Consider the following 57,671-nt stretch of genomic DNA (forward strand, 5'->3'; position numbering starts at 1 on the left):
CGGACGCCTGGCCCATGCAGCACCCCGTCAGGGCCTCGCTGATCTACTCGATCCTGATCCTGGTGGTCTTCCGGACCCTGGCGGTGCGCAAGTACCGCTCGGCGACGGCATGAGGATGCCCCCGGTGCCGCTGCGGCACCGGGGGCAGACCAGGGCTCGGAAAGGGCGGGTCAGCTCTCGTACGGCTCGGCCTTGAGGATCTTCACCAGGGCCTTCTTGCCGTTCGGCAGCTCGTACTCCGCGTCCTCGCCGACCTTGTGGCCGATCACGCCGGTGCCCAGCGGGGACTGCGGGGAGTACGTCTCGATGTCGGAGCTGGCGTATTCGCGGGACGCGAGCAGGAACGTCAGCGTGTCGTCCTCGTCGCCGTCGAACGCGATCGTGACGACCATGCCGGGCGCCACCGCGCCGTCCGCGGCGGGAGCCTCGCCGACCTTGGCGTTCTCGAGGAGCTGGGTGAGCTGGCGCACACGGAGCTCCTGCTTGCCCTGCTCCTCCTTGGCCGCGTGGTACCCGCCGTTCTCACGCAGGTCGCCCTCTTCGCGCGCCGCGGCGATCTTCGCGGAGATCTCCGCTCGCGCGGGACCAGTAAGGTGCTCAAGCTCAGCCTTGAGCTTGTTGTACGCCTCCTGGGTCAGCCAGGTGACGTTCTCGCTGGTCTGGGTCACAGGTGCTCCTCGTAGGTACTGGGAATACAAAGCATCGCCCTACCCAGAAGAATGTTCCTTCACGGAAGGGCGAAACCACGAGCCTAACAATTCAGGAGCCCAAGGGGGAGGACATAAGCCACCAGATTTACGTCAATGCAGGTCAGGCACTACGCATTCCAGGTGATGCCGGTTGTTGTCAGCCGGTGTGGCAGCCCAGCAGCTCGGCCGTCGTCCCCGGGGAGGTCGTGCGGAGTGTGACGACCCTGTCGATGCGGGTCCCGTCCCCGTCGAAGCGGAAGTCGGCCCGGCCCACCTCGGCCCCGTTCTCGGCCTGCGAGCGCACGGTGCAGTAGCCGTCGGTGCCGGCGTCCTTGCGGACCTCCAGGTGCACCTGCACGGACTCCCTGCCCGGCTCGAAGCTGATCACCTCGGCGCTGATCTCGCTCTTGGCGACGTAGTGGTAGCCGAACCAGCCGATCAGACCCAGCAGCGCCACCGCGAGGACGGCGCCGACGACCTTGAGCGTGCGGTCGGCCCGCTCGTCCGAGGAGCGGCCGTATCGGCCCTCGGGCGGTCGCGTGCTCGCCGTACTCATGATCGTCCTCCTGGCAGGGCCGGGACGAAGGTCCCGGAAGGGGCTCCGGGACCGGGCCCCGGAATTATTCGCCCCCCGATTCGGTCACTATAGAAGCCGCTGATTGCGCCGACGCACACAGGGCGCCGACTGACTGAGGATTGAGTCTTGACTGACCAGTTGCGACTGATGGCCGTTCACGCACACCCCGACGACGAGTCGAGCAAGGGCGCGGCGACCATGGCGAAGTACGTGTCCGAGGGGGTGGACGTGCTGGTCGTGACCTGCACGGGCGGGGAACGCGGCTCCATCCTCAATCCGAAGCTCCAGGGCGACGCGTACATCGAGGAGCACATCCACGAGGTACGCAAGAAGGAGATGGACGAGGCCCGGGAGATCCTGGGCGTCAAGCAGGAATGGCTCGGCTTCGTCGACTCGGGCCTGCCCGAGGGCGACCCGCTGCCGCCGCTGCCGGAGGGCTGCTTCGCCCTGGAGGACGTGGATCACGCGGCCGGTGAGCTGGTGCGCAAGATCCGTGCCTTCCGTCCGCAGGTGATCACCACCTACGACGAGAACGGCGGCTATCCGCACCCCGACCACATCATGACCCACAAGATCTCCATGGTGGCGTTCGAGTCGGCCGCGGACACCGAGAAGTACCCGGAGGCGGAGTACGGCCCCGCCTACCAGCCGCAGAAGCTCTACTACAACCAGGGCTTCAACCGCCCCCGCACCGAGGCCCTGCACCAGGCGATGCTCGACCGCGGCCTGGAGTCCCCCTACGGGGACTGGCTCAAGCGCTGGGAGGAGTTCGGGATGAAGCAGCGCACGCTCACCACGCACATCCCCTGCGCCGAGTTCTACGAGATCCGCGACAAGGCGCTGATCGCCCACGCCACGCAGATCGACCCGGACGGCGGCTGGTTCAAGGTGCCCATGGAGATCCAGAAGGAGGTCTGGCCGACGGAGGAGTACGAGCTGGCGAAGGCCCTCGTCGATACCTCCCTCCCCGAGGACGACCTCTTCGCGGGCATCCGCGACAATGCCTGACATGAGCGCAAGCGCAAGCCTGGCAATGACGCACCTGGTCTCCTTCGCCAAGGAGGTCGACGAGGACAAGGTCACCCCCGGCGTCCTCGGCTTCATCGTCTTCGCGGCGATGGCCCTGGCGGTGTGGGCCCTGATGAAGTCCATGAGCCGGCACATGAACCGGGTCGACTTCACGCAGGTCCCGGATCCGAAGGCCGACCAGCCGGAGCAGTCCCCGGCGGACGCGGACGCGACCGCCGCGGAAGCGGACTCCTCGAGCCAGGGCGCCAAGAAGCAAGGCTGACGTCCCCCAGGGGGACACCACCCGTCGGTGGCCGGCACCGATCACCGCCGACGGGTGCGTGGTGCCCATCGCGGAGCACGTCGACGGCGGCCCGGCGCGCTCCCGGGCCGTAGCGTGAAGCCCCCGGGGGCCCGGGCGCCTACGCCTTCGACTCGACCGCCACCCCCATCACCTCGCGCGCATGCCGGTTCGGGACCATGCCGAGGCGCCAGGCCTGCCAGCCTGCCTCCAGGGTGACGCCCCGTTCCAGGAGGAGCTGGTACGCGTCGAGGTAGTCGTCCAGCTTCCGGTCGCGCAGGTCGTGGTTCGCGCGGGACAGCTGGGCCAGTTCCTCCTGTGCCACCGCCGTACCCACCTCCATGCCGCCCGGGGCCGCGTAGGGCAGGAGCGTGCAGCGCAGGAAGCGGGCCCAGTCCTCGCCGCGGCGGTCGCCGTAGGAGGCGAACAGCCGGGCAGCCTCGTCGCACAGGGCCAGAGCCTGCTGGGTGCGGGCGTTGCCCGCGTCCACGATCACCAGCTCCAGGCACGTCCAGGCCTCGCCGTGGGCGACGCCGATGCGCCGGAAGTCGGCCCGGGCATCGACCAGCAGCTGCCGGGCGAAGCCCGAATTGCGCAGGGAACCCGTCTGGGCCGCCCGCTGGTCGCGGGTGACGCGGGCCGAGTGGTGGCGGGCGCAGGCCAGACCGTAGACGTCCCGCATGCGGGAGAACATCGTGCGGGCGCGCTCCAGCTCGCGGACGGCCTGTTCGAGATCGCCCGTCTCCTCCAGGGCCTGGCCCAGGTAGTACAACGACCAGGCCTCGCCGCGCGCATCCTCGTTGTCGCGGTGCCGGGCCGCCGCCCCGCGCAGCTCCTCCACCGCCGGGGACGCGTCCCCGGCGACCAGCAGCGCACGGGCCAGCTGCGTCAGGGCCCACGCCTCACCACGGGCGTCACGGGTGCGGCCGTACAGCTCCAGGGCCGCCCGCAGTTCCGACTCGGCCCGCGGCACGTCGCCCATGCGCAGGCCCAGCTGGCCGAGCTGGAAGTGCGCCCACGCCTGGCCGTGCACGGACTCGCCCGCGCGGTGCAGCACCAGCGACTCGGTCAGCAGGTCCAGCGCCTCCGTCACCCGGGCCCGGTCACGCTCCACCGCCGCCAGGGCGTGCATCGTCCACGCCCGGTCCGTCGCCAGCTCGGGCGAGGACTGCAGCGCCAGGGCCTCACGGAGCTTCGCCGACGCCTCCGTCAGATTGCCCTGGTGGTGCAGGGTGATGCCGAGGGAGCACAGCGCACGGGCGGCACCCGCGTCGTGGTGGGCCTCCCGGTACAGGTCGACGACCGAGGCGAGGGTGGTGCGGGCCTTGTCGAGTTCGCCCAGCTGCCGCGCCGCGATGCCGGTGCGCCACTGCACGGAGCGGACGAGCAGGCCCTCGTCCACCGCCTGCGCCAGCTCACTGATCTCGCCCAGGCGGTAGAGGTCGCCGCGCAGCAGGCAGTAGTCGCACAGCGCGCCCAGCAGATTCAGCACCGCCGCCTGGTCCACACCCTCGGCGTGCCGCAGCGCCGCGGTGATGAAGCTCGACTCGTCGTCCAGCCAGCGCAGCGCCTCGTCGAGGGAGGTGAAGCCGTACGGGCTGAAGCGGTTGGTGCGGGTCGACATGTTGCCGTCGACCATGCGCAGCACCGAGTCCGCCAGCTCGGCGTAGTTCACGATCAGCCGCTCCTGTGCCGCCGTCCGCTCGGCCGGATCCTCCTCGTCGAGCAGGCGGGCCCGGGCGAAGGAACGGACCAGGTCGTGCAGCCGGTAGCGGTCGCCCCGGACGTGGTCGATCAGACCGGCACGGGTCAGGACCTCCAGATGGCGCTTGGCCTCCGCCTCGTCCGTGGCCAGCAGCGCGGCGGCCGCGGCGGCCCCCAGGGAGGCCCGCCCGGCCAGGGCCAGCCGGCGCAGCAGCCGCCGTACGGTCTCCGCCTGGTCGGTGTAGCGCAGCCACAGGGCGCGCTCCACCGGCTCGACCGGGCCGTAGGCCTCGAGGTCCGTGGCCAGGGCGCGGGGCGAGCGCGGGCCCAGGCACGAGCCGGCGATGCGCAGCGCCAGCGGCAGCCCGCCGCACAGCTCCCGGACCCGGTCCGCGGACTCCGCGTCGTACGGCCCGGAACGATCCTGCGCCGCCGCGCCCAGCAGTTCCTCCGCCCCCGCGGCGTCCAGCGGCGCGACCGCCAGCTGGTGCACCCGCGCGGGCAGTCCCTCCAGCTCCAGCGGCCCCCGCGCGGTCACCAGCACCAGGCTGTCGGACCGCTCCGGGACCAGGGCGCGGATCTGCTCCGCGTCCGAGGCGTCGTCGAGGACGACCGTGACCGGCAGGCCCGTCAGATGCTGGTGGTACAGCTCACTCAGTCGCTTGACCTGCTGGTCGGGGGAGGAGCGCTCGCGGAACAGCAACTGCTCGCGAGGCGCGCCGAGCCGGTTCAGCAGATGCAGCAGGGCGTCGCGGGTGGACAGCGGGGACTCGCCCGGGCCGTCGGCGCGCAGGTCGACGACGCAGGCACCGCGGAAGTAGTCCTTCAGATCGTGCGTGGCGTGCACCGCGAGCGTCGTACGGCCACTCCCGGGCGTGCCGTGCAGCACGACCACGGTCGGCTGCGTCTCCGTGCTCGCCCGGGCCGACTGCACCCACTGCCGGATCTGCGCCAGCTCGTGCCGCCGCCCGGCGAACGGCTCGGTCGGCCCGGGGAGCTGTGCGAAGGACTGCTCCAGCACATTGCGCCCTCGCGCCGCCGCGCTCTTGTCCGCGCCCCGCAGCCGCGGCGCCGTCTTCTTCGGCCCGGTCGAGGCCGCGAGCACCCGCTGCTGGTCCAGGAACGGCCGGATGCCCCGCACCTCCAGCGCCGTCAGCCACTGGAGCCTGAGCTGTTCGGGCCCGCCGGGCTGGCTCACGGCGCCGGCTCGACGACTCGCGGCCGGCACGTGCGACCCGACCACCTTCACCACCGTCGCCGCGGCCCCCACGACACCCACCGTCACACCCGCCCCGAGAGCGGTCCCGGCCCCCGTGCCCAGCGCCATGTCGGCGACCACGGCCGCGACCGCCGCCACGCCGGCCACCAGCAGCGGCGTCCCGGCACCCTCCCGGGCGTAGCGCTGCCCGAAGGTCAGCTGCCCGGCGGCCGCCTCGTCCAGAGCGCGCGTGTAGGCCTCGTACTCCTCGCGCGCGCTCTGCGCCATCGCGTCGAGCCCCTCGCGCGCCCGCGCGAGCAGCACTTTCCCGTCACTGCGCCCGCCCGAGCGGCGCACCTCCTCCTCGACGGCCCGCGCCAACAGCCGCTCGGCCTCCACCCGATGACTGTCCCGCATGTCAGGTCCCCCTCCGGCGGCAACGGCGCTGTCCCACCCGTTGCGGTCGTTCCCTCGGTCGTTTTCTTGGTCAAGTGTGCTGCGGACGACGCATCGGGGCGAGGGGGCGTGCCCGGCCCGATTGTGTGAAGACCAGGGCGGGTTGGCGTGCCGCGCGCCCGGCGCCCGTGCAGGCGGGGGCGGCGCCCGCGCGACGCCTGACGCGTGGGGGGCCGGGTACTGCGGCAGGATGGACACCATGCCGAACCGACTGGCGCACGAGACGTCCCCCTACCTCCTTCAGCACGCCGACAACCCCGTCGACTGGTGGCCCTGGTCGTCCGAGGCCTTCGAGGAGGCCCGCAAGCGGAACGTGCCCGTGCTGCTCAGCGTCGGATACAGCAGTTGTCACTGGTGCCACGTCATGGCGCACGAGTCCTTCGAGGACCAGGAGACCGCCGAGTACCTCAACGCGCACTACGTGAGCGTGAAGGTCGACCGCGAGGAGCGCCCCGACGTCGACGCCGTCTACATGGAGGCCGTGCAGGCGGCGACCGGCCAGGGCGGCTGGCCCATGACCGTGTTCCTCACCCCGGACGCCGAGCCGTTCTACTTCGGTACGTACTTCCCGCCCGCTCCCCGCCAGGGCATGCCGTCGTTCCGGCAGGTGCTCCAGGGCGTGCACCAGGCGTGGGACGAGCGGCGGGACGAGGTGGCCGAGGTCGCCGGGAAGATCGTCCGGGATCTGGCCGGCCGGGAGATCTCCTACGGCGACGCGCAGACCCCCGGTGAGGAGGAGCTCGCGCAGGCGCTGCTCGGGCTGACACGGGAGTACGACCCGCAGCGCGGCGGTTTCGGCGGGGCGCCGAAGTTCCCGCCGTCCATGGTGCTGGAGTTCCTGCTGCGCCACCACGCCCGCACCGGCGCCGAGGGGGCCCTGCAGATGGCGCAGGACACCTGCGAGCGGATGGCCCGGGGCGGGATGTACGACCAGCTCGGGGGCGGCTTCGCCCGCTACTCCGTCGACCGTGACTGGGTCGTGCCGCACTTCGAGAAGATGCTGTACGACAACGCCCTGCTGTGCCGGGTGTACGCCCACCTCTGGCGCTCCACGGGCTCGGAGCTCGCGCGCCGGGTCGCCCTGGAGACGGCCGACTTCATGGTGCGGGAACTGCGCACGAACGAGGGCGGTTTCGCCTCCGCGCTGGACGCCGACAGCGACGACGGGACGGGCAGGCACGTCGAGGGCGCGTACTACGTGTGGACGCCCGAGCAGCTGCGGGAGGTGCTCGGTGAGCAGGACGCCGAGCTCGCGGCCCAGCACTTCGGTGTGACCGAGGAGGGCACGTTCGAGGAGGGCGCGTCCGTTCTCCGACTCCCCGTGCGCGACGGTGTGTCCGACGCGGAGAAGATCGCCTCGATCTCGGAGCGGCTGCTCGCGGCTCGGGCCGGGCGGCCCGCGCCTGGCCGGGACGACAAGGTCGTCGCCGCCTGGAACGGCCTCGCGATCGCCGCGCTCGCCGAGACCGGCGCCTACTTCGACCGGCCCGACCTGGTCGAGGCCGCCGTCGCCGCGGCCGACCTCCTGGTCCGGCTGCATCTGGACGAGCAGGCCCGGCTCACCCGCACCAGCAAGGACGGCCACGCCGGCGCCAACGCCGGTGTCCTGGAGGACTACGCGGATGTGGCGGAGGGCTTCCTCGCGCTCGCGTCCGTCACCGGGGAGGGTGTCTGGCTGGAGTTCGCCGGGTTCCTCCTCGATCACGTCCTGGCCCGCTTCACGGACCCCGAGTCCGGCTCGCTGTACGACACGGCCTCAGACGCGGAGCGGCTGATCCGCCGCCCGCAGGACCCGACCGACAACGCGGCCCCGTCAGGCTGGACGGCTGCCGCGAACGCCCTGCTGAGCTATGCCGCGCACACCGGCTCCGAGCCTCATCGCACCGCCGCCGAACGGGCGTTGGGTGTCGTGAGGGCGCTGGGACCGCGTGTGCCCCGCTTCATCGGCTGGGGACTGGCCGCGGCGGAGGCCGTGCTGGACGGTCCGCGCGAGGTCGCGGTCGTGGGTCCGGCCCTGGACGACGCGGGTACAAGGGCCCTGCACCGCACGGCACTTCTGGGAACCGCGCCCGGTGCGGTGGTCGCCGTGGGCGCCCCGGAAAGCGAGGAGTTCCCGCTGCTCGCGGACCGTCCGCTGGTCGGCGGTGAACCGGCCGCGTACGTCTGCCGTAACTTCACGTGCGACGCCCCGACGACCGAGCCTGACCGGCTGCGTACGGTCTTGAGTGGCTGAAGTCACGTATCAACGGAAACATGGTCTTTATCTGAACAGCCCCCAGGCTTCACAGTTCCCCCCTAATCTCTGCACAGTGGCGTGGCGGACGAGGCCGCATCGGCCCACCGTCGCGACTTGGGGGTTCTGGGATCTGGGGGGATCTGCTTGCTGACGTCTGTCTTCATCGCTGCCGTTTCACTTGCCTTGTTCTGGATGGCGGCGTTCACCCTGTGGTGGCAGATGCACGCCTGGCGTACGCCGGAAGTGCTCGCCTCCACCCGGTTCAGCAGTCCGGACGGGGACGAGCACGTCTCCTTCTCGCTGTTGCTGCCCGCGCGGCACGAACAGGCGGTGCTGGACCACACCATCCAGCGGCTGCTGGAGTCGAGCCACACCGACTTCGAGATCATCGTGATCGTCGGGCACGACGACCCGGAGACCACCGCGGTGGCCGAGACGGCCGCCGCGCGTGACCCACGGGTCCGGGTCGTGGTCGACACCCACGAGAAGAAGAACAAGCCGAAGGCGATGAACACGGCGCTGCCGTACTGCCGCGGCGACGTCGTCGGGGTCTTCGACGCGGAGGACCAGGTCCACCCCGAGCTCCTCGCCCATGTCGACCACGCCTTCCGCACCACCGGCGCGGACGTCGTCCAGGGCGGGGTGCAGCTGATCAACTTCCACTCCAGCTGGTACAGCCTGCGCAACTGCCTGGAGTACTTCTTCTGGTTCCGCTCGCGGCTCCACCTGCATGCGCAGAAAGGTTTCATTCCGCTTGGCGGCAACACCGTCTTCGTCCGCACGGACGTCCTGCGGGAAGCAGCCGGCTGGGACCCCGACTGCCTCGCCGAGGACTGCGACCTGGGCGTGCGCCTGTCCAGCGTCGGCAAGAAGGTCGTCGTCGCCTACGACTCGGACATGGTGACCCGGGAGGAGACCCCCGGCTCGCTGATGTCCCTGCTGAAGCAGCGCACCCGCTGGAACCAGGGGTTCCTCCAGGTGTACCGGAAGAAGGACTGGAAGCAACTGCCCACCCTCGGGCAGCGGCTGCTCGCCCGCTACACCCTGATGACGCCGTTCATGCAGGCCTTCACCGGCTTGATCATCCCGCTCAACGTGGCGATCGCCCTGTTCCTGGACGTGCCCGTCGGCATCGCCTTCATCACCTTCCTGCCGGCCGTCACGGCCCTGGTCACCTTCGTCTTCGAGATCGTCGGACTGCACGACTTCGGCAAGCAGTACGGGCTGCGCGTCCGCTTCGCGCACTATCTGAAGCTGGTCGTGGGCGGCCCCTTCTACCAGGTCCTGCTCGCCGGCGCGGCCGTGCGGGCCGTGTGGCGTGAGCAGCGCGGCCGCAACGACTGGGAGCTGACGACCCATGTCGGCGCGCACCTCGACGAGACGGCAGTGACCCGAGAGGACGTTCCCGCGTGACCTCCACCCTTCCCGCGGTGACCTCTGCGAAGGTCCCCGCGCAGTACCGTCCTGCGCCCCGCACCGGTGCGCACCGAGGAGTCGAGCCGCCGAGCCGGCTGCGCTCCTCCCGGCCCGACCTGCTCCTGTGCGGTGTCCTCCTCGTGGCGATCCTCGTCGTGCAGGGCTGGAACATCGCCGACTACCCGGCCCTCAGCGACGACGAGGGCACCTATCTCGCCCAGGCCTGGTCGGTCCAGCAGGGCGACGGCCTGGCCCACTACACCTACTGGTACGACCATCCGCCGCTCGGCTGGATCCAGATCGCCGTGCTGACCTGGATCCCGGCGCTGATCAGCCCCGAGTCGATGACGGTGGGCACCATGCGCGCCGCGATGCTCGTGATCAGCGGCATCAGCGCGGTCCTGATCTTCGTGCTGGGCCGGCGCCTCGCGCTGCCCCGCTGGGCGGCCGCGCTCGGCATGGTGTTCTTCGGGCTGTCGCCGCTGTCGATCGTGCTCCAGCGGGAGATCTTCCTCGACAACCTCGCGGTGATGTGGACGCTGCTGGCCTTCGCGCTGGCGGCCTCCCCGAGCCGTCACCTCTGGCACCACTTCGGGGCGGGCATCGCGGCCGCCACGGCCGTGCTGACCAAGGAGACGATGCTCGTCGTCCTGCCCGCCCTGTTCCTCACCATGTGGCGCCACAGCCACCGGGACACCCGCAAGTTCGCCCTCACCGGAGCCGTCACGGCCTGTGCCCTGATCGGCTTCGCGTACCCGCTGTTCGCCCTGCTCAAGGGCGAGTTGATGCCGGGCGCCGGGCACGTGTCCCTCTGGGACGGCGTCAAGTACCAGATGACCAGACCCGGTTCGGGCTTCATCCTCGACCAGGGCTCCGGCTCCTGGGGCGTGCTCCAGTCGTGGCTGTACTACGACCGGATCCTGCCCCTCGGCGGCCTCGCGGGCGCCCTGCTGCTGCTCGTCACCTGGCGCTGGTCGGTCACCGCCCGCGCCCTGGCCGGACCGGCCCTGGCCGTGGCGATCTTCGCCGCGCTGGCCCTGCGCCCGAACGGCTACCTGCCCGCGATGTACGTCATCCAGGCCCTGCCGTTCCTCGCGCTGGTCCTCGCCGGGGGCACCGCCTCCGTCGCCCACGCGGTGCTGAGCCGCTGGCGCTCCGAGGCGGAGAAACGGTACGTCAGCGTGGGCCGGTACACGCTCGCCGCCGTCCTCGCCCTGGCCGCCGGCGCCTACGTCGTCCCGCACTGGTACGACGGTGCCCGCACGGCCGTCACCACCGACGCCAACGCCCCCTACAAGGCCGCGTCGAAGTGGCTGGCCACGGAGGTCGAGGACCCGGAGCGCACCCGGGTGCTGGTCGACGACGCGCTCTGGCTGGACCTGGTGCACCAGGGCTACCGGCCCGGCCTCGGCGTCATCTGGTTCTACAAGGCCGACCTCGACCCGGCCGTGACGAAGACGATGCCGCGCGGCTGGAAGGACCTCGACTACGTCGTCGCCTCGCCGACCGTCCGGCGGGACGCGGTCGACCTGCCCAACGTCAAGGCCGCCATGGAGCACTCGGACCCGGTCGCCACCTTCGGCACCGGCGAGGACCGCATCGAGATCCGCCAGATCAAGACGCCCGCCGGAGGCACGCGATGAGCCAGGAGTACACCGTCCCCGGCAAGGTCGTCGAGACCGAGACCACCGAGGTCCCCGAGCCGGGCGCCGTCACCATCGTCGTACCGACGTTCAACGAGTCGGCGAACGTCCGGCAGTTGCTGCACCAGATCACCGAGGCCGTCCCGGCGCGGCTGCCGTGCGAGGTCCTCTTCGTGGACGACTCCACGGACGACACGCCGGAGGTCATCGAGGACGCGGCGCAGGACTGCCCCTTCCCGGTGACCGTGCTGCACCGCGAGGAGCCGGTGGGCGGGCTCGGCGGTGCGGTCGTCGAGGGGCTGAAGGCCGCAACGTCCGACTGGATCGTCGTCATGGACGGCGACTGCCAGCACCCGCCGTCCCTGGTGCCCGACCTGGTCGCCACCGGTGAGCGGGCGAACGCCGGGCTGGTCGTCGCCTCCCGGTACATCAAGGGCGGCAGCCGGGCCGGACTCGCGGGCAGCTACCGCGTGTTCGTCTCGCGCGGGGCGACCTGGCTGACCAAGGCGCTGTTCCCGCGCCGGCTGCACGGCATCAGCGACCCGATGAGCGGCTTCTTCGCGATCCGCCGCAGCGCGGTCACGGCGGAGGTCCTCCAGCCGCTCGGCTACAAGATCCTCCTCGAACTCGCCGTCCGCAGCCGTCCGCGCCGGGTCACCGAGGTGCCGTTCGTCTTCCAGGACCGGTTCGCCGGTGAGTCCAAGTCGACCGCGCAGGAAGGCTTCCGCTTCCTGCGGCACCTGGCCGGGCTGCGCACCGCCTCCCCGGTCGCGCGCATGGTCGGGTTCGGCCTGATCGGGCTGACCGGCTTCCTGCCGAACCTGGTCGGCCTGTGGGCGCTGACCGCCGCCGGCATGCACTACGTGCCGGCGGAGATCCTCGCCAACCAGCTCGGCGTCGCCTGGAACTTCCTGCTCATCGAGCACCTGCTGTTCCGCGAGCGGCGCCGCCACCGTCGCTGGTGGGACCGGGCCGGTCGGTTCGCGCTCCTCGCCAACGCCGACCTGGTGCTGCGCATCCCGCTGATCGCCCTGTTCGTGCACCAGTTCCACCTGGGCGTGCTGTCCGCCACCGCGCTCGCGCTGGTGACGACGTTCGTCCTGCGCTTCGCCGGGACCGAAGCGCTCGTCTATCTGCCGCGCCGGGGCCGGGACAAGCCCGTGCGCGGGAGCACCGCACAGCAAGGAGAGCCGTTTGACTCCTCCCCCTCCTGAAGAAGGGGGATTCCTGGCTCAGGCTGCCTCCGGGATCAGCGCTCCCGGGGGGCTTACGCCCTCGGCACCAGCCGGGTTGAGACCAGCCCGGACCAGCATCACGCGTGCGGAGTTCTTGTCCCGAGGGGATACGGCTTTGCACGCGGTGCAGGTGTAGGTACGTTCCGAAAGAGGAAGTGCGTGCTTGGTTCTCGCTCCGCAGGACGCGCATTCCATGGTGGTGTGCGCGGGGTGAACGAGGCGGATGTCCCGCCCGTGCTTGCGGCCCATCTCGATCAGGGCCGTCTTGGTAGCGCCGATGGCGGCGTCGGCGGCTTTGCGGGCCATAGTGGTCCTCGCGAGGAACTTCGGCCGGAAGTCCTCGACGGCGATGGCGTCGTGGTCGCGGACGACCCGCTTGGCCCACTTACGGGCGGTGTCCTGCCACTGCCGGGCGACCTTCTTGTGCAGCTTCGCGGCCTGCGCCCGGGCTTGCCGGTAGCCCTTGGACGCGGCGTGCCCCCGCGTGGGCTTACGGCGGGACGTCATCCGCTGGTAGCGGGCGAGCTTGTGCGCCGCGGTCTTGCCGTGCTGGGCGTGCGGCAGGTCGTGCGCGTCGGATGTGGTGGTGGCGGTCTCCTTGACGCCCCAGTCCACGCCGAGCACACGGCCGGTCTCGGGGAGCGGCTGGACCTCGGCGGCGGCGACGAACGACGCGTACCAGTGTCCGAGGCTGTCCCGGTACACACGCACCGAGGACGGCACGGACGGCAGATCCCGCGACCACACCACCGTCAGCACGATCCCGCCCGCGAGATGCAGACGGCCATCTTTCAAGCGGAAGCCCCGGACGGTGTAGTTCAGCGTCGGCAGCGCTTCGCGCTTCTTCTTTACCCCGGGCATGCCCGCGCGCTGCCGGATCGGCAGGCGCTTGTCGATGTCCTTCAGCGCCTTGGAACGGGCCGTGGCGAAGTCGCGGACGGTCTGCTGCTGCGGCACCGAGGCGCCTTCGCGGAGCCAGGGGAGTTTGGCGCGGGCCTCGGTCAGCATCTTGTCGAGCTGGGCCGGGCCACACGTCAGCTTGTCGTCCGGGTGCGCGCGGTTGTGGGCGTATATCTGCCGGGACTTGGCAACGCACTCATTCCAGATCCAGCGGCAGCGGTCCCACTCGGCGAGCAGCGCGGTGCGGGCCGTGGACGACACGCGGAGCCGGTAGGTGTACCGGGCGTGCCCCGTACCCTCCGCCGTCTTCGATTGTGTCGTCATGACACCATTCTACCACTAAACTTGGGGTATGGATCATGAAGAAGTACGCATCACGCTCCGTCTGCCCGCCGACCTTCACGCATGGCTGGTCTCCGAGGCCAAACGCGCCCGCAGGTCCCTCAACTCCGAGATCTTGCACCGGCTTGAGGGCGGTCGCGGCCCAGTCCCGGCAGACGAGCAATCGCCCTGACGGCAATTGCTCTTTCCTTGTCCTGCTCCGCAGGAGTCTGATTCCTCCCCGGCCTGAAGGCCGGGGCATCCTCGGAGGCTCCCGGTGAACAGACGTCGTAGAGGTACCGCGTTCCTGGCCGTGGCGGGCCTCACCGCGGGCCTGCTCCTGACCGCGCCGCAGCCCGCCTCCGCCGCCAACCTCATCAAGAACCCCGGTTTCGAGACCGCCGGAGCCGACGGCATGCCGTACTGCTGGGAGAAGTCCGGCTGGGGCGACAACGACTTCACCTTCACCACCACGGCCGACGCGCACACCGGCTCCAAGGCGATGAAGGTCGAGCTGACACGGCGCGTCGACGGCGACCGCAAGGCGCTGATCACCGAGTCCGCCGCGTGCGCGCCGGTGGTGACGCCGGGCAAGCAGTACGACCTCGGCCTCTGGTACAAGACGACGACCCCGGACGCGGCGATCACCCTGTTCCGGCACGACACGACGGCCGGCTGGCAGTACTGGACCGACCTCAAGACGCTGGACCTGTCGGGGAACTGGACCGAGGCCACCGTCCGCACGCCCGAGGTCCCGGCCGGCACCGACCGCATCTCCTGGGGCGTCTCCGTCTACGGCACGGGCTCCGCCACCACCGACGACTACACCATGGACCAGGTGCCCGACCCGGTCCTGCCGCCCGAGTGCACCGGCACCGCCCAGCAGTGCGCCGACGGCAAGTGGGACGTGCTGCCCACGCGGAACCCGGTCCGCTCCATGCACTCCGTCGTTCTGAACAACGGCAAGGTGCTGCTGATCGCGGGCTCCGGAAACGACGAGTCGATGTTCGAGGCCGGCACGTTCACCTCGGCGGTCTACGACCCGGCGAACGGCTCGTACAAGATCATCCCCACGCCGAAGGACATGTTCTGCGCCGGGCACGTGCAGCTCCAGGACGGGCGCGTGCTCGTGATGAGCGGCAACAAGGCGTACCCGGTGCCCGGCGGGCACGGCTACGAGGGCTACAAGGACTCGTACATCTTCGACCCGAAGACCGAGACCTACTCCAAGACCAACGACATGAACGACGGCCACTGGTACCCGTCGGCGACGATCCTCGGCAACGGCGACGTCATCTCCTTCGGCGGCCTGCGCGAGGACTCCACCGGCTCGGTCACCGCCGAGCTGTTCTCCGAGGCCGAGCAGCAGTGGCAGCCGCTGTGGAAGGTCAACCAGACCTGGTCGTACTGGGGCCTGTACCCGTCGATGATCCTGATGCAGGACGGCCGCCTCTTCTACTCGGGCAGCCACGTCTTCGGCAACAACATCCCGGGCACGGGATCCGCGATCTACGACTACGGCGCCAACACCACCACCCAGGTGCCGGGCCTGCGCAACAAGGACGAGCGCGACCAGTCGGCGAGCGTGCTCCTGCCCCCGGCGCAGGACCAGAAGGTGCTCACCCTCGGCGGCGGCAACATCGACTCCAACCCGGAGGCGAACCGCCTGACCGACATCATCGACCTCAAGCAGCCGAACCCGTCGTACGTCGCCGGTCCGCCGATCCCTCAGGGCACCGTCGACCTCGGCAACGGCCCGGTCCCGCAGACCGGGAACCAGGGCAAGATGTACGTCTCCGCCGTGCTGATGCCCGACGGCAAGGTGCTGGAGACGGGCGGCGCGCTGCACAACCGCGCCGACCCGGTCTACGAGACGTCGATCTTCGACCCCGCGTCGGAGACCTTCGACCCGGTCGCCGTCGACCCCGAGGCGCGCGGCTACCACTCCTCGGCGTTCCTGCTCCCCGACGGCCGTGTGATGACGACCGGCGACAACCCGGGCAACGGCTCCTGGAACCACGACGTGTCGGTCTACAGCCCGCCGTACCTGTTCAAGGGCCCCCGCCCGCAGATCACCTCCGTCATCGACACCGAGTGGAACTACGGCGACACCCAGCGGATCACCGTCGACCGGCCCGTCGCCAAGGCCGAGCTGATCCGCCCCGCCGCCGTCACACACTCCTCGGACCCCAACCAGCGGTTCGTGGACCTGCCGCTGTCGGTCGACGGCAACAACGTCGACCTGAACGTGACGAGCAACCCCAACCTGGCCCCGCCCGGCTGGTACATGCTCTTCGCGGTCGACGCGAACGGCGTGCCCTCGGTGGCGAAGTGGGTGCACCTCCAGGGCCCGCAGGCGCTGGGGGCGACGGACTCCTCGGCCCACGTCCACGACTTCGCGGACAAGCCCACGGGCAAGGTGGTCAAGCCCGGCAAGAAGCGGACGTCGCAGAAGGTCAGCCCGACCGTCTCCGGCTGCGACCGCCACTACGGCTCGATCAACGTCTGCGTGCCGACGCACTTCCCGGCGGAGGTGAAGAAGACGACGGCGGCACGCTGTGAGTGGCTCAAGGCGAACGACTACGGCCGCCTGAAGGTCAACGGCAAGGACGACCCACTGGGCCTGGACAGGAACAGGGACGGGATCGCCTGCGGCAAGGGAGACGTGGCGAGACGCTAGAAACGCCCTTCACGGGCGCGCCCTCAGGGGCGCGCCCTCAAGGGGCGCGGGAATTTGCGCGACCAGCCACAACGGCCGCGCGGTTCCCCACGGCGCTCAACCCTCAACCGCGCTCAACCCTCACCGGCGCTCAACCCTCAACCGCGCTCCTCGTGAAAGCGACCGCCTGCTCCACGATCGCCTCAAGTTGCTCGTGATGCGCCCCCCGCCAATACGCCCGCCCACACGCCGTGCACTGCGCGAACACGTCGTACGTCGCATGCGTCCCGTGCTTCAGCTGATCGGCGACCTCGTCCTTCGTCGCCTCGCGCAGCACCCCGTTGCAGGCCGTGCACCGCGTCCAGGGAAGCAACTCGGGCCGGAACCGCTCCAGCACGTCCCGCAGCTGTTCCTCCGGCCGCGTGCTGTACACGAACGCCCCCGCCCACAGCTCCCGGCGCCGCAGCAGCCCCCGGTCGCGGCTCAGCATCACCCGCCGCTCGGCCGCCGAACGCGCCGCGAGGGCCGGGTCGCCGATGTCGGTGGACTCGTAGGCCGTGTCCACACCGAGGAGGCGCAGCCGGCGGGCCAGCGTGCCGAGGTGGACGTCGAGGAGGAAGCGCAGGGGGGCGCCCGAGACCTGCTGGGGGCGCGCGACGGCCCGTACGGCCACCGCCTCGCCGGCGACCGGGACGTGCGCGAAGGGCACCTCGCGGCCGTCCACGACCAGCGCGCCGACCTCGGTCAGCGGCACGCCCAGCGACTCGATGACGTGGCCGAGGCTGGAGACGCCGTCGGTGGCGGCCCGTACGGTGCCCTCCGCTCGGGCCCGGGGCACGAACACATGCAGCTCGGGGGCGAACTCGACCTGGATCTCGGGACCGTTCACCCGGTCAGGATGCCATGGCGCAGGGCGCCGGCCTCAGGGTTTTCCGGCCGGCAGGCCGCGTTCCAGGACGTCCAGGGCGCGGTCGACGAGGTCCCGGATGTCGTCGCGGTGGCCGGTCTCGGCCCAGTAGTGGGAGGCCTCCATCAGCCCGCCCATCACGGACATGGTGAAGACGCGCAGCTCCAGACTGCCGGGGTCGAGTCCGGAGCGCTCCGCCAGGGCGTCCCGGAGCAGCCGGCCGGTGTCCGCGGCGTTCTCCAGCATGCGGGCCCGGACCGCGGGCACCTCGACCCCGAGCCGCGTCCGCAGCCGGGTCACGGCGGGCTCCTCGGCGAGCGCCTGGTCGAGGGCCGTGCGCATCACGTGCCGCAAGGTGTCGGCCCACGGCTCGTCCGCCGGCCGGGCGCGCAGTTCCGCCGTCATCACCGGGTCCCACGCGTCGGTGACGACGATGTCCTCCTTGGCCGGGAAGTACCGGAAGACGGTCGACGGCGACACCTCGGCGCGGTCGGCGATCTGCTCGATCGTCGTGGCGTCGTAGCCCTGCTTCTCGATCAGCGCGTAGGTCGCGGTGCGGATCGCCCGGCGGGTCTTGATCTTCTTCCGCTCCCGGAGCCCCGGTGAGGGCTGGTCGGCGGGGGTGATGCGAGGGGCTGTCATGGAGGTCATTGTCGGCCATCGGGGGCAGTCCGGACATGCGAGAGGCCACGGCCGGAAGCCGTGGCCCGAGGGGTGAGGGGGAGGGGGCTACGCGTGCTGGTACGCCACCAGCGAGATCCCCACGTAGTGCGCGATGAAGGCCGCCAGGGTGAGGGAGTGGAAGACCTCGTGGAAACCGAACCAGCGCGGGGACGGGTTCGGCCGCTTGATCCCGTAGACCACGCCGCCGGCGCTGTAGAGCAGGCCGCCGACGATGACCAGGACGAGGACGGCGATGCCGCCGGTCCGCATGAAGTCGGGCAGGTAGAAGACGGCCGCCCAGCCCATCGCGATGTAGCAGGGCGTGTAGAGCCAGCGCGGGGCGCCGACCCAGAAGACCCGGAAGAGGATGCCGCCCACGGCGGCGGCCCAGATGCCCCACAGCAGCCACTGCCCCTTGGCTCCCGGCAGGAGCAGCATGGTCAGCGGCGTGTAGGTGCCCGCGATGATCAGGAAGATGTTGGCGTGGTCCAGCCGCCGCAGGACGCCGTCCATGCGGGGGCTCCAGTTGCCCCGGTGGTACAGCGCGCTCACACCGAACAGCAGGCATGCGGTCAGAGCGAAGATCCCGCAGGCGATGCGTCCTCTGGAGGAGTCGGCGAGGGCGGTCAGCACCAGGCCCGCGATCAGCACGGCGGGGAACATGCCGAGGTGCAGCCAGCCGCGCAGCTTCGGCTTCACCGGGTGCGGCAGGGAGAGCGCCTTCGGACCGTGGCCGTCGGCCGCCGAGTCCGTGGGCGCGTCGGGGACGAACGCAGTCATGTGCGAATGGTAGCTACGGAACCGTAAGTCACGGATCAGTGCCGCGGATTGGCCGGCGAAGAGTGGCCATCCTCTCACCGTGGTCACGCAAACGGACTCCCAGGTGAACGCAACGTGCACGCAAAGCGGGCGCGGGAAACCGTGGCGAGCCTCACGTTGCTCACCTGTGCGCTCCTCTGGACAGATGGGCGCGCACGTCGGATGATCAAATGAGTGCGGTCGGCACCGGATGAGCGCCAAGATCCACCGAAGCATCCGGGTCGCAGCCCCCACGGGGCCTCCACCACATCACAAAAAATCCCTCATTTAGGAGCAATCGTGGCGCGCGATATCGCGGCTCCCCCCGTCCCCACCACCCATCAGGGGCTGATCTCGTGGGTCAACGAGATCGCAGAACTGACGCAGCCGGACAACGTGGTCTGGTGTGACGGATCCGAGGCCGAGTACGAGCGCCTGTGCGGGGAGCTCGTCGAGAAGGGCACCTTCCGGAAACTCGACCCGATCAAGCGCCCCCACTCCTACTACGCCGCCTCCGACCCCACCGACGTCGCACGCGTGGAGGACCGGACCTTCATCTGCTCCGAGAAGGAGGCGGACGCCGGCCCGACCAACCACTGGAAGGCCCCCGCCGAGATGCGGGAGATCTTCCAGGGCGCCGGCGGCCAGGGCGGTCTGTTCCGCGGCTCGATGCGCGGCCGGACCATGTACGTCGTGCCCTTCTGCATGGGCCCGCTCGGCTCGCCGCTGTCCGCGCTCGGTGTGGAGATCACGGACTCGGCCTACGTCGCCGTCTCGATGCGCACGATGACGCGCATGGGCCAGGCCGTCCTGGACGAGCTCGGCTCCGACGGCTTCTTCGTCAAGGCCGTGCACACCCTGGGCGCCCCGCTGGAGCCCGGCCAGGCGGACGTCCCGTGGCCCTGCAACCAGACCAAGTACATCTCGCACTTCCCCGAGGACCGCGAGATCTGGTCCTACGGCTCGGGCTACGGCGGCAACGCCCTGCTCGGCAAGAAGTGCTACGCCCTGCGCATCGCCTCCGTCATGGCCCGTGACGAGGGCTGGCTCGCCGAGCACATGCTGGTGCTCAAGCTGACCCCGCCGCGCGGCGAGGCCAAGTACGTCGCCGCCGCCTTCCCGAGTGCCTGCGGCAAGACCAACCTCGCCATGCTGGAGCCGACCATCCCCGGCTGGACGGTCGAGACCATCGGCGACGACATCGCCTGGATGCGCTTCGGCGAGGACGGCCGCCTCTACGCCATCAACCCCGAGGCCGGCTTCTTCGGTGTCGCCCCCGGCACCGGCGAGCACACCAACGCCAACGCGATGAAGACGCTCTGGGGCAACTCGGTCTTCACCAACGTCGCCCTCACCGACGACAACGACATCTGGTGGGAGGGCATGACGGAGGAGACCCCGGCCCACCTGACGGACTGGAAGGGCAATGACTGGACCCCCGAGTCCGGCGTCCCGGCCGCCCACCCCAACGCCCGCTTCACCGTCCCGGCCTCGCAGTGCCCGATCATCGCGCCGGAGTGGGAGGACCCCAAGGGCGTGCCGATCTCGGCGATCCTCTTCGGCGGCCGCCGCGCCACCGCAGTGCCGCTGGTGACGGAGTCCTTCGACTGGAACCACGGCGTGTTCCTCGGCGCCAACGTGGCGTCCGAGAAGACCGCCGCCGCCGAGGGCAAGGTCGGTGAGCTGCGCCGCGACCCGTTCGCGATGCTGCCGTTCTGCGGCTACAACATGGGCGACTACATGGCCCACTGGGTCGACGTGGCCAAGGACAAGGACCAGTCCAAGCTGCCGAAGATCTACTACGTCAACTGGTTCCGCAAGGACGACGAGGGCAAGTTCGTCTGGCCCGGCTTCGGTGAGAACAGCCGCGTCCTGAAGTGGATCGTGGAGCGCCTGGAGGGCACGGCCGAGGGCGTCGAGACGCCGATCGGCATCCTGCCGACCAAGGAGGCCCTCGACACCGACGGCCTGGAACTGGCCGAGTCCGACCTCGACTTCCTGCTCACGGTCGACAAGGAAGTCTGGCGCGAGGAGGCCGCCCTGGTCCCCGAGCACCTCAACACCTTCGGCGACCACACGCCGAAGGAACTGTGGGACCAGTACCGCGCGCTGGTGCAGCGCCTGGGCTGAGCCCACCCCCGAACTCCGCGGCCGGCCGGAACCGAGAGTGCCCTGACCAGCAACATCGTCACGGCCGGCCGCGGAACCGACTGGCGGGACCCGCACAACGGCGTGCGGGGTTCGGGGCCGGTCCCCGCGTCCTCCGTCCGCCCCGACGGAAAACCCAGCGGCGACCGGCCCTGTCCCGCCCGCTTCGGCGCGGCCCCCAGGCGGGCTCACGAACGTGCCGATGAATGATCGAGCGCCCCGGCCGACGGCTTACGTCGACCGGGGCGCTCGGGCGTTTTCGGGGTGCGGGTATCGATGCCGGCGTCGGCGTCGGTTTCGGTGAACAGCTCGCACCACACCGTCTTGCGCTGCATCAGCTTCCCCCACGGAAGTCAGGCAGACAGTCAGAACCGGTGACCCATTCGGTCACCTGAGCCACGCAAGTTGTCACAAGAAGCGCACGATTCGAGGCGCCGTGCCCTCGAACGTCCGTTGCATGCGGGCTGGAATGAGCCCCGCCGTTTCCCCGCCGCAAACCAGGGCGATGTCACCGCAACTGCCGTCCGATGCGGGTGGAATGCGCGATTCCTTCTCATTCTTGTGAGGCACGTTGACCGAAACCTGGCGAGGCACCGCCGCTTCGCTGCCATGTCATCCCGGCAGACGCGTCCCTGGTGCGCACCGCGTAACGGATTCCGGCTCCTCTCGTTCTTACCGGTGTACCTTTAAGAGGTACGTCTCTAAAAACCGGAGGCGTCATGACCCGCCCCGCAGCGCGCAGTCTGCCGAAGCCGCAGGACATGTTCGACAGGGAGTGGGAGTGGAGTGAGCTGACTGCTTTCGCGACGGCCGAAGGCGCGGGTCCTCGGCTCGGCGTGGTGTCCGGCCGCCGCCGACAGGGCAAGAGTTTCCTGCTTCAGGCGCTGGCGGACGCCACCGACGGGTTCTACTACGCGGCGGTCGAGGCATCGGCCGCTGAGTCCCTGCACCTCTTGGGCGATGCGGTCGCACGCTTCACCGGTGCCGTCGTTCCGCCGAGGCCGGCCAACTGGGAACAGGGGCTGGAGCTGCTCTTCGGGCTGGCGAAGGAGAGGCCGCTGCCCGTGGTGATCGATGAGTTCCCCTATCTGGTACGGAACGCCCCAGTCCTCCCTTCCCAGTTGCAGGCCGCCATCGGGGTGCGCTCCGAACGTCACCGTAAGGAACGGCCCCGGATCCTGCTGTGCGGCAGCGCGATGTCCTTCATGGGTGGGCTCCTCTCCGGGGCTTCACCGCTCTACGGCCGGGCGGGCCTCGATCTCGTCGTCCACTCCCTGGGCTTTCGCGAGGCCGCCGAATTCTGGGGCATCCGGGACCCGCGGCTGGCAGTGCTCGTCCACGCGATCGTCGGCGGCACCCCGGCGTACCGCAGGGAGTTCGTCGACGACGATGTGCCGGACGGGCCCGACGACTTCGACGCCTGGGTCTGCCGGACCGTACTCAACCCGGCCCGTCCCATCCACGGAGAGGCGCCTTACCTCCTGGCCGCCGAGCCGGACCTGCGCAACCGGTCGCTGTACCACTCGGTCCTGGCCGCGGTCGCGGGCGGCAACCGGACCAGCGGTGGTATCGCGAGCGCGGTGGGCCGTAAGGCCACGGACATCTCGCTGCCGCTGTCCGTCCTGAAGAACTGTGGCCTGCTCACCTCAGAGCCCGACGCCTTCCGCGCCAATCGCACGACCTACCACGTCGCCGAGCCGTTGATCACCTTTCACCATGCGGTCGTCCGCCCCGAGACGGCTCTGCTGAGCCGCCGCCGAGGAGCGGCCAGGATGTGGGAACACAGCAGGTCCACGTTCCTCAGCAAGGTCGTGAGCCCGCACTTCGAGCGTTTGTGCCGTGAGTGGGTCGAGTGGCACGCGGATCCCGCGACGTTCGGGGGCATGCCGATCCAGGTCGCCTCCGGGACCGTGGCCGACCCGGTGAACCGGACCTCACTCGAGGCCGATGTCGTGGTGCACGGAGCCATCGGCCAGGACCAGGGCATCCTGCTGTCCGTGGGAGAGGCCAAGTGGCACAAGGTCATGAACCTCGGGCACCTGCAACGCCTGCGTCGCATCCTGGAGTTGCTGGAGGCGAAGGGTGTCGACACTCGTCATGCAAGCCCCGCCTGCTACAGCGGCGCCGGTTTCGACCCGGAGCTGCGGGCGGCCGAGAGCCGGGGTGAAGTGGTTCTCGTCGACCTGCAGCGGCTCTACCACGGTTCCTGAAGGATCAACGTCCTGCACGGCCCGGGGATTCGTCCACAGGTGGCTTGTGGCGCCCGGTCCGCGCGTCGCTGCGGGTGCGCGCGGACCGGGGCCGTAGGGGGGAGCCTCCGAGGGCTCAGCGGGACGCGAGTTCGCGGGGCTCCAGCGCCGCCGTGTGGGCGTCCATCCGCTCGGCGGCCAGGATCGCCGCCGCCGTGTCGGCGCGGGACGCGGCGACGACCAGCGCCCGGCCCGCCAGGGCGTGAGCCCGCCGGTGCAGGGCCGCGGCGCCGGCCTCGCGACGGCCGCTCATCGGCGCACGAACCGGAGCGCGCCCCCCGCGCAGCCGGCCCACCTGCTCCGCGAGCCGTTCCGCCGCCGTGTCCAGATCGGCCGAGGCCTGCGCCGCACGCAGCTCGTCCGTGACGGCGAGCAGGGCGGCGAGATGGCCCGCGAGCTGGATGTCCAGCTCTTCCTCACGGGAACGGTGCGGAAAGTCGGGGCTGGGGCCGTCCACCGTGCTGTGGACCGACTTGGCGCGGATCGGTTCGTACATGGGAAGGCCTCCTGAGTTCTTACAGGAAGCCATCCTAGCTTAGATTTCGTCTAAAGTTGATTCGTTCACAAAACAGGACTGCCTGCACACAAAGCGTGAGCAGGCGGTCGGGGTGAGTCGGAGGTGCGGGGTCAGGGCTGGCTGTAGCCGTCCAGGAAGCGCCCGATCCGCCCCATCGCGTCGGTCAGGTCGCTGACCGTCGGCAGGGTGACCACCCGGAAGTGGTCCGGCTCCGGCCAGTTGAAGCCCGTGCCCTGGACGACCATGATCTTCTCGCGCCGCAGCAGGTCCAGGACCATGCGGCGGTCGTCCTTGATCTTGAAGACCTTGGGGTCGAGACGCGGGAAGAGGTACAGCGCGCCCTTGGGCTTCACGCAGGTCACGCCGGGGATCTGGGTCAGCAGCTCGTACGCCGTGTCCCGCTGCTCGCGCAGCCGCCCGCCCGGCAGCACCAGGTCGTTGATCGTCTGCCGCCCGCTGAGCGCCGCGACGACCCCGTGCTGCCCGGGCATGTTCGCGCACAGGCGCATGTTCGCCAGGATCGTGAGGCCCTCGATGTAGGAGTCGGCGTGGGCGCGGGGCCCGGAGATCGACATCCAGCCGACCCGGTAGCCGGCCACCCGGTAGGCCTTCGACATGCCGTTGAAGGTGAGGGTGAGCAGGTCCGGGGCGACGGAGGCGGTCGCGGTGTGCGTGGCCCCGTCGTAGAGGATCTTGTCGTAGATCTCGTCGGAGCAGACGAGCAGGTTGTGCCGGCGGGCGATGTCGGTCAGCCCCTTGATCATCGCCTCGTCGTAGACGGCCCCCGTCGGGTTGTTGGGGTTGATGATCACGAGCGCCTTGGTGCGGTCGGTGACCTTGCGCTCGATGTCGGCGAGGTCCGGCATCCAGTCGGCCTGCTCGTCGCAGCGGTAGTGCACGGCGGTGCCGCCGGACAGGGAGACGGCGGCGGTCCACAGCGGGTAGTCGGGCGCGGGCACGAGGACCTCGTCGCCGTCGTCCAGCAGGCCCTGCATCGCCATCACGATCAGCTCGGAGACGCCGTTGCCGATGAAGACGTGCTCGACGTCCGTCTCGATGCCGAGGGTCTGGTTGTGCATCACGACGGCCCGGCGCGCGGCCAGCAGGCCCTTGGCGTCGCCGTAGCCGTGCGCCGACGACACGTTGCGGAGGACGTCCTCCAGGATCTCCGGCGGGCACTCGAAGCCGAACGCGGCCGGGTTGCCGGTGTTCAGCTTGAGGATGCGGTGCCCTGCTGCTTCCAGGCGCATCGCCTCCTCGAGAACCGGGCCCCGGATCTCGTAACAGACATTGGCGAGCTTGGTCGACTGGATCACCTGCATGTCTGGGAGCTTACGGCCCGGTAACGGGTCCCGGGTCGTGTTTTCCGCCACGTGAGACGCGGGGGTTTGCGGCGATATCGCCGCGTGCTGTCCCACCAGCACCTTCGGTCCCTGGAATGCGCCGCCATGTCCAAGCCATTCGAGTACGCCGACGGAGTGACCGGTCCCGGGCCGCGGGACGCGCCGAACGTGTACCTCCCGCAGGCCGCCGCGCCCCCGCCTACGACGCGTAATCGGATCCGGCGGCGGCGCACGGGTGGCGGGACGTGTACGACACGACGGACACGGGTGGTGCCGGACACCCGGGTGGCGCGGACGGCACGGGCGGCACCCGTCCCGATGCGCACCCTGTCGGCGGTGCGGACGCCACGCGTGCGTTCCCGCCACGCGTGCGTACCCCGGCGTGCCCCCCGGCGGCCTGAAGACACTGTTGGCGAAATCCAGGGAGCTGAACGTGACGTCGGCCTTCATGACCCGTTGTGGTCGTGAAGGCCGACCTTGTGTTTGGGGAGGTGCCGGTGTCGTTACAGGCCAGGAAGAACGATGTCAGCCGCGTGGCTGCGGAGTTCGGCGGCGGCGCGCACGTGCAGCACAGGCAACCGCTGGCGCTGGGGCTCGGTCTGCCTGAAGGCATAGAGACTGGATCCACCGCAAGACCACAACAAAGGCCATCGTCATCTGCGGGAGTCGGCATCGCAGAGAGATCGGCATACTGCCGCCCGCCCTTACTGGTGACGAGGAGAAATTGGCGTCATGTCGACTGCGGTGACTGAATCGAAGCCTTCACAAATGCCGCAAAGCAATACATGATCGACGGCGCCGAAACCCGGAGCGTCTTAATCCTCCTTTTCCCCCGCCCGCGTGGCCCACTGGAATAGATCTTGAACGGACCGCCGAGGCAGGGGGAATTGTGCATATTCTGCGAAAGTTCTTCATCGGTATTGCTGCAGTGTCCATGACTGCGGTAGGGGTGATTAGCTCGCCAGCACAGGCGACGCCGATGCCTGCGGTTTCTCAAGCGATCGATGCCGGGCAAGTTGCAGAGCCGGCCGCCACAGGAAAGTGGAGGATCCGGGTCTCATTCTTTGGGTGAGCGGGCGAGGACATCCCTCTACGGCAGGGGGACGCGAACTTCGGATGGGTGCACATCCAAGACAGGCACCCCATGAATGAGACGTCCTTGAACGGATTCATAGATCGAACGCTGGACAATGGCAGGTGCGGGCGGCCCCAGGACGGCAAGGTGACCGTCAGGTACCTCACCCCGTCCGGATGGTTCAGGGTAGTCTTCACAGAACGAGAGGACGATCGATCCGGCGACGGTCGCCCCGCAGGCATCATCACTGCTTTAATGGAATGATCTTCGAAAGGAGGCGGAATCTTGGTAGAGCGTGAGCCGCACGGTGGACTTGATCCGCAGGAATGGCTCGCCGGGTTTCAGGATTCCGCGGAGGCGAGGCTTCGTGGCCAGTTTGCCTCAGAAGAGGACGCTGGCTCTCTGTACAGCCTAGCGCTTGAAAACCGCGAGGACGGCGTTTGGGCGATCGCAAATTTTGCCATGCGTTCGGTTCAGGGTGTTAGATTCATTCGCAGCCAGCGCGTGATGCCCGACTTGAGTTCGGAGTGGGATCCAGATTTTGCGGCCATGCTGTTCGAGACACACTTGATTGAGTGGTTTCACGTGGACGCTAAACGTAAGACACCGGATTCCACCGGTACGGTGCGAAACTAGCGCTGTCGACATTTTCGACAAATCCGGCCCGCTGACTTCTAATCGGCGGGCCGGAGGGCTGCCAGGCGTGATGTGCGAGTGCAGGCTCGCGGGACGCCGGTCCACCAGGTGTTGAGGCGGTGAAAGTTCATCGCAGTAGCGGTGAGCTGGTGCTGCAGCTGGGCCTTTGCCAAGCCGTGATATCGGCATCGCCGCAGGCCGAGAGCTCGAACTCCCTGGGAGATCGTGCCTTCGACACCGGCCCTGTGCGCGTACTGCTCCTTCCACTCCTGGGTGCCTTCCTGAGCCCGCGCCTGCTGGATCACCTCATACTCGGCCCGCGGGCGGAGAGTGATCCGGCGTCCCATATCCGACTTGCTGTTGGAACGGGTGCACTGCTCTCGGGCTTTGCAGGGACGGCAGGCAACCGTCGGGAACCGTGCCCGGACCACGGAGGTACCTTCCTGAGAGCGATCTTCGACCCATCGGCTGCTGGTCGCACCGTTGGGGCAGGTCACTTGGCGATTCTCCCAGTCGATGGTGAAGTCGGCCTGCGAGAGGCCGCCGCCGTCCTTGGTCTGCCAGCTGGTGGCTGCGAGGATCGGGCCCACCAGGTTGACCTTGTGGGCCCGGCGGGCGGTGACCACTTCCCGGGCTGTCGCGTAGCCGGCGTCGACCAAGTGCTCGTCCGGCAGGAGGTCGCGCTCGGCGAGGTGAGCGTGGATCGGGGCGACCAGGCGCACGTCTTGGACGGTGGAGTCGGTCGTGGCGACATACGTGATCAGGTTCGGGCTGTCCGGCTCGCAGGTTTCGGTGGGGTGGACCTTGTAGCCGTCCCAGAAGGTGCCGCGCTTCACGCTTCCGCGTGCGTCGGTGTCGTTGGGCGTGACCAGCCGGTCCGCGCCTGGCGGGCGGTCATTCAGGTCCCGGCGGCGGACCTGCCCCTCGTCGACGAAATACTGCTGGATCCACATCTGCCGCAGGCTCTGGACCCGGTCGAGCAGCCGTAGGGACGCGGGAGCGCCCGGCCCGTGCAGGGCCGCCGGCAGCCCTAGTCCGTCGGCGCCGATCTGCTCGATCAGCTCAGCCTGTTTGGCCTTCCCCTTGGGCAGGCGGGCGTCTTCGAACCGGATCGCGTACCGGTCGAACCAGTCGGACGGAACCCACTCGGCCAGCCACTCCGGCTCCCGTGCGGCCACGCTGTTCAACGCGGCCCGCAGGGTCTCACCGAGCCGCACCAGCCCGTTGATCTGCCGCGCGGCGGACAGCACGATCGTGGAGTCCGTGCGGGCACGGCCGCCGGCCTTGAGCAGGCCGTGCTCCGCGGCGGCCTCAAGGACCCTGTCGAGGAGTTGGATCCCGGCCTCTCCCGTGATCAGCCGGTCCCTGAACTCGGTGAGCACCGAGTGGTCGAACCCCGGGTCGGCTAGCTCCAGCCCGAGGAGGTACTTCCAGTCCAGCCGCCCGCGAACCGCGTCCGCGGCCTGCCGGTCCGAGAGCCCCTCGGCGAACTGCATGACCGACACCAGCGCCAGCCTGCCCGGCGACCATGCCGGCTTTCCCCTGCTCGGGTACAGCCCGGCGAAGTCTGCGTCCTGGAACAGCTCGCCCAGCTCATCACGGATCCGCATCGCCAGGCTGCCCTTCGGGAATGCAGCCCGTGCCACCCGGGCCGTTTCCTCAGGAACCCCATCGACCTGCCTGGCGTGCAACAACACCGACACCCTCCCCAAACACAACGTCGGCCTTCACAACCACAACGGGTCATGAAGGCCGACGTCACGTTCAGCCCCCTGGATTCGCCAACAGTGTCGCCTGAACGGCGCGGGCGGGGCCGGTGACACCCGTGTGCTGCCCGCGGTGCCGGAGCGGGGCCGGGTCGGCGGGGGGGGGCACCGAGCCCGGTGCAAGCCGGCTCCCGGGTTCGCGGGCCGCGTGGGGGTCGCCGGCTCTCGGGTTCGCGGGCCGCGTGGGGGTCGCCGCCGGTGCCGTGGGTGCCGTGTGGGCGGTCGCCCTGATCGCCGGGTTCTCCCTCTTGGGCTCGCCTTCCGGCGGGACGCGGGGCGGCGAGGGCGGCCGCACGGGTCGGACGGCGGGGGAGTCGCCGACCGCGACGACCGCGACGTCGCCTCCGGCCGAGGCCTCCGACGCTCCACTCGTCGCCGGGCCGGGCGATTCTGACCAGCCGTCCGGTGAAGTCTCCGCGGCGCCGTCCTTTAAGGGGTCCTTTCACTATGAGCGTCCGATCAGGGCGCGTGGTCTGGTGCCGTGCGTCGCAAGGCGCCGGGAAGCCCTCGTAGCGGAGCTACTAGGGCTTTTCGGCAACGCGGCGAGGTGCGGTGCCAGGCCGCGCGACCCGGACGGGCATAGTGAAAGGACCCCTAAGGCGAGCCGGACCCCGTCCGAGTCCGGCACGGACAGCGCGCCGCCTCCGGCCTCCGGCCCCACGAGCGGTGTCCCGGCGGACTCCCTCCCCACCGCCTCCACTTCGGCGCCCGGCAGGCCCGGACAGAACCCCGGACGCGGCCACGGCGGCACGGAGGACCCCAAGTGACCCACCCGTAAGGGCGGTTGCGTAGGGTCGGACAGGACGCCCGGATTCCGGTTGTGGAACAGGTTCTTGTGCCGCTCCCTTGCGACGATCACAATGCACATGACAATAGTGCGGGCGGCCGGACGATTTCCGGTCGCCTCCGTCGCAAGAGGGGACCCCCCATGAGAAAACCTCTCGCCGCCGCGTTCTGCGCCCTGGCGATAGCCGGGGCCGGCGCGGCCCCCGCGACCGCTGCCGATGCCGCCCCCACGGGCGTCGGCAAGGCCGCGGACACGGGCTCGGCCGCATCCGCCGTCTCGGGTGTGGTCACGTCCGTGGAGCAGACGCTGTCCGGGCTCACCGGCCAGAAGGCCAAGGCCGTGAACTTCGCCGGCACCGTCGCGCTCAGCAACTGCTCCGGCTCCGTCGTCCGCATGCCGGACTCCGAGGCCGACGACCCGGCGCTCGTGATGACCAACGGCCACTGCCTGGAGTCCGGGTTCCCCGGCCCCGGCGAGGTCCTCGTCGACAAGGCGTCCAGCCGCACCTTCAGTCTGCTCAACGCCTCCGGCTCGCGCGTCGCGACCCTGCGCGCCGCCAAGCTCGCCTACGGCACGATGACCGACACGGACGTCGCGCTGTACCAGCTCACCACCACGTACGCGCAGATCAAGAGCTCGTACAACATCAACCCGCTGACGCTGAACGACAGTCACCCGGTCGCCGGGACCGCCATCAGCATCCCCTCCGGCTACTGGAAGCGGATCTACAGCTGCACCATCGACGGGTTCGTCCCCACCCTGAAGGAGGGCGACTGGACCTGGAAGGACTCGGTCCGCTACACCTCCGCCTGCAACACCATCGGCGGCACGTCCGGTTCGCCCGTCGTCGACCAGGCCACCAACAAGGTCGTCGCCATCAACAACACCGGCAACGAGGACGGTGAGCGCTGCACGGTGAACAACCCGTGCGAGGTCGACGCGAACGGCAATGTGACCGTCCGCAAGGGCATCAACTACGCCCAGGAGACCTACGGGATCCCCGCCTGCTTCGGGATCGACAACAAGCTCGACCTGAGCGCGAGCGGCTGCACCCTGCCCAAGCCGTAAGGCAGGATGCCGGCCGGGCGGTCACGCGGGAGGAGTCCTGCGGACCGCCCGGCCCGCCAGCACGTCCGTGCGCCGGCCGTCCTCGATCACGAACCGGCCGTCGACCAGGACGTGCGGAATGCCCGTCGGGAGCGTGCGCGGCTCCGCGAAGGTGGAGCCCGCCGCGACCGTCGCCGGGTCGAAGAGCACCAGGTCGGCCTTGTAGCCCTCGCGCACCAGACCCCGGTCGGGCAGCCGGAGCCGCGCGGCCGGGCGCGAGGTGAGGTGCGCGACGCACTCCTCCAGCGACAGCACCCCCAACTCCCTTACGTAGTACCCGAGGTAGTGCGGGAATGTGCCGTAGGCGCGCGGGTGCGGCTTGGCGCCCTGGAGGATGCCGTCCGAGCCGCCGGTGTGCACCCGGTGGCGCATGATCGCCCGGACGTTCTCCTCGTGCCCGACGTGCTGGAGGATCGTCGGAGCCAGCCGGTCGGCCAGCAGCAGCCCGCGTGCGGTCACCCAGGGCGCCTCGCGCCGCCGGTCCGCCGACTCCTGGACCGTCCGGCCGACGAAATCGGCCAGGGCCGGATCGCCCACGCCCGAGATCTCGATCGTGTCCCACTCGACGGGCACGCCGTGACAGCCGTCCGAGCCGGTGACCTCCAGGTGGTGACGGACGCGTTCCGCCGTCTCCTCGTCGGCCAGCCGCCTGAGGGTCTCCTCCGGGCCGCCCTCGCTCGCCCAGCTCGGCAGCACGGCGGCCAGCGTCGTACAGCCCGGGGTGTACGGGTAGGTGTCGAGGCTGATGTCGGATCCGGCCGCCAGCGCCTCGTCCAGCAGGGCCAGCAGCTCCGGGGCGCGGCCCTTGTTCACGCCGAAGTTCATGGTGGCGTGGGCGAGATGCAGGGAGCAGCCCGCCTCCCGGGTCAGCGCCACCATCTCCTCGTAGGCCTGGAGCGCCCCGGCGCCGTAGGAGCGGTGGTGCGGGCAGTAGTAGCCGCCGTACGACGCCACCACCCGGCACAGCTCGGTCAGTTCGGCGCCCCGCGCGTACATGCCCGGCGTGTATGTCAGCCCCGAGGACATGCCGACGGCGCCCTGCTCCAGGCCCTCGGCGACCAGTCCGCGCATCCGGTCCAGCTCGTCCGGCGTCGCCTCGCGGTCCTCCCAGCCGACCGCGAGTGCCCGCACCGTGCCCTGCGGGATCAGGTAGGCCGCGTTCACGGCGATCCCGCCGTCCAGCCGGTCCAGGTACTCGCCGACCGTGCGCCAGTCGAAGTCGATGTCGTCGCCCGGGCCGTTCCACCCGGCGATCGCCCGCCGCACCTCGCCCAGCGTGCGGTCGTCGACCGGCGCGTACGACAGCCCGTCCTGGCCGATGACCTCCAGCGTGACGCCCTGCGCCGCCTTGGCGCTGTGGTCGGGGTCGCGCAGCAGCGCCAGGTCGCTGTGCGCGTGCATGTCGATGAAGCCGGGGGAGAGGACCAGCCCTTCGGCGTCCAGCTCCCGGCGCGCCTGAGGCCGCTGGCAGCCGGCCGCCGCGGCCTCCTTGACGATCGAGACGATCCGGCCCCCGTCGACCACGACATCGGCCCGGTAGGCGTCCGCGCCGGAGCCGTCGACGACGTCGGCGTCCCGGATGACCAGCTCTTCCATCGCGCCCGGCCTCCTAGAAGAACGTGCGGACGTAGTCGACGACCGTGCCGTCCGCCTCCGCGACGGGGATCAGCTGCCACTTGTCGAACGAGGTGCACGGGTGGGACAGCCCGAGCCCGACCCAGTCGCCGACCTCCAGATCCGCCTCCGGCGTGGTGGCGAGCCAGGCGTGCTGGTCGGACAGGGCCGTCACCGACACGCCCGTGGCCGGGCGCTCGGCGTCGTCCCGGCGGATCACCTGGGCGAAGGGCAGGTCGAGGTCGTAGGCCGCGTCCCGCTTGCCCGCGTTGACGAAGGCCTGCTCGGCCGACGGCCGCGACACCACCTGCGTCCACAGGCGGAACGCCGGCTCCAGGGCGCCCTCCTCGGGCACCCGGTTGAACGGGGTCAGCTTGCGGTAGTGGCCGTCGTCGTGCGAGACGTACGCGCCCGAGCGCAGCAACTTCAGCACGGGCAGGGACAGTTCGGGGATCTGCGCGAAGACCTCGGCGACCGCGTCGAACCAGGCGCTGCCGCCCGCGCTGACCACGATCTCGTCCAGCCCGGCGAACCGCCCGGCCTTGTCGAAGTCGGCGGCGAGCGCGACCAGTCGGCGCAGCCACGCCGTCACCCGCTCGGTGTCGGCCTTGGGCACCTCGCCCTCGTAGCCCGCGACGCCGACCAGCCGCAGGGTTCGCGTGCCCGCCACCGCGTCGGCGACCGCCGCGCACCCGGTCTCCGTACGGACGCCGGTGCGGGCGCCGTCACCGGCGGCGAGCTCGACGACGACGTCCACCGGGCGGGTGGCGTCTGCGTCCCGCAGCGCGGCGTCCATCAGCTCGACACCGCGCACGGAGTCGACGTAACAGATCAGTCCGAAGTCCGGGTCGGCGTCCAGCTCGGCCGCGATCCAGCGCAGGGCCGCCGCGTCGACCAGCTCGTTCGCCAGGAACACGCGCCGGGTCCCGAACGCCCGCGCCACCCGCACCTGGTGCGGGACGGCCAGGGTGATGCCCCACGCCCCGTGCTCGATCTGCCGCTGGAACAGCTGCGGCGCCATGGAGGTCTTGCCGTGCGGCGCGAAGGCCAGGCCGTGCCGGGCCGCGTACGTCTCCATGAGCTTCAGGTTGTGCTCCAGGCGCTCGGCGGACAGCGCGAGCACGGGCGTGGCGAAGCCGCCGGTGAAGAGGTTGCGGCGCTGGCCGGCCAGCTCGGCGACGGTCAGCCCGTCGGCGTCCGGCGGAAGGCCCTTGAAGCGGTGATCGACGCGCTCGGCGGCGAGCCGGGCGAGTGACTGAGCGGTGTCGGCCGTCATGGAGCCTCCCTGATCTGCGGTGTTGCAATCTCTGCAACCTTCATTGCGCATGTTGCTGAACGCTGTCTAACATCTCGGCCACCCCCGGTCAATGAAACCGCCACCGGCCGCACCGACACCCCGACAGCCCGCCCCACCCGACGCCTCGACGAGGAGCTACGAGCATCGTGACCCCCACCGGACCCTGCAACGCCCCCGACGTCGTGGACGTCGTCGCGCTCGGCGAGTCCATGGTCACGTTCCTGCCGTCCCGCCCGGGGCGCCTCGCCGACGTGCCGTCCTTCGCGCGGGGCATCGGCGGCGCGGAGTCGAACGTGGCGTGCGTGCTGGCGGCCGCCGGGCACTTGGTGCGCTGGGTCAGCAGGGTGGGGGACGACGCGTTCGGCGATCACCTCGTGGAGACGATCGGCGGGTACGGAGTCGACGTGGCCCACGTCCGGCGCGACCCCGGCCGCCCCACCGGCATCTACTTCCGCACCGCCGGGGACCGGGCCGGCGACGCCCACGAGGTGGCCTACTACCGGACGGGTTCCGCGGCCTCCGCGATGAGCGTGACGGATCCCGACCCGGCGGCGGTGCGCGCCGGGCGCGTGCTGCACCTCTCCGGGATCACCGCCGCGCTGTCCGGCACCTGCCTCGACCTGATGCGCGACCTGACCGCCCGCCGCCCCGGCCGCCCCCTGGTCTCCTTCGACGTCAACCACCGGCCGGGTCTGTGGCGCGACACGGACGCCGCCGCGACGGTGCTGCGCGACCTCGCCCGGGGCGCGGACCTCGTCTTCGTCGGGCAGGACGAGGCATGGGGGCTGCACAGCGCCGAAGCCGTCCGCGCCGCCCTCCCCGAACCCGAGGTGCTGGTCGTCAAGCAGGGCGCCGCCGGAGCCACCGTCTTCGAGCGGCGGGGCGTCACCTTCGTCCCCGCGCCCCGGGTCGACGTCGTCGCCGAGGTCGGCGCGGGCGACGCCTTCGCCGCCGGGTTCCTCTCCGCGACCCTGCGCGCACTGCCCGTACGGGACCGGCTGCGGCACGGGCATCTGATGGCCGCCGCCGCGCTCACCGTGCCCGGCGACCTCGCCACACCGCCCGCGCGGCAGCACGCCGACCGGCTCGCCGCCCTGGACGACGCGGCATGGGGGAGACTGCGACTCGGCCCGGGCTGGACCGAGGGGACACAGCGGGCCGCCGAGGAGGTACGAACACCATGAGCCAGACCGTCGACCGCGCGCTCAGCATCCTGCCGCTGCTCGCCGAGGGCCCCGCCGACCTGGGGCAGGTCGCCGACCGCCTCGGCGTGCACAAGTCCACGGCCCTGCGGCTGCTGCGCACCCTCCACGAGCACGGACTCGTCTACCGCCAGTCCGACCAGCGCTACCGCCTCGGCGCCCGCCTCTTCGCCCTCGCCCAGGAGGCGATGGAGAACCTCGACGTCCGCGAGATCGCCCATCCCCACCTGGTCCGCCTCAACGAGAGCTGCGGGCACACCGTGCACCTCGCCGTGTACGAGGAGAACGAGGTCCTCTACATCGACAAGGTCGAGAGCCGCTACCCGGTGCGGATGTACTCCCGGATCGGCAAGCCCGTCGCCATCACCGTCGCCGCGGTCGCGAAGCTGCTGCTCGCCGACCTGCCCGAGCACGAGCGGCGCGGGATCGCGGAGAAGCTCGACTACCCCACGTACACGTCCCGTTCGACACCCGACGCCGGCGCTTTCCTGCGGGAGCTGGAGAAGGTGCGCGAACAGGGCTGGGCCACCGACCTCGGCGGCCACGAGGAGTCCATCAACTGCGTCGCGGCGCCCATCCGCGGCGCCGACGGCCGGGTCGTCGCCGCGATGTCGGTCTCCGCGCCGAACGTCGTCGTCACCGCCGACGAACTCCTCACCCTCCTGCCGCTGGTGCGCCGTACGGCGGACGCCATCAGCGGGGAGTACTCCGGCAGAACACCAGTGAAGGGCACCGTATGACGGACAAGACCGCACTCACCCCCGAGACCCACACCACCCCGCCGGCGAAGTTCTCGCACGGTGTGAAGAAGGGCAACATCCTCCAGGTCGCCGGCCAGGTCGGCTTCCTGCCCGCCGAGGAGGGCAAGGCGCCCACACCCGCCGGGCCGACCCTGCGCGAGCAGACCCTCCAGACCCTGGCCAACGTCAAGGCCATCCTGGAGGAGGGCGGCGCCTCCTGGGACGACGTGATGATGATCCGCGTCTACCTGACGGACGTTGCCCATTTCCCCGAGTTCAACGCGATCTACGACGCGTACTTCGAGGAGCAGGGCCTCACCCAGCCGCCCGCCGCGCGCACGACCGTCTACGTCGGGCTCCCCGCGGGTCTCCTCATCGAGATCGACGCATTGGCCGTCCTCGGCTGATCCACCCACCCCCCCACCCCCGCCTTACCGAGGCGCGGCGCCACGATGCGCCGCGCCGCGCTCCCCCCTACCCCGAAACCGCATGCCTTTACGCAGAGGACCCCCGAATGTCCCATCCGCTCGCCGCGTCCGCCGCTGCCGAGACCCCACCCCACACGGGAGGACTGCTCCTCCTCGTCGACGGCACGGCCGGACTCCTGCTCACCGCCGCGCTCGGCATCGTGCTGCTGCTGTTCCTCATCATCAGGACGAGACTCCAGCCGTTCGTCGCCCTGCTCGCGGTCTCCATAGCCGTCGGCCTCGCCGCCGGCCTGTCGGTCACCGAACTCTTCGGCACGGTGCAGAAGTCGGACGCCGTCTCCACCATCGAGTCCGGCATGGGCGGCATCCTCGGCCATGTCGCGATCATCATCGGCCTGGGCACCATGCTCGGCGCGATCCTCGAAGTCAGCGGCGGCGCCGCGGTATTGGCGAGGCGTCTGCTCGGACTGTTCGGCGAGAAGCGCGCCCCGCTCGCCATGGGCCTCACGGGCCTGATCTTCGGCATCCCGGTCTTCTTCGACGTCGGCATCTTCGTCCTGGCCCCGATCGTCTACGCCGCCGCCAAGCGCTCCGGAAAATCGATCCTGCTCTACTGCCTGCCCCTGCTCGCGGGCCTGTCCGTGACGCACGCCTTCCTGCCGCCGCATCCCGGCCCGGTCGCCGCCGCCGGCCTCCTCAACGTGGACCTCGGCTGGGTCATCCTCATGGGCGTCGTCTGCGGTCTGCCCGCCGTGGTGGCCGCCTGGGGCTACGCGGCGTGGGTCGGGCGCCGCATCTTCGTCCCCGTGCCGCAGGACATGGTCGAGGCGGCCGAGGAGGCCAAGCAGGCCGTCGTCGACGAGCAGCGGGCCGCCGGGGTCGCACCCAGCGAGCAGCCCGTCTCCCTCGGCACGGTGCTCGGCATCATCGGCACCCCGATGGTCCTCATCCTCGCCGCGACCTTCTCCTCGATCGCCCTGGACCCTGCCCCAAGCTCTCCGACAAGCTCCGAGCAGGGGGGGACCCCCATCCCTCCGCTCGGTGATCGAGTTCTTCGGCAGCCCGTTCGTGGCGCTGACCATCGCCCTGTTCCTCGCGTACTACCTGCTCGGCATCCGCCGCGGGTGGTCCCGCAAGTCCCTGGAGACGGTGTCCACGGCGTCCCTCAAGCCGGTCGGCAACATCCTGCTGGTGGTCGGCGCGGGCGGTGTCTTCGGCGCCGTCCTCAAGGCCAGCGGCGTCGCCCAGGCCCTCTCGGACACCTTCAACGACGTGGGCCTGCCGGTGCTCGTCCTGTCCTACCTGATCTCCGTGGTCCTGCGCGTGGCCCAGGGCTCGGCGACGGTGGCGATCGTGACGACGGCGGGCATCGTGGCCCCGGTGCTGTCCGAGGGCGACCACTCCCAGGCCTTCGTCGCCCTGGTCATCATGGCCATCTCGGCCGGCTCCATCTTCGCCTCGCACGTCAACGACGGGGGCTTCTGGATGGTGGCCAAGTACTTCGGCATCAGCGAGCGGGACACCCTCAAGACCTGGACGGTGCTGGAGAGTGTGCTGTCCGTGGCGGGGTTCGCGGTGGCGGCGGTACTGAGCCTGTTCGTGTAGGCGTCTGATAACGAAGTCGGGGTCGACTGTGTGCCGCACAGGTTTCTCGACCATACTGCTCCCCTGTGGAGCAGCGCATAGGTTCGAGCAGCCAGCCCCTGGAAGGCGCCGGATTCGACCCGGCCTTCATCCCCGGGCTCACGTCACCCGCGTCCGGACGGACGGAGGAGGACAGGCCGGAGAAGGAGCCTGAGGTCGCGGACACCGAGGAGGCCGACACGGCCGCCGCCGAGCCGGAAGAGGCGGCGGAGGCGGCGGAGGTGCCCCCCTCCGAGCAGGAGGAGGACACCGAGACCGACGGCCCCGTCTTCGAGGCGTCCGACCGCCGCGCCAGGATGGTCGCCGACCACAGAGGCATACGCCTGTCCCTGGACGACCAGGACTGCGAGTTCCGCTGGGACGAGATCGGCGCGGTGGAGACGGAGACGGCCCGCTTCGGCAAGCGGTACACCGTCACCGTCCACACCCCCGACCGGCGCTGGTACCCGATCGAGATCGAGGCGCCGGCCAGGAGCCACTTCAAGGAGTGGGACGAGCAACTGGACGCGGTCCTGGACGCCTACTTCGAGACAGAGACCGAGACCGAGGTGAAAGCAGAGGCAGAGGCGGACGCGGACTAACCGCAGTACTGGCTCTCCTTGCCGATCGACCGGTACATACAGTCCGCGTTCTCCAGCAGTTGCAGCACCGCATCGCGGTTACGGGAGGTCTCCCGCTCGATCACCTCGTCGGGCGGGTAGAACCCCCCGCCCCCGGAGCGCGGATACATCTCGAAGGTGTACGCGAAGATCTTGTGCGTGCCCCAGAGGTAGTCGTCGATCGACCCGTCGGTGATGTACAGGTCGCTGGACTGCTCCGCCGTGTACCCGTTGCTCGCGGCCATCTTCTGTCCGACCGCCTTGAACGCGGCGTTGTCGTCCGCGGTCATCCCGGTCGTCGTGTCGGAGTACGTGTAGCCGAACGGCCACAGCACCAGCTCGCTGTAGGTGTGGAAATCGACCCCCGCCTTGATCTGCTGCGTGCCGCCGACGACCCGGCTGCGCACGAAGTCGGAGACGACCTTCACCTCGGGTGCGGACTCGGGGGATGTCCCGCGGTACGTCTCGGAGGACGTCGAGCCCGAGGAACCTCCGCAGCAGCCCCAGCGGTAGTTCCAGTTGCGGTTCAGGTCCGTACCGACGTACGACGAACCGGAGTTGGGCTGCCGGTTCTTGCGCCAGGAGCGGTAGGAGCCGGTGGCGATGTCGTACTCGCCGCCGTCCGGGTTGATGTCCGGGACGATCCAGATCTCGCGGTTGTTCACCATGCCGGTGACGCGCGAGTCCGAGCCGTAGTCGGAGGTCAGCTCGCGCAGCAGGTAGAGCGCCATCTCGACGGTCAGGTGCTCGCGGGCGTGCTGGTGGTGGGTGAACAGCACCTCCGGCTCTGATTCGTCGGTGCCCACGTTGTCGCTGATCTTGATGGCGACGATGTTCCGGCCCTGGTACGACTTGCCGATCACGCGCTGGCTGGCGATGGACGGGTTGGCCGCGACGATCGAGTTGATCTCGCTCGTCATCTCCGCGTAGTTGTGGTACTTCGAGTCGCCCGAGGGGAAGTCGAAGAGCCGGAGTTCGTCCTCACCGGCGGAGCGGTCGGGGACCGCGCCGAGCCGGGTGACCTCGTAGCCCAGCGTGCGCAGCTTCTTGATCTGGTCCGCGCGGCCGGAGACCACGACCCCGTGGCCGTGGACCTCGTCCACGGTCACGCCCGTGCGCTGAAGTGCCGTGCGGTCCCTGGCCGTCGAGTGCAGATGGACCTCGTACTGCCGGACGTCGTCGGCCGAGGCGGCCGCTTTGCGGGCGCTGTCGGCGGTGGCGTCGTTCGTCGTCGCGGACAGGGGCGCCGCGAGGGTGAGAGCGAGGAGGCCGGCGAGGGCGGCGGTGCGTCTGCCGGTGCGGGCACCGGAGCCTCGTATGCGAAGTCGCATGAAATCTCCTTGTCGGAGGTGGGGTTGTTCCGTGCGACGTACGTGGTGCGGGTGGCGCATATCGTTCTGCCAATGGCATGAGCAGGTCAAGACTGAAAGTAGCCGCGCAGTGTACGCGCGCGGCGCCGCGGTCGAGGGGTCCCACCGGAAGTACACCCACAGGGGTGGCTCCGGCGTGCATATATGTACGCGACGGGAGAGGGTGAGGTCCGTGCAAGGGGAGCCGGAGTGTCCGGATCCCCGGACCCCCACCCCTTCAGAGGACTGGCTGATCATGGGCGGATCAGCGCCACGACGGGACCACCATCTGCCGGCCGAGACGACCAGCTTCGTCGACCGGCGTGGCGAACTGACCCAGGGCCGCGAACTGCTGGCCCGCGCACGGCTGGTGACGCTGACCGGACCGGGCGGCGTCGGCAAGACCCGGCTCGCCGCACGCATCGCGGCCCGTGTGCGGCGGGCCTTCCCGGACGGCGTGCGCTTCGTGGACCTGTCCGGACTGCACGACCCGGCCCTCGTGCCGCTCGCCGCCGCCGACGCGCTGGGCCTCCACGACCGCTCCGCCCAGCCGGCTCTGGACGCCCTCGTCGAACAGGTACGGGACCGGCGGCTGCTCCTCGTCGTCGACAACTGCGAGCACCTGGCGGCGGCCTGCGCCCGGCTCGCCGCGGCCCTGCTGCACGGCACCGAGGGCGTCCGGATCCTCGCCACCAGCCGGCACCGGCTCGGCCTCACCGAGGAGCACCTGCTGGAGGTGCGGCCGCTGTCGGTGCCCGACCCGGACGCCGACCTGTCCGCCGCCGACGGCTACCCGGCCCTCACCCTCTTCGCCGACCGGGCCGCCGCCGTCGTCCCCGGCTTCCGCCTCACCCCCGCCAACCGCGCCTCCGTCGCCCGCCTGTGCCACCGCCTGGACGGTCTGCCCCTGGCCATCGAACTCGCCGCCGTCCGCATGCGCGTCCTCGACGTCGACCAGCTCCTCGACCGCCTCGACGACCGCTACCGCTTCCTCACCACCGGCAGCCCCGCGGCCCTGCCCCGCCACCAGACCCTGCGGGCGGCGGTCGCCTGGAGCCATGACCTGTGCACACTCCCCGAACAGACGGTGTGGGCCCGGCTGTCGGTCCTGGCGGGCAGCTTCGACCTGGAGACGGCGGAGGCGGTGTGCGCGGACACGACGCAGGAGTCCGCCGCCCGGCCACCGGACGACGGGGACCGCCCCGTCAGGCTCCCCCGCGCGGCGACCTTGCCCGCGTTGCCGGGCCGGCCGTCGGAGGGGTTCGGAGCGGGTGTCGGGCCAACGGATGGGTCCGGCGTGGGCGTCCGTGCGGGGGAGGGCCCCGGCGCAGACGCCCGTGCCGGGGGCGGCCTCGGTGCGAGCGGCGGACCCCCCGACGGCCCCGGCACAGGCGCGCGGCCGGCGGACGGCTCCCGTGCATCGGTCCAGGCCACCGGCGGCCCCGGTGCGTGCGTCCAGGCCACCGGCGGCCCCGGCGCGCGCGTCCACCCCCTGGCGGAGCCCGCCAGGGCCACCGTCACCCTGCTCCCACCCTCGGGCCTGCGCACCGACGACGTCCTGGAAGCCGTCGCCGGGCTCGTGGACAAGTCGGTGTTGTGCAGGGAGCCCGGGCCAGGCGATGTGCGGTACCGGCTGCTCGACACCCTGCGGCAGTACGGGCTGGAGCAGTTGAGGCGGGTCGCGGGGGAGGAGGAGGCCGCCCGGCGGCGGCAGCGCGACTGGATGCTGCGGCGGGCCGAGGAGTGCGAGCGCGGCTGGTTCGGACCCGGGCAGCCGGAGACCGTCGCTCGGTTGCGCGCCGACCGGGACAACCTGCGGGCCGCCCTCGACTTCAGTCTCTCGGCGCCCGGCGAGACCCTCGCGGGACTGCGTCTCGCCGGCACGCTCTGGTTCTACTGGCACGCCTGCGGCGCCTCCCGGGAGGGCCTGTACTGGCTCGACCGGGTCTTGGCCGCCGCCCCCGAACCGACCCGGGAACGGGCCCGCGGCCTGTGGGTCGCCGGGCTGCTGGCGGCCGCCACCCGGGACTTCCCCCGAGGCCGCCGCCACGCCACCGAGGCCCTCGCCCTCGCCCGTGCCCTCGGTGACGCCGCCGAGGCCGCGCACGCCGAGTACGTCATCGGCGTCATCCGGCTGTTCGGCGACGACCTGCCCGGAGCGCTGCGGCACTTCGAGACCACCGTCGCCCGCGGCCCCGTACCCGGCCAGCACCTCAGCCTCGTCGGCCTCGACCAGGTCGAACTCGCCTGTGCGCTGGGCTTCCTGGGCGAGGCCGAGCGGGCCGTCGAGGTCTGCGAGCGGGCCCTCGGGCTGTGCGAGCGGCACGGCGAGCAATGGGTCAGGTCCTATGTGCTGCGCATACTCGCCCTCGCGCACTCCGTGCGCCGCGACTGGCCCCGGGCCGAACGCCACGGCCGCGAGGCCCTGCGGCTGAAACTCGCCGTCCACGACGTCATCGGCATCGCCCTCACCCTCGACCTGCTCGCGTCGTTCGCCGCAGAACGCGGCGATCACGAGCACGCCGCCGTGCTGCTGGGCGGCGCCGACCGCGTCTGGGCCGACATCGACACCGGCCGCTGGGGCTCCGACACCCTCAACTCCGTACGCCGGGGCAGCGAGGAGCGGGTGGCCCCGGCCCTCGGCCGCGACGCGTTCGAGCGGGCCCACCGGCGGGGCCACGCGCTCGGTCTCGCGGAACTCGTCGGCCACGCCCTCCAGGAACCCGGCCACCCCCACCCCACGGAGGCCACCGCCGCCCCGCCGCCGCACGACGACACCACGGTCCGTCTGACCCCCCGCGAGACCGAGGTCGCCCGGCTCGTCGCCGAAGGGCTCGCCAACCAGCAGATCGCGGACCGACTGGTGATCGCCCGCCGCACCGCCGAAGGCCATGTGGAACGCATCCTCAGCAAGCTCGGCTTCAGCAACCGCAGCCAGATCGCCGCCTGGATGACGGCACAGCGCTGACCCGCCCGCACGCCCCCACCCGCACTCACGCCCACGTCCACACCCACACCCACACCCACACCCACACCCACCCGAGGGGATCACGTGACCACCGGAGAACCCAGTGCGTTCGACCACCGCATGGCCGTCTTCGACTCCGACGACGGCTTCGTGACCGCAGCCCTGCCCTTCCTCGGCGAAGGCCTCGGCGCCTCCGGCGAGCCGCCGCCGGTGGCCATCGCCGCCCCGCACAACCTGGACCTCCTGCGCGACGCCCTCGGCCCCGACGCCAAGGACGTCACCTGCATCCCGCACACCGACTGGTACACCGGTTCCGCCGCCAACGCCATCGCCCAGGCCGCCGCGTACCTCACCGCGCACGCCGGCCCCGGCGGCCGGCTCCACCTCGTCATGGAGCCGGTGTGGGGCGGGCGCGCCGGCCGCTCGGCCCGCGAGACCACCGAGTGGATCCGCTACGAGGCCCTGGCCAACCTCCTCTTCGCGCCCATGGCCACGACCGCCCTGTGCGCGTACGACACCCGCACCGCAGGGCCCGCCGTCGTCGCCGCGGCCCGCCGCACCCACCCCGACACGGAGGTATACGAGGACCCGCTGCGGCTCGCCGCCGAACTCGACGCCGTGCCCCTGCCGTTGCCTCCCGCCGGTGCGCTGTCCCTCGCGGAGCCGCACGCCGCGACCGTGCAGAGCTGGGCGGTGGGGCGGGGACTGGCCGCCGCGGACGCCGAGTTGTTCGCCGCCGCCGTGACGGAGACCGCGGCGGCCCTCGCGCCCCTCGACGGGGAACTCCTGCTGTGGGGCGAGGCACCCGCCTGCGTCGCCGAACTGCGCCCGGTACGCCGGCTCGACGATCCCCTCGCCGGTTTCGTCCCGCCGGCCGACGGCCCGGATCCGGGCCCGGGGCTGTGGTACGCGCGTCAGGTCTGCGCGTACGTGGACATCCGCGACGACGCCGGGGGAACGACGGTCCGTCTTCAGTACGCATAGCCCCCTACCTGCACAAGCAGGTAGGGGATCGGGTAGTCCTCCCCCTGTGCCGGACCACCCCCGGGGATCACCCTGGACCCATGCTGCAACTCTCCGGGCGGCACCTCCCGGACCCCGACGCCCGCTACGGCCCGTTCCCGCAACCACCCCTGGGAGCGGGCCATCTGAGGGTCGAGTACGCACCCCGGCCCTCCGCCGTCCGAGAGGCACGCGCGGAGGTCCGCAGGCAGTTGGAGGGATGGGGGCTCGGCGAGGACGGTGAGGTCGCGGACGTGGCCGAACTGCTCGTCGGCGAACTGGCCACCAACGCCCTGGTGCACGCCGGGAGCCGCTTCCGTCTCACCCTCTTCGCCGCGCACGGCCTCCTGCGCTGCGAGGTCGCCGACGCCGAACGCCGCGTGCCGCGGGTGCTGGACGCGGGCACCGGGGAGAGCGGCCGTGGAATGTTCCTTGTCAACGCGCTCGCCCAGCGCTGGGGCTGCCACCGGGACGGGCCGGGCAAGACCGTGTGGTTCGAGCTCGGCACGTGCGGATCGAACGGCTGCGGTCGGCGACAGCCGTGACGCTCCGCCGGGCCTGACCGGGCGGGGTGTCCTACGGGCATCGCGTGAAGATCCGGTCAGGCCCTCTTGTCCTGCGGGCGCCTTTGGGCTTTCTTGACCTTCATGGCGGACACCACGGGAAACACCACGGAGAACGAGGCCACCCAACCCCCACAGCTCCGGAGAGCCAGTTGGAAACACATCGGTCCGGGCATCGTCGTCGCGGCGACCGGTGTCGGCGCCGGTGACCTGGTCGCCACGCTGATCGCGGGCAGCAACTTCGGCTACACCCTCCTGTGGGCCGCGATCATCGGCTGCCTGGTGAAGATCTCCCTGGCCGAGGCGGCGGGCCGCTGGCACCTGTCCACGGGCCGCACCCTGTTCGACGGCTGGGCGAGCCTCGGCCGCTGGACCACCTGGTTCTTCGCGGTGTACGTCGTCGTCTGGGGCTTCGTCTACGGCGCCGCCGCCATGTCGTCGAGCGCGCTGCCGTTGCAGGCCCTGTTCCCGGACGTGATGGACCTCAAGTGGTGGGGCATCGCCTGCGGTCTGGTCGGTCTAATCTTCGTTTGGTTCAACAAGTACGCGGTGTTCGAGAAGGTCATGACGATTCTGGTGGGCGTCATGTTCGTGGTGACGGTGTACCTGGCGATCCGGGTCACGCCGAACCTCGCCGACGCCTTCGCCGGACTCCTGCCGGTGCTGCCGGACGAGAGGGACTCGATCCTCAACACGCTGGGCCTGATCGGCGGTGTCGGCGGCACGATCACCCTCGCCGCGTACGGCTACTGGGTCAACGCCAAGGGCTGGACCGACACGAGCTGGATGAAGGTCATGCGGCTGGACAACCGCGTCGCCTACGCCACGACCGGCATCTTCGTCATCGCCATGCTCTTCGTCGGCGCGGAACTGCTGCACTCGGCGAACATCGCCATCGCGAGCGGCGACAAGGGCCTGATCCAGCTGGGCGACATCCTGGAGAAGGAGTACGGATCGGCCACGGCGAAGTTCTTCCTGATCGGCTTCTTCGCCACGTCCTTCACCTCGCTGATCGGCGTCTGGCACGGCGTGAGCCTGATGTTCGCCGACTTCGTGGCCCGCCTGTCGGGCACGGGCCAGGCCAAGGGCGAGGAGGTCGCCTCCGGAACCCGCGAACACTCCTGGCCGTTCCGCGCCTACCTGCTCTGGCTGACCTTCCCGCCGATGATCCTGCTCTTCGAGGGCCAGCCCTTCCGCCTGATCATCATCTATGGCGTCCTCGGCGCGGCCTTCCTGCCCTTCCTGGCCGCCACCCTCATCTGGCTCCTCAACTCCTCCCGCACGCCCCGGGAGTGGCGCAGCGGCCCGCTGAGCAACGCCATGCTCGCCATCGCCGGCCTGCTGTTCCTGATCCTGTGCGTGAAGCAGATCTGGGACCAGCCGTGGGGCGAGTTCTTCTGAGGCGGAAGAATGGCCGCATGACCCAGTAGCGGCCACCCGGCCCGGGCTACGGCCCGCCCCCACCGCAGTACGCGCCGGCGTCCCCGCCGCAGTACGTGGGGGCGCCCCTGCCGCAGTACGTGCCGGCGTCCCCGCCGCAGTACGCGCCGGCGTCCCTGCCGCAGTACGTGTCGGCGTCCCCGCCGCAGTACGTGGGGGCGCCCCTGCCGCAGTACGTGCCGGCGTCCCCGCCGCAGTACGTGGGGGCGTCCCTGCCGCAGTACGTGTCGGCGTCCCCGCCGCAGTACGCGCCGGCGTCCCTGCCGCAGTACGTGTCGGCGTCCCTGCCGCAGTACGTGTCGGCGTCCCTGCCGCAGTACGTGCCGGCGCCCGCCCCGCAGGCACCCGCGCCGTCTCCGTATGCGCTCGCACAGCCGTACGTCCAGGCTCCGCCGCCGCAGCAGCCGGCGGCAGGCCCGGACTTCCTGGCCGTCGACAAGCGCAACGCGGTCGTCGTCGACGCGTCCGGCGTGGCCTTCGAGACCTCCGGCCTCACGGTCGAGTTCCGCCGGCCGCAGATCCGCAGCGTCCACTACCGGGCGAGCCCGGACGGCAAGGCGCTGAAGGTCGCCGTGGTCCACATGGACGGCAGGTTCTACGAGTGCGCGGTGGAGGCCAGGCCCAGGACGCGGCTCCAGGAGTGGTTCCCGCAACTGGCCTGGGTCCTCGGCCACTACCGCCCGATGGGACAGGGGCCGCTACGGCAGCCCGTGCACATGCGGCCCCACCGCGTTGGACCACGCGTTGCCGGCCGTCGCGTCCCAGTTGGTCGACCAGGTCATGGCGCCGCGCAGGCCGGGGTAGGTCCGGGGCGGCTTGAAGGACCCGCACCCCGTGCCCTTGGCCAGGCAGTCCAGGGCGTTGTTCACCACGGTCGGTGAGACGTAGCCGCTGCCCGCGCCCCGGGTGGAGGCGGGCAGGCCGAGCCCGACCTGGGACGGGGCCAGGCCGCCCTCCAGCTGGATGCAGGCCAGGGCCGTGAGGAAGTCCACCGAGCCCTGGCTGTAGACCTTGCCGTCGCAGCCCAGCATGGAACCGCTGTTGTAGTACTGCATGTTGACGACCGTGAGGATGTCCTTGATGTTCAGGGCCGTCTGGAAGTAGGAGTTCGACGTCGACTGCATGTCGATGGTCTGCGGCGCCATCGTGATGATCAGCGACGAGCCCGCCTTCGCCGAGAGCGCCCGCAGCGCCTGCGTCATATAGGTCGCGTTGAGGCCGTTCTCCAGGTCGATGTCGACGCCGTCGAAGCCGTACGTCTGCATCACGGAGTACACGCTGTTCGCGAAGTTCGTCGCCGAGGCCGCGTCGTTCACCGCCACCGTGCCGCGTTCGCCGCCGACCGAGACGATGACCTTTTTCCCGGCCGCCTGCTTGGCCCGGATGTCGGCCTTGAACTGGTCGACGGTGTAGCCGCCGAGACCGGCCGAGTCGAGGTTGAAGGTCACGGCGCCCGGCGTCGAGGTCGCGTCCGCGAAGGCGACGGCGATGATGTCGTACTGCGCCTGGACGTCGGCGAGCTTCTGGACCGTCGCGCCGTTGTCGAAGTTCTGCCAGTAGCCGGTCACCGCGTGCTTGGGCAGCGCCGGGCCGGGGCCGCTCGGCTTGTTCGTGGTGCCCGTCACCGCCGCCGACTTCGGTGACTCACCGGCCCCGTTCGTCGCCGTGACCTGGAAGGAGTACGACGTCGAGGCCGCGAGCCCGGTCACGGTCGCCGAGGTGCCGGAGACCGCGGTCACCTTCGTGCCGTCGCGGTAGACGGTGTAACCCGTCGCCCCGGAGACGGCGTTCCAGGCCAGCGACACCGACGAGGACGTCGTGCCGGAGACGTTCAGGCCGCCCGGCGCGGACGGGATCGTCGGGCCCGGGTCCGTGCCCCCGCCGCCGTCGGGGCCGAACACCGACACGTCGTCCGCGTAGTACGCCGACTGCCCGTACCAGCCGTGCGTGTACACCGTCACCGAGGTCGTCGAGGAGCCCGTGGTGAAGGTGGTCGACAGCTGTTTCCAGGACGAGGAGTCGGGCGTCCAGGTGGACACGTCCGTCGTGCCCGTGCCGGTCACGCCGAGGTAGGTGTACCCGCCCCGGACCCAGGCGCCCAGCGTGTACGTCGAGTTGGGCTTCACCCGCACCGACTGGGCGCACCGGGCGTTGTCCTGCCCCGACGGGGTCGCCTGGAGCGCGGCCGCGCCGGTGCGCACCGGGGAGGAGACCGTCGTACCGCTGCCCGCCGAGCAGGTCCAGTCGCTCAGGCCCGACTCGAAGCCGGCGTTCCTGGCGTTGTTGACGTCGGCGGCGCTGGCCTGGCCGACGGTTGTGACAGTGAGGGCCAGGGCAGCCGTGACGGCACCCGACCAGAAACGCAGGGATCGTCTGTGTGGGGACATGACAAGAAAATGGTCCAGACCAAAGCGGCTGTCAAGAGGTCCAGACCAACCTGTCGAGCAGCAGTCCCACCGCGCATCCCTCCAGCAGCGCCATGGCCGACATCCAGAACGCCGCGCCCGCCAGGTCCAGCACGCTCGGCCGCAGGGCCGGCAGTAGCACCTGCGCCGCCGCCGGAACCGCGCACGCCGCGATCAGGTGGCGCACCGGCATGTGGGTTTTCGGACGGCGAGCGCAGGTTCGCGCCATCGCGTCAGGCGTGGGCCTCAGGGTCCAGACGAAGGCCCACCGTCACCACTGGGCCCGATGGGCCCACCAACCCGGGACCGCCCGGGCCCGCCGAGTCGACCGGCAAGATGCTCAACCTGCCCCGTTTTGACGCATCTTGTGCAACGACAGTTGCTCCTCAGCTACACAAACGCTGTTCTCCGGTCACAGAGCCGTGGATACAGTGCTGAGGTAGTCACGCAGTGAAGTCGACACGGTGCGCCGGAGTGACACCCGGCGTTCCGACGGGCATGGGGAAGACGGGGAGCTGCGCGTGCCAACTGCCATTGCCGTGACCAGTGCCGACATGGCGCTGCCGCCACAGGACGAACGCACCCTGCCCGCCGTCGTGCTGCGGGACGTCGAACGACGCCCCCTGGAGCAGGTGCTGGCCGAGATGCAGGCCCTGGTCGAACACCACGGGCATGTGATCGTGGTCTGCTCACAGGCCGCGCCCACCGCGGTGCAGCGACGGCTGCACACCCTGCGCTCCCTCATGGAGAGCGACCGCATCGCCCTGTTCCGGCCGGACCTGCCACCCCTCGGGCTGGCCGTCCTGGCCCGGCAGTTACGGCAGCTCGCCTCCTGCGACATCAGCCCCGGCGTGCTCGCCTCCGCCGGACGGCTGCTCGTCCACTACATCCACGCCGGCGCGCTGCTGGGCTCCGTCGCCCGCCTCGACCGCGTCCCCGTCGGCCTGAGGTCGCACGCCAAGTCCTGGGTGCCCGGCAGCCAGTTCGGCGTCCTGGCGCACCCCGAGCCGCAGCTCGTCAGAATCACCCCCGAAGCCGCCCTCCCCGGCCCCGAGTTCGGCACCTGGATGCTGGTCGCCAAGGGCCAGCTCCAGTCCGACTGGGTCACGGGCACCCTCGCCCCCTCCTGGAAGGTGCAGGGGCTGCGCGAGACCCCGCTCCCGGCCGAATCGCCCGGCTGGTGGGGCACCGGCAAGCTCGTCGAGTTCTGCAGCTACCTGCCCGACCTGTCCGTCCTCTACCAGCTGGTCACCTCCGTCCGGCGCAGCCAGTGCCACTGGTGCGGCATCGACGTCATCGGCGACCGCTGCGTGTTCTGTTCGGCCACGCCACCCGTCCACGACAGCCCGCCCCGCAAGCAGCTCGAGAACCGAACGGCCGTCGGCTGAGGCCTGACACCGCTCGTCAGCACTGTTCCGATCCCGCTCGACCGATATCCCCAACGAGGTTGCACGGTTCATGAACTCCCGTCAGCGCCGCGGCGTGATCCTCCTGCTCCTGTCGATCGTCTGCGCCCTCGGCGCGTTCACCGGCGTGCTCTCCGTCATCAGCGACGTGAAGTCGAAGGTCGGCCCCGAGGTCACCGCCTACCGGCTGAAATCCGACGTGCCGCCCTACACGACCCTCAGCACGGGCCAGTTCGAGAAGATCAAGATGCCCGAACGGTGGCTGTCCGACAACGCGGTCACCGATCTGCGGGAGATACAGGGCAAGATCGCCGTGACCACGCTGGAAGCGGGCTCCCTGCTCCAGTCGGACATGATCGTCCGCCGGCCGGCCCTCCAGCCGGGCCAGCAGGAGGTCGCCATCATGATCGACGCGGCGACCGGCGTGGCCGGCAAGATCACCCCCGGTGCCTCGGTCAACGTCTACGCCACCTTCGAGGGCGCACGCGAGGGCGACCCCGACCAGTCGAAGATCATCGTCACCAACGCCAAGGTCCTCGACGTCGGCCGGCTGACCGCCCTCAGGCCCGACGAGGGCAACCGCACCCAGCAGCCCACCGACGCCGTCCCGATCACGTTCGCACTGTCCGCCCTCGACGCGCAGCGCATCACCTACGCCGAGTCGTTCGCCAAGCGGGTCCGGCTCGCCCTCGTCGCGCCCGGCAGCGACACCACCGTCCCCGAGCGGGACCGGACGTACGAACTCGCGAAGGACAAGTGAGAGGCTGCCATGCCCACGAGGATCCTCCCGGCAGTCGGTGACACGGACGCGGTCCGGTCGATCACGACACTGCTCAGCCAGCTCCCGGACGCCGAGCCCGTCGCCCCGGTCGTCGACTCCACCCAGCTCATCGACACCCTCGCGCGCCTCGCCGCCGAGTCCGTCGACGAACTGCCCGAGGTCGTGGTGGTGCACGAGCGGATCGGACCGGTCCCCGCCCTGGAGCTGATCCGCGAAGTGGCCCTGCGCTTCCCGGCCGTCGGCGTCATCCTCGTCACCTCCGACGCGAGCCCCGGCCTCTTCCAGGCCGCCATGGACTACGGCGCCCGCGGCCTGGTCGCCCTGCCCCTCAGCTACGAGGAACTCGCCAGCCGCGTCCAGGCGGTCGCCCAGTGGTCCGTCGGAGTGCGACGCCACCTGGGCGCCGGCGGCGACGTGTTCACCGGCGTCGGCGGCACCGTCGTCACGGTCAGCGGCGCCAAGGGCGGCGCCGGGACCACCCTGACCGCCATCCAGCTGGCCCTGGCCGCCCAGGCCTCCGGCCGCAGCACCGCCCTGGTCGACATGGACCTCCAGACCGGCGACATCGCCTCCTACCTGGACGTCCAGTTCCGCCGCTCCCTCGTCGACCTGGCCGCCATCACCGACATCTCCCCACGCGTCCTGGCCGACGCGGTCTTCCGCCACGACACCGGCCTCGCCCTGCTGCTCGCCCCCGCCGAAGGGGAACGCGGCGAGGACGTCACCGACCGCGCCGCCCGCCAGATCGTCAGCGCCCTGCGCTCCCGCTACGAGGTCGTCGTCATCGACTGCGGCGCCCAGCTCGGCGGCGCCGGGGCAGCGGCCGTGGAGATGGCCGACCGGGCCCTGCTGGTCACCACCCCCGACGTGGTCGCCGTACGGGGCGCCAAACGGGCCGTGCGGATGTGGGACCGGCTCCAGATCCGCAAGGCCGAGGAGACGACGGTCGTCGTCAACCGGCACTCGCGCGGTACGGAGATCCAGCCGCCCCTCATCCAGAAGATCACCGGCACGGCGGTCGCCGCCACCGTCGTCCCCGCCAACTTCAAGGAACTGCAGAGCGTCGTCGACGCGGGCCGGATCCACGAACTGGAGAGCAAGAGCTCGGTGAAGCAGGCCCTGTGGGGCCTGGCGGGGGAGCTGGGTCTGGTCAAGGCCGCGGACGGTGCGCAGAAGGGGGGTCGGGGGGCGGTGAGCTTCCGGCGGAGGAGGGAGGGGTGAGGGTGCTCTCGAAGAAGCGGTGGGAGCGGGACAGGGGTCAGGTGACCATCGAGTTCCTCGGGATGACGCCGACGATCATCGTGACGCTGATCGCGTTGTGGCAGGCCGTCCTCGTCGGCTACACCTACATCCTCGCGGGCAATGCCGCGGACGAGGCGGTACGACAGGCGACGGCGGCGGAGCCGGGGGCGCGGCCGGGGGTGTGCGAGGCGGCCGGGCTGAAGCATCTGTCGGATGCGTGGCGATCCGGGGCGAGTGTGACCTGCGAGGGTTCGGGCTCCGGCTACGTGACGGCCGACGCGCGCCTCCAGGTCCCGGTCCTCTTCCCCGGCACGCTGACCTTCGGGTTCACGGTCCACGGCCACGCCGGGGCGGTCGAGGAGGCGAAACCGTGATGAACGGGATCCGCAAGGGCCGCGACCGAGGCCAGGTCGCCATCGAGTACATCGGCTTCCTTCCGATCCTGCTGATCGTCGCCCTGGGGGCCGTGCAGCTCGGCCTCATCGCCTACACGGCCCAGCAGGCCGGCACGGCGGCCAGGACGGGGGCGCGCAGCGCGTCGCTGGAGGGGCCGTACGAGGCGGACTGCCGGGCGGCGGTCAGCAGTTGGCTGGCCGATGGGACCAGTTGCCGGCCGTCGTTCGGCGGCGACGAGGTCACGGTCACCGCCGAGATCACCATCCCGTCGGTCTTCCCGGGCAAGGACGACTTCGGTAAGGCCCGCAAGACCGCGACGATGCCGCTCGACCACTGAGCAACGAGCTAGGAGCACCGCACTCATGAGCCTGCGAGCACGGATCAACACCCCCGAGGAGAACGGCAACCGGGGCGAGGACGGCCACATGGTCGCCTCCTACCGGGCCAAGCTCCTGGAGGAGATCGACCTCGCGGAGATGAGCTCGCTGGCCGCCGCCGAGCGCCGGGCACGGCTGGAGCGGGTGCTCGGGCACATCATCAGCCGCGAGGGCCCGGTCCTGTCGACGGTGGAGCGCGCGCAGCTGATCCGCAGGGTGGTCGACGAGGCGCTGGGCCTCGGCATCCTGGAGCCGCTGCTGGAGGACGCGTCCATCACCGAGATCATGGTCAACGGCCCGGACGCGATCTTCGTGGAGCGCGGGGGACGGGTCGAGCAGCTGCCGTTGCGCTTCGCGTCCAACGACCAGCTCATGCAGACGATCGAGCGGATCGTCTCGACGGTCAACCGCCGCGTCGACGAGTCGAACCCGATGGTGGACGCCCGCCTCCCCTCCGGAGAGCGCGTCAACGTCATCATCCCGCCGCTGTCCCTGACCGGCGCCACTCTCACCATCCGCCGCTTCCCGCGCTCCTTCACGCTCCAGGAGCTGATCGGACTCGGCTCGCTCGACGAGCACATGCTGTACCTGCTGGCGGGCCTGGTGCAGGCGAAGTTCAACGTCATCGTCTCGGGCGCGACGGGCACGGGGAAGACGACCCTGCTCAACGCGCTCTCCGGGCTCATCCCCGACGGCGAACGCATCATCACCATCGAGGACTCCGCCGAACTCCAGCTCCAGCAGGCCCACGTCATCCGCCTGGAGTCACGCCCGGCGAACGTCGAGGGCAAAGGCCAGATCAGCATCCGCGACCTCGTCCGCAACTCCCTGCGCATGCGCCCCGACCGGATCGTCGTCGGCGAGGTCCGTGGCGGCGAGTCCCTCGACATGCTCCAGGCGATGTCGACGGGCCACGACGGCTCGCTGGCCACCGTCCACGCCAACAGCGCCGAGGACGCGCTGATGCGGCTGCAGACCCTGGCCTCCATGTCGGACGTGGAGATCCCCTTCGTGGCGCTGCACGACCAGATCAACAGCGCGGTCGACGTCATCGTGCAGCTGACCCGGTTCGCGGACGGCGCCCGCCGCATCACCGAGATCGCGCTGATGGACAGCCACGGCAGTGACCCCTACCGGCTGGTCACGGTCGCCCGCTTCAACGCACAGCCGATGAGCTCCGACGGCCGTATCCACGGCGCCTTCGAGTACTACCCCCTCCCACGCCGTACCGCCGACCGCCTCTACATGGCGAACCAACCCCTCCCGCAGGCGTTCGGCATCGCCCGGTCCGCGGACCAGCTAGCCACCCGAGAAGCCAGGTAGGACCGACCGATGGAACTGCAATCGCTCATCACGCTCACCACCGGCGTCACGCTGCTGACCTGCGTCCTGGTGGTCGTCGGCCTGCACTCCTACGCCACCGGCAAGGCACAGCGGCAGGCCCTGGTCGACCGCCTGTCCGCCACCGGCCAGGTCCCCGCGGGCGGCCGGCGCCGCAACTTCCGCGGGATCGACCGCCGTCTGCGACGCACCAGGCTCGGCAAGAAGCTGGAGCTGCGGCTCGCGGCGACCGGCCTGGACATCACCCCGGGCGAGTTCTTCGTCTACATGCTCGCCACGGTCGCGAGCCTGTGGCTGATCGGCCAGGCCGCCCTGGCCCCGTTCTTCGGCCCGCTGGCCGGCCTGCTCGGCATCGGCGTGGCGGTCCAGTTCCTCAACTGGCAACGCCAGAAACGCATCGAGAAGTTCATCAACCAGCTCCCCGAGATGGCCCGGATCCTCGCCAACGCGACCCAGGCGGGACTGGCCCTGCGCACGGCGATCGGGATGGCGGCGGAGGAGATGGAGGCCCCGGCGGGCGAGGAGCTCGGCAAGGTCTCCGCCCAGCTGGCCGTCGGCGCCTCGATGGACGACGCGCTGGGCGAACTGGCCGACCGCCTCCCCTCCCGCGAACTGGTCGTCCTCGTCACCACCCTGGTCCTGTCGAACCGGGCCGGCGGCCAGGTCGTCAGCGCGCTGCGCAACCTGACCGAGACGCTCGAGGAACGCAAGGAGACCCGGCGCGAGGTCCGCACCCAGCTCTCCCAGGTCACCATGACGTCGTACGCCGTCCCGGTCCTGGGCGTCGGTTCCCTGTTCCTGATGAACGGGGTGAAGGACGGCGCCCTGGACCGTATGACCGGCTCCCCCTTCGGCCAGGGGGCGGTCATCATCGCCTTCGCTCTCTACGCCGTCGGGTTCGTCCTCATCCGCCGCCTGTCCCGCATCGACGTCTGAGAGCCAGGAGGCAACCATGGGACTGCTTCTCGCCCTGCTGATGGGCATCGGCGTCTGGGGCGCCTTCGCCGGCATCCGCATGTACCGCGCGGAGGCCAAACTGCCCGGCGACCTCGCACTGGCCCTGGAGGTCGGATCCACGCGCACCGGCGCGGTCGACTCGCTCATCGACCGCATGGGCATGCGCTACGCGCCCGCCGTACTGCGCCTGATGGGCCCGAAACAGGTGGCGAAGTACCGCCGCAAGATCGACCTCGCGGGCAACCCCGGCGGCCTGACGATCGACAGGTACGCCGCGCGCCGGGCGGTCTACGGCTGCCTGGGAGCCGTGGGCTTCCTGGTCTTCCTCATGCGGGGCCAACTGCTGGTCGCCCTGCTCCTGCTGGCCTTCGGCGCGTTCTGGACGGAGGTCGGCATCTGGTCGGCGATCCGCATCCGCAAGGACGTCATCGAACGGACCCTGCCGGACTTCCTCGACGTCCTCGCGGTCGTGGTGAGCGCGGGCCTCGGTTTCCGTCAGGCGCTGGACCGGGTCTCGTCCCGGTACGAGGGCCCCTGGGCGGACGAACTGCGCATCACGCTGCGCCAGATGGACCTCGGCATGAGCCGCCGCCAGGCCTTCGCGGAACTGCGCCGCCGCAACGACTCCGAGCAGGTGGCGATGTTCGTGACGGCGCTGCAGCAGGGCGAGGAACTGGGCGCGCCGATCGTCGACACGCTGGTCTCCCTCGCGAAGGACATGCGCCGCACGGACGCGCAGAACGCCCGCCGCAAGGCGGCCCGGGCGGTCCCCAAGGCCACGATGATGATCACGACCTTCATGGTCCCGGCCACCATGCTCCTGCTCGGCGCGGGCCTGATCCTCGGCTCGGGCACGGACTTCGGCTCGGTGACGGGGAAGTAGGGGAGGGGCGACGCCATGTCGATGACAGGGGAGCGGACGGGTCTGCTGGGACGGCGCCGCCGCCGGGCCGAGCAGAACCCGGAGATCACCACGCCCCCGGCGGGGACGGTGCTGCCCCCGCACGTCCGCACGGGCGCGCCGGACGTCCCGGTGACGTCCGTGACGCCCGCGCTGCCGCCCGGGTGGGAGGCGGCCGGGGGGTTCGTCGGCGGGGAGCCGACGCTGCGGATCAAGGGGGGCGGACGTCGGAACGGGGCGTTGCCCCGGGTGGCGGCGGTGGCCGCGCAAGCCCAGCGGGCGATGCCGACGGCACACGGTCCACAGCCCCGTCCGCAGGGCCATGCTCATGCTCACGATCGTTCCGCCGGCGGTGACGGCGGCGGGAGCGGCCCTGCCGAAACCCCGGCTCCTGCCGGAGGTCCGGCCGAGGCCCCGGCTCCTGCCGGAGGTTCGGCAGGTGCCCCGGCCCCCGCCGCAGGTTCGGCAGGTGCCCCGATCCCCGCCGCAGGCCCGGCCCGTGCCGGGAACCCGGCGATCGACATCCAGGTCAACGCCCTGCAAGCCATGTGCCGCCAGGTCTTCGGCTTCCGTCTGGCGATGATCGCCCTGGCCACCCCCACCGCCCTCGTCAACGCGAACGACGGCCTCCCCACCCGCCTCGTCGGCGCGGCCGTGGTCGTCACGTTCATGACCTCCTACGTCCTCTTCAGGGACTGGGAACGCTTCGGCCCCCTCCTCCTGCGCCACCCCTCCCTCCTCGCCGCGGACACCCTCTTCGGCGCCCTGCTCCTCATCGCCGCCGGACCCGACAGCACCCTCGCCTACGTCAGCGTCTGCACCCCCCTCCTGGCAGGCCTGGTCTACGGCTGGCGAGGCGCGGCGGTCTTCGCCTCCCTCCAGGCCCTCCTGCTGCTCCTCATCCACGCGGCACAGGAGAACCCGGCCCCCGGCATCACAGAGTCCGCCCTCCTGCCCGGCATCTGTGTCATCGCCGGAGCCGTCGGCTCCAGCCTCCGCAACCTCATGCTCCGCTTCGGCGCGGCCACGCAGGCCCTCACCACCGTCCAGGCCCGTCTCGCCGTGACGGAGGCGGTCAGTGCCGAGCGCGCCCGCCTGGCCCGCGAGATGCACGACTCCGTCGCCAAGACCCTGCACGGCGTGGCCCTGGCCGCCGACGGCCTCACCACCTCGACCGACGCCGACCGCATGGACCCGGCCCTGGTGAGACAGCAGGCGGCGCTCGTCGCCCGTTCCGCCCGCCGGGCGGCCGCCGAATCCCGCGAACTCCTGGCCGACCTGCGCCGCGAATCGGACCCGGACCAGGCCACGGACGTCCTGGTCGAACTGGCCGCCCGCACCCGCGACTTCAGCACCCGCACGGGCCTCCCGGCGGTCTACCGCCCCACCGGCGCCCACGCCGTGCCACCCGTCCCCCCGGCGGTGGCCCGCCAACTCCTCACCATCGCCTCGGAAGCCATGGAGAACGCCCACCGCCACGCCCGTCCCACTCGCGTCGACGTCAGCGCGGGCGTCCACGGCGACCTCCTCCGCATCAGCGTCTACGACGACGGCCGCGGCCTCCCACCGGGCACCACTCTCGAACAACTGCGCCGCGCGGGCCACTTCGGCCTGGTCGGCATGGTCGAACGCGCCGCCTCGGTCGGCGCCCGCATCCGCATAGGCCGCGGCGGCCACCCCCAGGGCACTGAGGTCCGCCTGGAACTCCCCCTGGCCGCCCTGACCACCCCCACCGCATGACCCCACGAACCGAGAGGAGGCCCCTGATGCCGGACCAGACACCCCACTCCACCGGCGCCCCGCAGCCGCCACCGCACCACAAGTTCACCGACCTCCCGCTCCCGCACCCGGCACCACCGGCCCGCCGCCTCCGGGTCGTGGTGGCGGACGACAACCCCGTGGTCCGCGCAGGCCTCACCGCGCTGCTCTCCGGCCGCCCGGACATCGAGGTCGTGGCGGAGGCCGCCGACGGCCGCCAGGCCTACGAGGCCGCCCACCAGCACCGCCCGGACGTCGTCCTCCTGGACGTCCGCATGCCCGGCGTGGACGGCATCTCGGCCCTCCCGTACCTGGTGCGGATCGCTCCGGTGATGATGCTGACCTACAGCAGGGAGTCGGAGATCGTCCACGAGGCCCTGCGCCGGGGGGCGGGCGGCTACCTCGTCCACGGCGAGTTCACGGCGGACCAGTTGGTCGACGCCGTATGGGACATCAAGGAGGGCCGGGCCCACTTCACCCCGACGGCGACGGGCGCCCTCCTGGCCCAACTCCGCCAGGACCGGACCCCGGCTCCACCCTTGCCGGAGGGCCTGGGCCGGCAATCGAGTGCGACTGCATACGGAACTTCTACTTCCGGACAGTCGTATATGCAACCTCAACAACCCGCTCCACCAGCGGATTTCGGCATCCATCCGGCCTCACCCTCGGTTGCTTATCCAGAAAACCTTTCGCAGATGCAACCGCATGTGGGACAGTCTTCGTCTGAGTGGAAGAGTGGCCGACCGGCCGCTCCCGACAGGTCGCGGTTCCAACTGAGCACGAGGGAGGCGGAGATCATGGACCTCATCGCGTCCGGCATGAACAACCAGCAGATCGCCGCCACGTGCTTCATCAGCGAGAAAACCGTCAAGAACCACATCAACCGCATCTTCGCCAAACTCCACAGCACCAGCCGCTCCGA

General features: G+C 70.7%; 47 protein-coding genes and 2 pseudogenes (2 of these 49 only partly in view). 32 read left to right on the top strand and 17 right to left on the bottom strand.

What is annotated here, in order from left to right:
• A pseudogene (locus HDC93_RS21965) lies at window positions 1–113 on the top strand (ABC transporter permease) (its annotated part extends 353 nt beyond the left edge of the window); the annotation flags it as partial.
• Window positions 114–170: 57 nt separating this feature from the next.
• On the opposite strand, the gene greA reads toward HDC93_RS21965, so the two are convergent.
• Together greA and HDC93_RS21975 are read right to left on the bottom strand one after the other, a co-directional pair.
• Complete coding sequence (gene greA / locus HDC93_RS21970; protein ID WP_030842446.1) at window positions 171–668, bottom strand: transcription elongation factor GreA; 498 nt, start codon at window positions 666–668, stop codon at window positions 171–173.
• Window positions 669–846: 178 nt separating this feature from the next.
• Window positions 847–1,245 carry a DUF4307 domain-containing protein gene (locus tag HDC93_RS21975; protein ID WP_185012572.1) on the bottom strand — a complete coding sequence of 133 codons (399 nt, stop codon included), beginning with the start codon at window positions 1,243–1,245 and terminating at the stop codon, window positions 847–849.
• Window positions 1,246–1,392: 147 nt separating this feature from the next.
• Here HDC93_RS21975 and mca point away from each other — a divergent pair, with 147 nt between their 5' ends.
• Window positions 1,393–2,274 carry a mycothiol conjugate amidase Mca gene (gene mca / locus HDC93_RS21980; RefSeq protein ID WP_033311300.1) on the top strand — a complete coding sequence of 294 codons (882 nt, stop codon included), beginning with the start codon at window positions 1,393–1,395 and terminating at the stop codon, window positions 2,272–2,274.
• Entirely contained in the window at window positions 2,267–2,557 is a 291-nt protein-coding gene (locus HDC93_RS21985) for a hypothetical protein (protein WP_185012573.1), read from the top strand. Before mca ends, HDC93_RS21985 begins: the two co-directional genes overlap by 8 nt.
• 139 nt (window positions 2,558–2,696) lie before the next feature.
• On the opposite strand, the gene HDC93_RS21990 is transcribed toward HDC93_RS21985, so the two are convergent.
• Window positions 2,697–5,894, bottom strand: a complete 3,198-nt coding sequence (locus HDC93_RS21990; protein ID WP_185012574.1) for a tetratricopeptide repeat protein — start codon at window positions 5,892–5,894, stop codon at window positions 2,697–2,699.
• Window positions 5,895–6,132: 238 nt separating this feature from the next.
• Here HDC93_RS21990 and HDC93_RS21995 point away from each other — a divergent pair, with 238 nt between their 5' ends.
• The 4 genes from HDC93_RS21995 (at window position 6,133) to HDC93_RS22010 (ending at window position 12,442) form a co-directional block, all read left to right on the top strand.
• On the top strand, window positions 6,133–8,166 hold the full coding sequence (locus HDC93_RS21995; protein ID WP_185012575.1) for a thioredoxin domain-containing protein: 2,034 nt from the start codon (window positions 6,133–6,135) through the stop codon (window positions 8,164–8,166).
• A 147-nt stretch (window positions 8,167–8,313) separates the two neighbouring features.
• Complete coding sequence (locus HDC93_RS22000) at window positions 8,314–9,582, top strand: glycosyltransferase (protein ID WP_185012576.1); 1,269 nt, start codon at window positions 8,314–8,316, stop codon at window positions 9,580–9,582.
• The gene (locus HDC93_RS22005; protein ID WP_185012577.1) at window positions 9,579–11,228 is read left to right on the top strand and encodes a phospholipid carrier-dependent glycosyltransferase; all 1,650 of its coding nucleotides are present in this window, start codon (window positions 9,579–9,581) and stop codon (window positions 11,226–11,228) included. The genes HDC93_RS22000 and HDC93_RS22005 overlap by 4 nt, the downstream gene beginning before the upstream one ends.
• Window positions 11,225–12,442 carry a glycosyltransferase family 2 protein gene (locus HDC93_RS22010; protein WP_185012578.1) on the top strand — a complete coding sequence of 406 codons (1,218 nt, stop codon included), beginning with the start codon at window positions 11,225–11,227 and terminating at the stop codon, window positions 12,440–12,442. The genes HDC93_RS22005 and HDC93_RS22010 overlap by 4 nt, the downstream gene beginning before the upstream one ends.
• A gap of 18 nt (window positions 12,443–12,460) precedes the next feature.
• Here HDC93_RS22010 and HDC93_RS22015 read toward each other — a convergent pair whose 3' ends face one another.
• The gene (locus tag HDC93_RS22015) at window positions 12,461–13,687 is read right to left on the bottom strand and encodes an RNA-guided endonuclease TnpB family protein (protein WP_185012579.1); all 1,227 of its coding nucleotides are present in this window, start codon (window positions 13,685–13,687) and stop codon (window positions 12,461–12,463) included.
• A 28-nt stretch (window positions 13,688–13,715) separates the two neighbouring features.
• Here HDC93_RS22015 and HDC93_RS22020 point away from each other — a divergent pair, with 28 nt between their 5' ends.
• Together HDC93_RS22020 and HDC93_RS22025 are read left to right on the top strand one after the other, a co-directional pair.
• Entirely contained in the window at window positions 13,716–13,877 is a 162-nt protein-coding gene (locus HDC93_RS22020) for an Arc family DNA-binding protein (protein WP_185012580.1), read from the top strand.
• A gap of 84 nt (window positions 13,878–13,961) precedes the next feature.
• Complete coding sequence (locus HDC93_RS22025) at window positions 13,962–16,364, top strand: galactose oxidase-like domain-containing protein (protein WP_185012581.1); 2,403 nt, start codon at window positions 13,962–13,964, stop codon at window positions 16,362–16,364.
• Window positions 16,365–16,494: 130 nt separating this feature from the next.
• Here the strand turns inward: HDC93_RS22025 and HDC93_RS22030 are convergent, their stop codons facing one another.
• The 3 genes from HDC93_RS22030 to HDC93_RS22040 all read right to left on the bottom strand — a co-directional run bounded on the left by HDC93_RS22030 (window position 16,495) and on the right by HDC93_RS22040 (window position 18,693).
• Window positions 16,495–17,232 carry a Mut7-C RNAse domain-containing protein gene (locus HDC93_RS22030; RefSeq protein ID WP_185012582.1) on the bottom strand — a complete coding sequence of 246 codons (738 nt, stop codon included), beginning with the start codon at window positions 17,230–17,232 and terminating at the stop codon, window positions 16,495–16,497.
• Window positions 17,233–17,265: 33 nt separating this feature from the next.
• On the bottom strand, window positions 17,266–17,901 hold the full coding sequence (locus HDC93_RS22035; RefSeq protein WP_185012583.1) for a TetR/AcrR family transcriptional regulator: 636 nt from the start codon (window positions 17,899–17,901) through the stop codon (window positions 17,266–17,268).
• A 78-nt stretch (window positions 17,902–17,979) separates the two neighbouring features.
• On the bottom strand, window positions 17,980–18,693 hold the full coding sequence (locus HDC93_RS22040; protein WP_185012584.1) for a hemolysin III family protein: 714 nt from the start codon (window positions 18,691–18,693) through the stop codon (window positions 17,980–17,982).
• Between the two features lie 318 nt (window positions 18,694–19,011).
• Here HDC93_RS22040 and HDC93_RS22045 point away from each other — a divergent pair, with 318 nt between their 5' ends.
• Window positions 19,012–20,841: a phosphoenolpyruvate carboxykinase (GTP) gene (locus HDC93_RS22045; protein WP_185012585.1), complete on the top strand. Its 1,830-nt coding sequence runs from the start codon at window positions 19,012–19,014 to the stop codon at window positions 20,839–20,841.
• 206 nt (window positions 20,842–21,047) lie between these two features.
• Here the strand turns inward: HDC93_RS22045 and HDC93_RS22050 are convergent, their stop codons facing one another.
• The gene (locus tag HDC93_RS22050; protein ID WP_185012586.1) at window positions 21,048–21,194 is read right to left on the bottom strand and encodes a hypothetical protein; all 147 of its coding nucleotides are present in this window, start codon (window positions 21,192–21,194) and stop codon (window positions 21,048–21,050) included.
• A 384-nt stretch (window positions 21,195–21,578) separates the two neighbouring features.
• Here HDC93_RS22050 and HDC93_RS22055 point away from each other — a divergent pair, with 384 nt between their 5' ends.
• Window positions 21,579–23,069, top strand: coding sequence for an ATP-binding protein (locus HDC93_RS22055; protein ID WP_260419697.1), 1,491 nt, complete (start codon window positions 21,579–21,581; stop codon window positions 23,067–23,069).
• A gap of 115 nt (window positions 23,070–23,184) precedes the next feature.
• Here HDC93_RS22055 and HDC93_RS22060 read toward each other — a convergent pair whose 3' ends face one another.
• Window positions 23,185–23,604, bottom strand: coding sequence for a hypothetical protein (locus HDC93_RS22060; RefSeq protein WP_185012587.1), 420 nt, complete (start codon window positions 23,602–23,604; stop codon window positions 23,185–23,187).
• A gap of 131 nt (window positions 23,605–23,735) precedes the next feature.
• On the bottom strand, window positions 23,736–24,947 hold the full coding sequence (locus HDC93_RS22065) for a pyridoxal phosphate-dependent aminotransferase (protein ID WP_185012588.1): 1,212 nt from the start codon (window positions 24,945–24,947) through the stop codon (window positions 23,736–23,738).
• Between the two features lie 1,381 nt (window positions 24,948–26,328).
• On the opposite strand from HDC93_RS22065, the gene HDC93_RS22070 reads away from it, so the two are divergent.
• The gene (locus HDC93_RS22070; protein ID WP_185012589.1) at window positions 26,329–26,679 is read left to right on the top strand and encodes a hypothetical protein; all 351 of its coding nucleotides are present in this window, start codon (window positions 26,329–26,331) and stop codon (window positions 26,677–26,679) included.
• A gap of 38 nt (window positions 26,680–26,717) precedes the next feature.
• Here HDC93_RS22070 and HDC93_RS22075 read toward each other — a convergent pair whose 3' ends face one another.
• A complete protein-coding gene (locus HDC93_RS22075) occupies window positions 26,718–28,376 on the bottom strand; it encodes an IS1182 family transposase (protein WP_185012662.1) in 1,659 nt (552 codons plus the stop codon).
• 997 nt (window positions 28,377–29,373) lie between these two features.
• Between HDC93_RS22075 and HDC93_RS22080 the strand changes: the two genes are divergently transcribed.
• Complete coding sequence (locus HDC93_RS22080) at window positions 29,374–30,300, top strand: serine protease (protein WP_185012590.1); 927 nt, start codon at window positions 29,374–29,376, stop codon at window positions 30,298–30,300.
• A gap of 21 nt (window positions 30,301–30,321) precedes the next feature.
• Here the strand turns inward: HDC93_RS22080 and HDC93_RS22085 are convergent, their stop codons facing one another.
• Window positions 30,322–31,935 carry an amidohydrolase family protein gene (locus HDC93_RS22085; protein ID WP_185012591.1) on the bottom strand — a complete coding sequence of 538 codons (1,614 nt, stop codon included), beginning with the start codon at window positions 31,933–31,935 and terminating at the stop codon, window positions 30,322–30,324.
• 13 nt (window positions 31,936–31,948) lie between these two features.
• On the bottom strand, window positions 31,949–33,229 hold the full coding sequence (locus HDC93_RS22090; RefSeq protein ID WP_185012592.1) for an amino acid deaminase: 1,281 nt from the start codon (window positions 33,227–33,229) through the stop codon (window positions 31,949–31,951).
• Between the two features lie 167 nt (window positions 33,230–33,396).
• Between HDC93_RS22090 and HDC93_RS22095 the strand changes: the two genes are divergently transcribed.
• From HDC93_RS22095 to HDC93_RS22115, 5 genes and pseudogenes are all read left to right on the top strand, one after another.
• On the top strand, window positions 33,397–34,434 hold the full coding sequence (locus HDC93_RS22095; protein WP_185012593.1) for a sugar kinase: 1,038 nt from the start codon (window positions 33,397–33,399) through the stop codon (window positions 34,432–34,434).
• On the top strand, window positions 34,431–35,192 hold the full coding sequence (locus HDC93_RS22100; protein WP_185012594.1) for an IclR family transcriptional regulator: 762 nt from the start codon (window positions 34,431–34,433) through the stop codon (window positions 35,190–35,192). Before HDC93_RS22095 ends, HDC93_RS22100 begins: the two co-directional genes overlap by 4 nt.
• The gene (locus tag HDC93_RS22105; RefSeq protein WP_185012595.1) at window positions 35,189–35,599 is read left to right on the top strand and encodes a RidA family protein; all 411 of its coding nucleotides are present in this window, start codon (window positions 35,189–35,191) and stop codon (window positions 35,597–35,599) included. The genes HDC93_RS22100 and HDC93_RS22105 overlap by 4 nt, the downstream gene beginning before the upstream one ends.
• Before the next feature lie 107 nt (window positions 35,600–35,706).
• Window positions 35,707–37,225 (top strand): annotated as a pseudogene (locus tag HDC93_RS22110) (GntP family permease).
• Window positions 37,226–37,290: 65 nt separating this feature from the next.
• Window positions 37,291–37,845: a hypothetical protein gene (locus HDC93_RS22115; protein ID WP_185012596.1), complete on the top strand. Its 555-nt coding sequence runs from the start codon at window positions 37,291–37,293 to the stop codon at window positions 37,843–37,845.
• Here the strand turns inward: HDC93_RS22115 and HDC93_RS22120 are convergent.
• Entirely contained in the window at window positions 37,842–39,194 is a 1,353-nt protein-coding gene (locus tag HDC93_RS22120; RefSeq protein ID WP_185012597.1) for a M14 family metallopeptidase, read from the bottom strand. The genes HDC93_RS22115 and HDC93_RS22120 overlap by 4 nt on opposite strands.
• Window positions 39,195–39,468: 274 nt before the next feature.
• On the opposite strand from HDC93_RS22120, the gene HDC93_RS22125 reads away from it, so the two are divergent.
• The 4 genes from HDC93_RS22125 to HDC93_RS22140 all read left to right on the top strand — a co-directional run bounded on the left by HDC93_RS22125 (window position 39,469) and on the right by HDC93_RS22140 (window position 45,146).
• Window positions 39,469–42,180 carry a LuxR C-terminal-related transcriptional regulator gene (locus HDC93_RS22125; protein WP_185012598.1) on the top strand — a complete coding sequence of 904 codons (2,712 nt, stop codon included), beginning with the start codon at window positions 39,469–39,471 and terminating at the stop codon, window positions 42,178–42,180.
• Window positions 42,181–42,264: 84 nt separating this feature from the next.
• Window positions 42,265–43,164 (top strand): MEDS domain-containing protein, encoded by a 900-nt coding sequence (locus tag HDC93_RS22130; RefSeq protein WP_185012599.1) that lies wholly within the window; start codon window positions 42,265–42,267, stop codon window positions 43,162–43,164.
• Between the two features lie 80 nt (window positions 43,165–43,244).
• Window positions 43,245–43,727: an ATP-binding protein gene (locus HDC93_RS22135; RefSeq protein WP_260419698.1), complete on the top strand. Its 483-nt coding sequence runs from the start codon at window positions 43,245–43,247 to the stop codon at window positions 43,725–43,727.
• Window positions 43,728–43,829: 102 nt separating this feature from the next.
• Window positions 43,830–45,146: an Nramp family divalent metal transporter gene (locus HDC93_RS22140; RefSeq protein WP_185012600.1), complete on the top strand. Its 1,317-nt coding sequence runs from the start codon at window positions 43,830–43,832 to the stop codon at window positions 45,144–45,146.
• Window positions 45,147–45,192: 46 nt separating this feature from the next.
• On the opposite strand, the gene HDC93_RS22145 is transcribed toward HDC93_RS22140, so the two are convergent.
• The 3 genes from HDC93_RS22145 to HDC93_RS22155 form a co-directional block, all read right to left on the bottom strand.
• Window positions 45,193–45,681 (bottom strand): hypothetical protein, encoded by a 489-nt coding sequence (locus HDC93_RS22145; RefSeq protein ID WP_185012601.1) that lies wholly within the window; start codon window positions 45,679–45,681, stop codon window positions 45,193–45,195.
• Between the two features lie 202 nt (window positions 45,682–45,883).
• Window positions 45,884–47,572: a chitinase gene (locus HDC93_RS22150; protein WP_185012602.1), complete on the bottom strand. Its 1,689-nt coding sequence runs from the start codon at window positions 47,570–47,572 to the stop codon at window positions 45,884–45,886.
• A gap of 31 nt (window positions 47,573–47,603) precedes the next feature.
• Window positions 47,604–47,783, bottom strand: coding sequence for a hypothetical protein (locus HDC93_RS22155; protein ID WP_260419699.1), 180 nt, complete (start codon window positions 47,781–47,783; stop codon window positions 47,604–47,606).
• Window positions 47,784–48,144: 361 nt separating this feature from the next.
• Between HDC93_RS22155 and HDC93_RS22160 the strand changes: the two genes are divergently transcribed.
• From HDC93_RS22160 to HDC93_RS22210, 10 genes are all read left to right on the top strand, one after another.
• Window positions 48,145–48,978 carry a hypothetical protein gene (locus tag HDC93_RS22160; RefSeq protein WP_221517018.1) on the top strand — a complete coding sequence of 278 codons (834 nt, stop codon included), beginning with the start codon at window positions 48,145–48,147 and terminating at the stop codon, window positions 48,976–48,978.
• 70 nt (window positions 48,979–49,048) lie between these two features.
• Window positions 49,049–49,756, top strand: a complete 708-nt coding sequence (cpaB, locus tag HDC93_RS22165; protein WP_185012604.1) for a Flp pilus assembly protein CpaB — start codon at window positions 49,049–49,051, stop codon at window positions 49,754–49,756.
• Between the two features lie 9 nt (window positions 49,757–49,765).
• Window positions 49,766–50,998, top strand: a complete 1,233-nt coding sequence (locus tag HDC93_RS22170) for an AAA family ATPase (RefSeq protein WP_185012605.1) — start codon at window positions 49,766–49,768, stop codon at window positions 50,996–50,998.
• A 62-nt stretch (window positions 50,999–51,060) separates the two neighbouring features.
• The gene (locus HDC93_RS22175) at window positions 51,061–51,393 is read left to right on the top strand and encodes a pilus assembly protein (protein WP_221517019.1); all 333 of its coding nucleotides are present in this window, start codon (window positions 51,061–51,063) and stop codon (window positions 51,391–51,393) included.
• A complete protein-coding gene (locus HDC93_RS22180) occupies window positions 51,393–51,752 on the top strand; it encodes a TadE/TadG family type IV pilus assembly protein (RefSeq protein ID WP_185012607.1) in 360 nt (119 codons plus the stop codon). Before HDC93_RS22175 ends, HDC93_RS22180 begins: the two co-directional genes overlap by 1 nt.
• A gap of 25 nt (window positions 51,753–51,777) precedes the next feature.
• On the top strand, window positions 51,778–53,115 hold the full coding sequence (locus tag HDC93_RS22185) for a CpaF family protein (protein ID WP_031106653.1): 1,338 nt from the start codon (window positions 51,778–51,780) through the stop codon (window positions 53,113–53,115).
• Between the two features lie 9 nt (window positions 53,116–53,124).
• Window positions 53,125–54,069, top strand: coding sequence for a type II secretion system F family protein (locus HDC93_RS22190; RefSeq protein WP_185012608.1), 945 nt, complete (start codon window positions 53,125–53,127; stop codon window positions 54,067–54,069).
• A gap of 16 nt (window positions 54,070–54,085) precedes the next feature.
• Window positions 54,086–54,973: a DUF5936 domain-containing protein gene (locus HDC93_RS22195; RefSeq protein ID WP_185012609.1), complete on the top strand. Its 888-nt coding sequence runs from the start codon at window positions 54,086–54,088 to the stop codon at window positions 54,971–54,973.
• A 15-nt stretch (window positions 54,974–54,988) separates the two neighbouring features.
• The gene (locus HDC93_RS22205; RefSeq protein WP_260419700.1) at window positions 54,989–56,731 is read left to right on the top strand and encodes a sensor histidine kinase; all 1,743 of its coding nucleotides are present in this window, start codon (window positions 54,989–54,991) and stop codon (window positions 56,729–56,731) included.
• A 26-nt stretch (window positions 56,732–56,757) separates the two neighbouring features.
• Window positions 56,758–57,671: the 5' portion of a response regulator transcription factor gene (locus HDC93_RS22210; RefSeq protein ID WP_185012610.1), read on the top strand. 55 nt of this gene lie beyond the right edge of the window; the window shows 914 of its 969 coding nt (coding positions 1–914); it begins with the start codon at window positions 56,758–56,760; the stop codon falls past the right edge of the window.

Origin of the sequence: Streptomyces sp. AK010 (assembly GCF_014207295.1) — a bacterium.
Lineage (GTDB): Bacteria > Actinomycetota > Actinomycetes > Streptomycetales > Streptomycetaceae > Streptomyces > Streptomyces massasporeus.

Bases quoted from the DNA above. Each gene is read 5' to 3' on its own strand.
- HDC93_RS22010 (WP_185012578.1), top strand. From the start codon at position 11,225: ATGAGCCAGGAGTACACCGTCCCCGGCAAGGTCGTCGAGACCGAGACC.
- HDC93_RS22160 (WP_221517018.1), top strand. From the start codon at position 48,145: ATGGCGCTGCCGCCACAGGACGAACGCACCCTGCCCGCCGTCGTGCTG.
- HDC93_RS21985 (WP_185012573.1), top strand. From the start codon at position 2,267: ATGCCTGACATGAGCGCAAGCGCAAGCCTGGCAATGACGCACCTGGTC.
- HDC93_RS22185 (WP_031106653.1), top strand. From the start codon at position 51,778: ATGAGCCTGCGAGCACGGATCAACACCCCCGAGGAGAACGGCAACCGG.
- HDC93_RS21995 (WP_185012575.1), top strand. From the start codon at position 6,133: ATGCCGAACCGACTGGCGCACGAGACGTCCCCCTACCTCCTTCAGCAC.
- HDC93_RS22090 (WP_185012592.1), bottom strand. From the start codon at position 33,229: ATGACGGCCGACACCGCTCAGTCACTCGCCCGGCTCGCCGCCGAGCGC.
- HDC93_RS22135 (WP_260419698.1), top strand. From the start codon at position 43,245: ATGCTGCAACTCTCCGGGCGGCACCTCCCGGACCCCGACGCCCGCTAC.
- HDC93_RS22140 (WP_185012600.1), top strand. From the start codon at position 43,830: ATGGCGGACACCACGGGAAACACCACGGAGAACGAGGCCACCCAACCC.
- HDC93_RS22105 (WP_185012595.1), top strand. From the start codon at position 35,189: ATGACGGACAAGACCGCACTCACCCCCGAGACCCACACCACCCCGCCG.
- HDC93_RS22100 (WP_185012594.1), top strand. From the start codon at position 34,431: ATGAGCCAGACCGTCGACCGCGCGCTCAGCATCCTGCCGCTGCTCGCC.
- HDC93_RS22065 (WP_185012588.1), bottom strand. From the start codon at position 24,947: ATGCAGGTGATCCAGTCGACCAAGCTCGCCAATGTCTGTTACGAGATC.
- HDC93_RS22020 (WP_185012580.1), top strand. From the start codon at position 13,716: ATGGATCATGAAGAAGTACGCATCACGCTCCGTCTGCCCGCCGACCTT.
- HDC93_RS22085 (WP_185012591.1), bottom strand. From the start codon at position 31,935: ATGGAAGAGCTGGTCATCCGGGACGCCGACGTCGTCGACGGCTCCGGC.
- HDC93_RS22060 (WP_185012587.1), bottom strand. From the start codon at position 23,604: ATGTACGAACCGATCCGCGCCAAGTCGGTCCACAGCACGGTGGACGGC.
- HDC93_RS22040 (WP_185012584.1), bottom strand. From the start codon at position 18,693: ATGACTGCGTTCGTCCCCGACGCGCCCACGGACTCGGCGGCCGACGGC.
- HDC93_RS22125 (WP_185012598.1), top strand. From the start codon at position 39,469: ATGGGCGGATCAGCGCCACGACGGGACCACCATCTGCCGGCCGAGACG.
- HDC93_RS22205 (WP_260419700.1), top strand. From the start codon at position 54,989: ATGTCGATGACAGGGGAGCGGACGGGTCTGCTGGGACGGCGCCGCCGC.
- HDC93_RS22180 (WP_185012607.1), top strand. From the start codon at position 51,393: ATGAACGGGATCCGCAAGGGCCGCGACCGAGGCCAGGTCGCCATCGAG.
- HDC93_RS21975 (WP_185012572.1), bottom strand. From the start codon at position 1,245: ATGAGTACGGCGAGCACGCGACCGCCCGAGGGCCGATACGGCCGCTCC.
- HDC93_RS21990 (WP_185012574.1), bottom strand. From the start codon at position 5,894: ATGCGGGACAGTCATCGGGTGGAGGCCGAGCGGCTGTTGGCGCGGGCC.
- HDC93_RS22190 (WP_185012608.1), top strand. From the start codon at position 53,125: ATGGAACTGCAATCGCTCATCACGCTCACCACCGGCGTCACGCTGCTG.
- HDC93_RS22175 (WP_221517019.1), top strand. From the start codon at position 51,061: ATGACGCCGACGATCATCGTGACGCTGATCGCGTTGTGGCAGGCCGTC.
- HDC93_RS22120 (WP_185012597.1), bottom strand. From the start codon at position 39,194: ATGCGACTTCGCATACGAGGCTCCGGTGCCCGCACCGGCAGACGCACC.
- HDC93_RS22015 (WP_185012579.1), bottom strand. From the start codon at position 13,687: ATGACGACACAATCGAAGACGGCGGAGGGTACGGGGCACGCCCGGTAC.
- HDC93_RS22050 (WP_185012586.1), bottom strand. From the start codon at position 21,194: ATGCAGCGCAAGACGGTGTGGTGCGAGCTGTTCACCGAAACCGACGCC.
- HDC93_RS22055 (WP_260419697.1), top strand. From the start codon at position 21,579: ATGACCCGCCCCGCAGCGCGCAGTCTGCCGAAGCCGCAGGACATGTTC.
- cpaB (WP_185012604.1), top strand. From the start codon at position 49,049: ATGAACTCCCGTCAGCGCCGCGGCGTGATCCTCCTGCTCCTGTCGATC.
- HDC93_RS22155 (WP_260419699.1), bottom strand. From the start codon at position 47,783: ATGCCGGTGCGCCACCTGATCGCGGCGTGCGCGGTTCCGGCGGCGGCG.
- HDC93_RS22170 (WP_185012605.1), top strand. From the start codon at position 49,766: ATGCCCACGAGGATCCTCCCGGCAGTCGGTGACACGGACGCGGTCCGG.
- HDC93_RS22035 (WP_185012583.1), bottom strand. From the start codon at position 17,901: ATGACCTCCATGACAGCCCCTCGCATCACCCCCGCCGACCAGCCCTCA.
- HDC93_RS22150 (WP_185012602.1), bottom strand. From the start codon at position 47,572: ATGTCCCCACACAGACGATCCCTGCGTTTCTGGTCGGGTGCCGTCACG.
- HDC93_RS22195 (WP_185012609.1), top strand. From the start codon at position 54,086: ATGGGACTGCTTCTCGCCCTGCTGATGGGCATCGGCGTCTGGGGCGCC.
- HDC93_RS22080 (WP_185012590.1), top strand. From the start codon at position 29,374: ATGAGAAAACCTCTCGCCGCCGCGTTCTGCGCCCTGGCGATAGCCGGG.